53 protein-coding genes, 1 tRNA gene and 1 pseudogene (1 of these 55 cut by a window edge) are annotated in these 49640 nt (G+C 45.9%); 30 read left to right on the forward strand and 25 right to left on the reverse strand.

The annotated features are described in order from the left end of the window. Window positions 1-961, reverse strand: partial view of a UvrD-helicase domain-containing protein gene (locus VGD82_RS12615; RefSeq protein WP_331020693.1) — the start only. It extends 1256 nt beyond the left edge of the window; 961 of the gene's 2217 nt are visible here — the first part of the coding sequence; its start codon is at window positions 959-961; its stop codon lies beyond the left edge, outside the window. A 461-nt stretch (window positions 962-1422) separates the two neighbouring features. On the opposite strand from VGD82_RS12615, the gene VGD82_RS12620 reads away from it, so the two are divergent. Next, window positions 1423-2226: a class III extradiol ring-cleavage dioxygenase gene (locus VGD82_RS12620; RefSeq protein ID WP_331020694.1), complete on the forward strand. Its 804-nt coding sequence runs from the start codon at window positions 1423-1425 to the stop codon at window positions 2224-2226. A gap of 63 nt (window positions 2227-2289) precedes the next feature. On the opposite strand, the gene VGD82_RS12625 is transcribed toward VGD82_RS12620, so the two are convergent. From VGD82_RS12625 to VGD82_RS12635, 3 genes are all read right to left on the reverse strand, one after another. After that, window positions 2290-2433: a hypothetical protein gene (locus VGD82_RS12625; protein WP_331020695.1), complete on the reverse strand. Its 144-nt coding sequence runs from the start codon at window positions 2431-2433 to the stop codon at window positions 2290-2292. Between the two features lie 79 nt (window positions 2434-2512). After that, window positions 2513-3391 carry an SDR family oxidoreductase gene (locus VGD82_RS12630; RefSeq protein ID WP_331020696.1) on the reverse strand — a complete coding sequence of 293 codons (879 nt, stop codon included), beginning with the start codon at window positions 3389-3391 and terminating at the stop codon, window positions 2513-2515. 45 nt (window positions 3392-3436) lie between these two features. Beyond that, window positions 3437-4138 carry a pirin family protein gene (locus VGD82_RS12635; RefSeq protein ID WP_331020742.1) on the reverse strand — a complete coding sequence of 234 codons (702 nt, stop codon included), beginning with the start codon at window positions 4136-4138 and terminating at the stop codon, window positions 3437-3439. A 161-nt stretch (window positions 4139-4299) separates the two neighbouring features. On the opposite strand from VGD82_RS12635, the gene VGD82_RS12640 reads away from it, so the two are divergent. Continuing rightward, window positions 4300-5202 carry a LysR substrate-binding domain-containing protein gene (locus VGD82_RS12640; protein ID WP_331020697.1) on the forward strand — a complete coding sequence of 301 codons (903 nt, stop codon included), beginning with the start codon at window positions 4300-4302 and terminating at the stop codon, window positions 5200-5202. A 291-nt stretch (window positions 5203-5493) separates the two neighbouring features. Next, complete coding sequence (locus VGD82_RS12645; protein ID WP_331020698.1) at window positions 5494-6639, forward strand: mechanosensitive ion channel protein MscS; 1146 nt, start codon at window positions 5494-5496, stop codon at window positions 6637-6639. Window positions 6640-6811: 172 nt separating this feature from the next. Here VGD82_RS12645 and VGD82_RS12650 read toward each other — a convergent pair whose 3' ends face one another. The 7 genes from VGD82_RS12650 to VGD82_RS12680 form a co-directional block, all read right to left on the reverse strand. Next, window positions 6812-8062, reverse strand: a complete 1251-nt coding sequence (locus tag VGD82_RS12650) for an OmpP1/FadL family transporter (RefSeq protein WP_331020699.1) — start codon at window positions 8060-8062, stop codon at window positions 6812-6814. Between the two features lie 217 nt (window positions 8063-8279). Continuing rightward, entirely contained in the window at window positions 8280-9056 is a 777-nt protein-coding gene (locus VGD82_RS12655; RefSeq protein ID WP_331020700.1) for an alpha/beta fold hydrolase, read from the reverse strand. Window positions 9057-9164: 108 nt separating this feature from the next. Then, window positions 9165-9791, reverse strand: coding sequence for an FKBP-type peptidyl-prolyl cis-trans isomerase (locus tag VGD82_RS12660; RefSeq protein WP_331020701.1), 627 nt, complete (start codon window positions 9789-9791; stop codon window positions 9165-9167). 236 nt (window positions 9792-10027) lie between these two features. Continuing rightward, window positions 10028-11065, reverse strand: coding sequence for a type II toxin-antitoxin system antitoxin DNA ADP-ribosyl glycohydrolase DarG (gene darG / locus VGD82_RS12665; RefSeq protein WP_331020702.1), 1038 nt, complete (start codon window positions 11063-11065; stop codon window positions 10028-10030). Next, window positions 11062-11787 (reverse strand): DarT ssDNA thymidine ADP-ribosyltransferase family protein, encoded by a 726-nt coding sequence (locus VGD82_RS12670; RefSeq protein WP_331020703.1) that lies wholly within the window; start codon window positions 11785-11787, stop codon window positions 11062-11064. The genes darG and VGD82_RS12670 overlap by 4 nt, the downstream gene beginning before the upstream one ends. Window positions 11788-12035: 248 nt before the next feature. Next, window positions 12036-13676, reverse strand: coding sequence for a chaperonin GroEL (groL, locus tag VGD82_RS12675; protein WP_331020704.1), 1641 nt, complete (start codon window positions 13674-13676; stop codon window positions 12036-12038). A 165-nt stretch (window positions 13677-13841) separates the two neighbouring features. After that, complete coding sequence (locus tag VGD82_RS12680) at window positions 13842-14129, reverse strand: co-chaperone GroES (RefSeq protein ID WP_015831377.1); 288 nt, start codon at window positions 14127-14129, stop codon at window positions 13842-13844. Between the two features lie 357 nt (window positions 14130-14486). Here VGD82_RS12680 and VGD82_RS12685 point away from each other — a divergent pair, with 357 nt between their 5' ends. The 6 genes from VGD82_RS12685 to VGD82_RS12710 all read left to right on the forward strand — a co-directional run bounded on the left by VGD82_RS12685 (window position 14487) and on the right by VGD82_RS12710 (window position 22255). Further along, the gene (locus VGD82_RS12685; protein WP_331020705.1) at window positions 14487-16811 is read left to right on the forward strand and encodes an FdhF/YdeP family oxidoreductase; all 2325 of its coding nucleotides are present in this window, start codon (window positions 14487-14489) and stop codon (window positions 16809-16811) included. Further along, a complete protein-coding gene (locus tag VGD82_RS12690) occupies window positions 16801-17169 on the forward strand; it encodes a hypothetical protein (RefSeq protein WP_331020706.1) in 369 nt (122 codons plus the stop codon). The genes VGD82_RS12685 and VGD82_RS12690 overlap by 11 nt, the downstream gene beginning before the upstream one ends. Window positions 17170-17289: 120 nt before the next feature. Then, entirely contained in the window at window positions 17290-18741 is a 1452-nt protein-coding gene (locus VGD82_RS12695) for a PLP-dependent aminotransferase family protein (protein ID WP_331020707.1), read from the forward strand. A gap of 112 nt (window positions 18742-18853) precedes the next feature. Next, window positions 18854-19924 carry an aldo/keto reductase gene (locus tag VGD82_RS12700; RefSeq protein ID WP_331020708.1) on the forward strand — a complete coding sequence of 357 codons (1071 nt, stop codon included), beginning with the start codon at window positions 18854-18856 and terminating at the stop codon, window positions 19922-19924. A gap of 174 nt (window positions 19925-20098) precedes the next feature. Beyond that, on the forward strand, window positions 20099-20440 hold the full coding sequence (locus VGD82_RS12705; RefSeq protein WP_331020709.1) for a zinc ribbon domain-containing protein YjdM: 342 nt from the start codon (window positions 20099-20101) through the stop codon (window positions 20438-20440). Window positions 20441-20626: 186 nt separating this feature from the next. Then, a complete protein-coding gene (locus VGD82_RS12710) occupies window positions 20627-22255 on the forward strand; it encodes a diguanylate cyclase (protein WP_331020710.1) in 1629 nt (542 codons plus the stop codon). A gap of 195 nt (window positions 22256-22450) precedes the next feature. Here VGD82_RS12710 and VGD82_RS12715 read toward each other — a convergent pair whose 3' ends face one another. Next, complete coding sequence (locus tag VGD82_RS12715; protein WP_331020711.1) at window positions 22451-24376, reverse strand: U32 family peptidase; 1926 nt, start codon at window positions 24374-24376, stop codon at window positions 22451-22453. 115 nt (window positions 24377-24491) lie between these two features. Here VGD82_RS12715 and bioA point away from each other — a divergent pair, with 115 nt between their 5' ends. The 4 genes from bioA to VGD82_RS12735 all read left to right on the forward strand — a co-directional run bounded on the left by bioA (window position 24492) and on the right by VGD82_RS12735 (window position 28306). Then, window positions 24492-25817 carry an adenosylmethionine--8-amino-7-oxononanoate transaminase gene (gene bioA / locus VGD82_RS12720; protein WP_331020712.1) on the forward strand — a complete coding sequence of 442 codons (1326 nt, stop codon included), beginning with the start codon at window positions 24492-24494 and terminating at the stop codon, window positions 25815-25817. Continuing rightward, a complete protein-coding gene (gene dacB / locus VGD82_RS12725) occupies window positions 25814-27217 on the forward strand; it encodes a D-alanyl-D-alanine carboxypeptidase/D-alanyl-D-alanine endopeptidase (RefSeq protein WP_331020713.1) in 1404 nt (467 codons plus the stop codon). The genes bioA and dacB overlap by 4 nt, the downstream gene beginning before the upstream one ends. 77 nt (window positions 27218-27294) lie before the next feature. Next, entirely contained in the window at window positions 27295-27768 is a 474-nt protein-coding gene (locus VGD82_RS12730) for an FKBP-type peptidyl-prolyl cis-trans isomerase (protein ID WP_331020714.1), read from the forward strand. Between the two features lie 109 nt (window positions 27769-27877). Then, window positions 27878-28306: an OsmC family protein gene (locus VGD82_RS12735; protein WP_331020715.1), complete on the forward strand. Its 429-nt coding sequence runs from the start codon at window positions 27878-27880 to the stop codon at window positions 28304-28306. A 164-nt stretch (window positions 28307-28470) separates the two neighbouring features. On the opposite strand, the gene VGD82_RS12740 is transcribed toward VGD82_RS12735, so the two are convergent. The 4 genes from VGD82_RS12740 to VGD82_RS12755 form a co-directional block, all read right to left on the reverse strand. Further along, window positions 28471-28788, reverse strand: coding sequence for a DUF2322 family protein (locus VGD82_RS12740; protein WP_331020716.1), 318 nt, complete (start codon window positions 28786-28788; stop codon window positions 28471-28473). Window positions 28789-28808: 20 nt separating this feature from the next. Beyond that, on the reverse strand, window positions 28809-29444 hold the full coding sequence (gene coq7 / locus VGD82_RS12745) for a 2-polyprenyl-3-methyl-6-methoxy-1,4-benzoquinone monooxygenase (protein ID WP_331020717.1): 636 nt from the start codon (window positions 29442-29444) through the stop codon (window positions 28809-28811). 107 nt (window positions 29445-29551) lie between these two features. Then, the gene (locus VGD82_RS12750; protein WP_331020718.1) at window positions 29552-30727 is read right to left on the reverse strand and encodes a (Fe-S)-binding protein; all 1176 of its coding nucleotides are present in this window, start codon (window positions 30725-30727) and stop codon (window positions 29552-29554) included. Between the two features lie 113 nt (window positions 30728-30840). Next, window positions 30841-32283, reverse strand: coding sequence for a S41 family peptidase (locus tag VGD82_RS12755; RefSeq protein ID WP_331020719.1), 1443 nt, complete (start codon window positions 32281-32283; stop codon window positions 30841-30843). Window positions 32284-32536: 253 nt separating this feature from the next. Here VGD82_RS12755 and VGD82_RS12760 point away from each other — a divergent pair, with 253 nt between their 5' ends. Continuing rightward, window positions 32537-32827 carry a SelT/SelW/SelH family protein gene (locus tag VGD82_RS12760; RefSeq protein WP_331020720.1) on the forward strand — a complete coding sequence of 97 codons (291 nt, stop codon included), beginning with the start codon at window positions 32537-32539 and terminating at the stop codon, window positions 32825-32827. A gap of 80 nt (window positions 32828-32907) precedes the next feature. Continuing rightward, the gene (locus tag VGD82_RS12765; protein WP_331020721.1) at window positions 32908-33366 is read left to right on the forward strand and encodes a ferritin-like domain-containing protein; all 459 of its coding nucleotides are present in this window, start codon (window positions 32908-32910) and stop codon (window positions 33364-33366) included. Between the two features lie 164 nt (window positions 33367-33530). Here VGD82_RS12765 and VGD82_RS12770 read toward each other — a convergent pair whose 3' ends face one another. Beyond that, complete coding sequence (locus VGD82_RS12770) at window positions 33531-34079, reverse strand: C40 family peptidase (RefSeq protein ID WP_331020722.1); 549 nt, start codon at window positions 34077-34079, stop codon at window positions 33531-33533. Between the two features lie 99 nt (window positions 34080-34178). On the opposite strand from VGD82_RS12770, the gene VGD82_RS12775 reads away from it, so the two are divergent. From VGD82_RS12775 to VGD82_RS12830, 12 genes are all read left to right on the forward strand, one after another. Next, a complete protein-coding gene (locus tag VGD82_RS12775; protein ID WP_331020723.1) occupies window positions 34179-36110 on the forward strand; it encodes an ATP-dependent DNA helicase in 1932 nt (643 codons plus the stop codon). A gap of 179 nt (window positions 36111-36289) precedes the next feature. Further along, the gene (locus VGD82_RS12780) at window positions 36290-36547 is read left to right on the forward strand and encodes a hypothetical protein (RefSeq protein WP_331020724.1); all 258 of its coding nucleotides are present in this window, start codon (window positions 36290-36292) and stop codon (window positions 36545-36547) included. Window positions 36548-36751: 204 nt separating this feature from the next. After that, window positions 36752-37156: an alternative ribosome rescue aminoacyl-tRNA hydrolase ArfB gene (gene arfB, locus VGD82_RS12785; RefSeq protein WP_331020725.1), complete on the forward strand. Its 405-nt coding sequence runs from the start codon at window positions 36752-36754 to the stop codon at window positions 37154-37156. 144 nt (window positions 37157-37300) lie between these two features. Next, window positions 37301-37990, forward strand: a complete 690-nt coding sequence (tsaB, locus tag VGD82_RS12790) for a tRNA (adenosine(37)-N6)-threonylcarbamoyltransferase complex dimerization subunit type 1 TsaB (RefSeq protein WP_331020726.1) — start codon at window positions 37301-37303, stop codon at window positions 37988-37990. After that, on the forward strand, window positions 37987-38448 hold the full coding sequence (gene rimI / locus VGD82_RS12795) for a ribosomal protein S18-alanine N-acetyltransferase (RefSeq protein WP_331020727.1): 462 nt from the start codon (window positions 37987-37989) through the stop codon (window positions 38446-38448). The genes tsaB and rimI overlap by 4 nt, the downstream gene beginning before the upstream one ends. Next, complete coding sequence (locus VGD82_RS12800; RefSeq protein WP_331020728.1) at window positions 38445-39083, forward strand: hypothetical protein; 639 nt, start codon at window positions 38445-38447, stop codon at window positions 39081-39083. The genes rimI and VGD82_RS12800 overlap by 4 nt, the downstream gene beginning before the upstream one ends. Window positions 39084-39172: 89 nt before the next feature. Beyond that, on the forward strand, window positions 39173-39769 hold the full coding sequence (locus VGD82_RS12805) for a LemA family protein (RefSeq protein ID WP_331020729.1): 597 nt from the start codon (window positions 39173-39175) through the stop codon (window positions 39767-39769). A gap of 65 nt (window positions 39770-39834) precedes the next feature. Next, window positions 39835-40635, forward strand: coding sequence for a YgcG family protein (locus VGD82_RS12810; RefSeq protein ID WP_331020730.1), 801 nt, complete (start codon window positions 39835-39837; stop codon window positions 40633-40635). Further along, the gene (locus tag VGD82_RS12815) at window positions 40635-41141 is read left to right on the forward strand and encodes a TPM domain-containing protein (protein WP_331020731.1); all 507 of its coding nucleotides are present in this window, start codon (window positions 40635-40637) and stop codon (window positions 41139-41141) included. The genes VGD82_RS12810 and VGD82_RS12815 overlap by 1 nt, the downstream gene beginning before the upstream one ends. Next, window positions 41110-41766 (forward strand): hypothetical protein, encoded by a 657-nt coding sequence (locus tag VGD82_RS12820; protein WP_331020732.1) that lies wholly within the window; start codon window positions 41110-41112, stop codon window positions 41764-41766. The genes VGD82_RS12815 and VGD82_RS12820 overlap by 32 nt, the downstream gene beginning before the upstream one ends. Window positions 41767-41861: 95 nt before the next feature. Then, window positions 41862-43583 carry a proline--tRNA ligase gene (locus tag VGD82_RS12825; RefSeq protein ID WP_331020733.1) on the forward strand — a complete coding sequence of 574 codons (1722 nt, stop codon included), beginning with the start codon at window positions 41862-41864 and terminating at the stop codon, window positions 43581-43583. Between the two features lie 67 nt (window positions 43584-43650). After that, window positions 43651-44250, forward strand: a complete 600-nt coding sequence (locus VGD82_RS12830) for a lytic transglycosylase domain-containing protein (RefSeq protein WP_331020743.1) — start codon at window positions 43651-43653, stop codon at window positions 44248-44250. A gap of 97 nt (window positions 44251-44347) precedes the next feature. Here the strand turns inward: VGD82_RS12830 and VGD82_RS12835 are convergent, their stop codons facing one another. Both VGD82_RS12835 and queA read right to left on the reverse strand, forming a co-directional pair. Beyond that, entirely contained in the window at window positions 44348-45217 is an 870-nt protein-coding gene (locus tag VGD82_RS12835; protein ID WP_331020734.1) for a hypothetical protein, read from the reverse strand. Window positions 45218-45309: 92 nt separating this feature from the next. Further along, a complete protein-coding gene (queA, locus tag VGD82_RS12840) occupies window positions 45310-46344 on the reverse strand; it encodes a tRNA preQ1(34) S-adenosylmethionine ribosyltransferase-isomerase QueA (RefSeq protein WP_331020735.1) in 1035 nt (344 codons plus the stop codon). A gap of 62 nt (window positions 46345-46406) precedes the next feature. Here queA and VGD82_RS12845 point away from each other — a divergent pair. From VGD82_RS12845 to VGD82_RS12855, 3 genes are all read left to right on the forward strand, one after another. Beyond that, window positions 46407-46491: transfer RNA gene (locus VGD82_RS12845), tRNA-Leu, on the forward strand. A 301-nt stretch (window positions 46492-46792) separates the two neighbouring features. After that, window positions 46793-46864, forward strand: coding sequence for a pyrroloquinoline quinone precursor peptide PqqA (gene pqqA / locus VGD82_RS12850; protein ID WP_012777389.1), 72 nt, complete (start codon window positions 46793-46795; stop codon window positions 46862-46864). Between the two features lie 187 nt (window positions 46865-47051). Further along, on the forward strand, window positions 47052-47198 hold the full coding sequence (locus VGD82_RS12855) for a hypothetical protein (RefSeq protein ID WP_331020736.1): 147 nt from the start codon (window positions 47052-47054) through the stop codon (window positions 47196-47198). A gap of 98 nt (window positions 47199-47296) precedes the next feature. Here the strand turns inward: VGD82_RS12855 and VGD82_RS12860 are convergent, their stop codons facing one another. The 6 genes and pseudogenes from VGD82_RS12860 to VGD82_RS12885 form a co-directional block, all read right to left on the reverse strand. After that, complete coding sequence (locus VGD82_RS12860; RefSeq protein ID WP_331020744.1) at window positions 47297-47494, reverse strand: thioredoxin family protein; 198 nt, start codon at window positions 47492-47494, stop codon at window positions 47297-47299. Further along, window positions 47404-47604, reverse strand: a complete 201-nt coding sequence (locus VGD82_RS12865; protein ID WP_331020737.1) for a hypothetical protein — start codon at window positions 47602-47604, stop codon at window positions 47404-47406. Before VGD82_RS12865 ends, VGD82_RS12860 begins: the two co-directional genes overlap by 91 nt. Before the next feature lie 155 nt (window positions 47605-47759). After that, window positions 47760-48377 carry a translesion error-prone DNA polymerase V autoproteolytic subunit gene (locus tag VGD82_RS12870; protein ID WP_331020738.1) on the reverse strand — a complete coding sequence of 206 codons (618 nt, stop codon included), beginning with the start codon at window positions 48375-48377 and terminating at the stop codon, window positions 47760-47762. A 113-nt stretch (window positions 48378-48490) separates the two neighbouring features. Next, entirely contained in the window at window positions 48491-48823 is a 333-nt protein-coding gene (locus VGD82_RS12875) for a DUF4144 family protein (protein ID WP_331020739.1), read from the reverse strand. A gap of 33 nt (window positions 48824-48856) precedes the next feature. Further along, a complete protein-coding gene (locus tag VGD82_RS12880; RefSeq protein ID WP_331020740.1) occupies window positions 48857-49423 on the reverse strand; it encodes an antibiotic biosynthesis monooxygenase in 567 nt (188 codons plus the stop codon). Window positions 49424-49498: 75 nt separating this feature from the next. Then, window positions 49499-49640, reverse strand: a pseudogene (locus VGD82_RS12885) (hydrolase); the annotation flags it as partial.

A 49640-nucleotide genomic window follows, 5' to 3' on the forward strand; every position in this document is an offset into this window, starting at 1 on the left:
CGGCACCAGCGCTGGTCCATAGGTTTTTACCTAGGCGGTTTTTATTGTGTGAAATAATGGCATTGGCTGCATCTAGTATATTGCTGTGTGAGCGGTAGTTTTCTTCCAGCTTCACTACGCTTTGTACGTTAAAGTCAGTTTCAAAGTCACGCATATTGCCAACGCGTGCGCCACGGAAGCCGTAAATAGATTGGTCATCATCACCCACGGCAAACATACAGTTGTCTTTGCCGGCCAATAATTTTAACCATTGGTATTGCAAGCGGTTGGTATCCTGAAACTCATCTACCAGGATGTATCTGAAACGGCTTTGGTAATGCAGGCGGATATTAGTATCACGCTCTAATAGCTCGTAACAGCGCAATAGCAGCTCGGCAAAGTCGGCCACGCCATCGCGTTGGCATTGCTTGTCGTATTCTTCAAAAATCTCACGCAGTTTTTGTGAGTGCGGGTCGTAGGCATCAACTGCATGCGCGCGCAGCCCCTCATCTTTACAGCCGTTAATGTAGTTTTGCACCTGCTTAGGTGGAAATTTTTCATCATCCACATTCATCAGCTTCATCAAGCGCTTAATCATGGAAAGCTGGTCTGCAATATCCAAAATTTGGAAACTGGCTGGAAGCCCTGCCTCACGGTGATGTGCGCGCAATAAACGGTTGCACAGGCCGTGGAAGGTGCCAACCCACATGCCGCGCGTGTTGATAGGTAATGATGCAGTGATGCGCGTGAGCATCTCTTTTGCTGCTTTGTTGGTAAATGTCACAGCCAGCAAACCGGTAGGGGAAACTTGTTCCGTTTGTATCAGCCACGCAATACGTGCGGTAAGTACGCGTGTTTTACCGCTGCCTGCACCTGCCAAAATCAATGCAGATTGTTGGGGTAAGGTAACTGCTTCTAGCTGTTTATTGTTGAGGCCGGCTAAAAGGGGATCTTGCATGGTGGTTTGCGGTTGGCTATTCATAGTCGATATTTTAGCATGACTACTTAATGCGAATATTTCATATGTGGCGACAACTTATGTATGTTTTGCATGTATGCGCTGGAGTTGTATTGCAACTCAGCTGATACCAGTGGCTTGCTTTGTTGAGGGAGGTAGAGCAGTGGCTGAGAATAGGGGTGATATAAAAAACAAAAGTGTTTGGAACTTATTTTGAAAAGGCTTAGTCAGAGCTTACAGGTAACGCAAGTTACCTTTCCGCTCCAATCCTCCCTGAGCGGAAGCCTTAGACGATGAGGCATTTTTTGGACCCCGATTTCATCCCCTTGGTTGGGGTCTTTTTTTGCCTGCTATTTATGCAAAGGCTTAATTTATAAGCATTAGTATAAACTTAAATCTTACTAATTGTAAATAACTTGTAAATGATTTGTAAATTAATTGCTGTATGGTTTTAAACCTAAGTAATTAGGTGTAGCTTAGTAGTTATGAAGCCAAACATTAAACTCCCAGTATTGTTCATTTCTCATGGTGGTGGGCCGTGGCCGTATATTGAAGATATGCGTCAGCGCTTTGCCGTTACAGAGGCTGAGTTGGCCAAACTGCCTGCCAGCTTACCAGCAAAACCCAAGGCGATTTTGGTGATTACAGGTCATTGGGAAGAGCCGCAGTTTACGGTATCCACAGCCCAGCAGCCGCCTATGGAGTATGATTATTTTGGCTTCCCCGAGCATACCTATCATGTGCAGTATCCTGCAGCGGGGAGTCCTGCCTTAGCTAAGCGCGTGGGCGAGCTGTTGGCATTAAGCGGCGTGAAGGTGCTTGAAGACGAGCAGCGTGGTTTTGATCACGGTGTTTTTGTGCCCATGATGCTGATGTATCCGCATGCAGATATTCCTGTGGTGATGCTATCAATGAAAACCACTTATGATCCACTTGAGCATATCAAGCTGGGTGAAGCGCTTGCGCCGCTGAGAGAGGAAGGTGTGTTGATTGTTGGCAGTGGGCTTACTTATCATAATATGCGTGGTTTCGGCCGGCCGGTATCGTTTGAGCCTTCAGTACAGTTTGAGCAGTATTTATATGAAGCGATTGCTAATTCTAGCCCACAGCAGCGAAATAAAGCCTTGGCAGATTGGGAGCAGGCGCCATTTGCGCGTTTGGTGCATCCGCGCGAGGATCACTTAATCCCTTTAATGGTGGTAGCTGGTGCGGCAGCTGATAGTGTGGGAGAGCGTATTTTTACTGATACTGTGTTTGATGTGGTAATGGCTTCTTACCGTTTTGGCTAATGCTAAGCTGGCTGTGCGATAGGGCAGTTGCTAAATTGTTACCGCCAAGCCAGCTTAGGGTTGTCATCCTATCCCCAACCATGACTCCTCTTCTCTGAATTTTGCATCTAAATCAGATTGTTGTAAGTCTGTTGTATTGGCTTCTTGCTCAGTATTTGCGCTGAAAATGGAGTTTCTCCAAGTGTAGATTCTTTCTAAAATCATCATTATTCTCTTTTCTGTATGTGCTTGATTGGATTAAAGCTCCCAAGCTTTTGCTCGGGAGTGCTTTAGCCGCTACGCTAATTTAAATAAAAGCGGCTTTGTTGGCAGTAATGTAGTCTTCAAATCGGGTTAATGGACGGCCTAATAAGGTTTCACCATCAGTAGTGACTACCGCTGCTTGGTTTGAGGCAAACACCTCAAATAGCTCCAGAACACCTTTTGCCTGCCATTCTGGCCAGCCTGAACCGGTTAGTGATGCATAAGTAGTGTCTTCATCTGGTGATACGTAGTCCACGCTGTGGCCAGTGACACGTGAGAACACTGCCGCAATGTCGCTTCCTGATAACAGTTCTGGACCGGTAATGTTGTAAGCTTTATTGCTATGGCCTGGTGCTGTTAGTGTCACGGCTGCTGCTTCGCCAATGTCTTGCACGTTTAATGGCGCAAGTTTGCCTTCTCTGATGCCAAAGTATAATTTGCCGCTTTTTACGCCATCGGCCCATCCAAAAAAGTTATCTTGGAACCAGATCGTGCGTAAGTGCGTCCATGGCAAACCTGATGCTTCCAGATACTTCTCAGCCTCGCGGAATTGTTTAGCAAACAAAATTGCTTCCCACTCTGCGCCTACTACCGATAACAATACAACTTGATTTACTGTGCCTGCTGCCACCGCTGCATCCACTGTGTTTTTAGCATGCTGTGCTCTGTTCTCTACGTTACCTGGAATGATGTAAACTTTTGTCACCCCTTCAAAAGCTGCTTTCAAGGTGGCTGGTTCGTCTAGATCAAAAATAGCGGTTTCGATAGTTGGAAATTTTTCTTTAAGCTGCGCGGCTTTGCTTGCGCTTCTTACGCCAGCCACTACTTTGATATTGCTATCATTTTTGTTCACTAATGCTTCAATTGCAGCTACGCCGTTATTGCCTGCTGCGCCTACGATTAAAATGGTTTCTTGTGTCATGGTATTGTTCCTAAAAAATATAAAGTAATTAAAATTAAATAAAAGTTAGTAAGGGAGGTCGAACATCAATAGCTCGGCGTCTGCGGCATTGCTAAACTCAATCAAAGATTCCTCTTGAATTTTTAATGCATCGCCTGTGCTCAATTTAATGCCGTTAATTTCAACTTGGCCTCTAATCAAATGCACATAGCCTGTTCTGTTAGGGGCTAATTGATGAGCCAATTTGGTTTCTCCGTTTAATATTGCGGCATAGATGCTTGCATCTTGGTGAATCAACACTGAGCCATTTTTGCCATCTTGAGAGGCAATCAAACGCAGTTGCCCTGTTTTTGATGCGCTATCAAAATGCTTTTCCTCGTAGCTTGGTGCAATGCCGGTTACGTTAGGGTTAATCCAAATTTGCAAAAAGTGCACACGTTCAGTACTGGAGTGGTTAAATTCGCTGTGGCTCACACCAGTGCCAGCACTCATTCTTTGCACGTCGCCGTAGCTAATCACAGAGCCATTGCCCATGCTGTCTTTATGTTCTAGTGCGCCACTCAATACGTAGCTGATAATTTCCATGTCTTCATGGCTGTGTGTGCCAAAGCCACGCGCAGGTTGTACGCGGTCTTCGTTAATCACTAGCAGGGGGCCAAATCCCATTTGCTCTGGGTTGTAGTAATGGCCAAATGAGAATGAGTGGTTTGATTGCAACCAGCCATGGTCAGCTGCACCGCGTTGTCCGTTTTTAAGAACTTGTAACATCATCAATCTCCTTTATGCTTTGGTATCATTTGTGTATATGCGATAATTTAAAACATCACATTCTCTGCTAAATGATTGCCGGTTAATGTGAGAAGCATTATGAGCCGTTATTTCATTGATGAAAAACGGAAAAATTATCAACCTATCATCGAAAATTTCGAATGTTCAGAATAAGCCTAGATTCTTTATTAATTCTTGATGCGATTGACCGTGGTGGATCGTTTGCTGCTGCGGGTAACGAATTACACAAGGTTCCGTCCACCATCTCGTACACGGTCAGTAAGTTGGAGCAGGATTTAGGAGTGCAGGTATTCGAGCGCCAAGGCCCTAAAGTCAGTTTAACCAGCGCGGGTAAAGAGCTATTAAAAGAAGGGCGCTATCTGTTGAAAGCGGCAGAGGACCTTGAGCATAGAGTGCGGCGCGTGGCGTCAGGCTGGGAAACCGAGCTGTCCATCGGCATGGATTCCGTGTTCTCCCCCACTGCGTTGGTTGAGGATATTGCCGAATTTTATAAAGTAGCTAACCTGACCAGACTGCGGTTTGCACAAGAGGCACTGTCAGGCAGTTGGGAGGCGCTGATGGATAGGCGCGTGGATTTACTGATAGGGGCTGCGGGCGAGGGGCCATCTGGTGGCGGATATCATGCTGAGGTGATTGATAGCATCAATTTTGTGTTTGCCGTTGCGCCTAGTCACCCACTTGCGAGTGTGGATAAGCCCTTAGGTAAGGCTGAGTTATATCAGCATCGCGCTATCACGGTGAGTGACTCGGTGCGGAAGTTGCCGCCACGCACCGTAGGATTGCTGTTTGGGCAGGAAGCCTTAGCGGTATCCAATATGCGTACAAAGTATGAGTTTCAGCTAGCTGGGCTTGGTTTTGGTTTTTTACCAGAGCCATTAGCGCGTGGTGCTATCACAAAAGGCTTACTAGTAGAAAAACAGGTCGAAGAGCCACGCCAACCAGAATCAATCTACATGGCCTGGCGCAGCAGTGATGCTGGTGCTGGCTTGAAGTGGTGGATTGATAGAATCAAATCACAGAATATGGCAGAAAAGCTGTGGTGAGGTAGGGCGTTTGTTGAGTGGTTGGTGGGTTTTTGTGCTTAACTATTTGTTCTATTTGGGTGATTGTTTCTAAGTTTGTTGACTGATACTGTTTGCTTGGTTTGAGTTTACAGGCATGCAAACGAGCTTCTTATTTGGTTGGCGATGAAACATTTGACCTCAATATACTAAAAGCAAGACAGTTGAACGGATTTGCCGAAATTAACGCGTCCAGATTATTTGTTGGCAGATTTGTAAATTCAAATTGTAGATAAGTGTAGCGATACTTTTTTATTAACAATGAGATTGCAAATGAAGAAAAAACTAATAATCCCCATCATGCTCGCTTTAATCGTCCCACTAATCGCGAGCTGGTTTGCTTACCCCGATACGCATTTACCGCCTGGTTTTGGCGTATTCCCCCCGCAGTTTGTAGCAGAAGCACCAGGTTTTAATTTAGTTGTATTCTGTGCGTTAGCCCTAGTAGAGTTAGTTGTGTTGGCGCTATATATTTCCCCCACGTTATTTGGGTTTAAAAAGGTGGAGCCTGCTGCACCTAACAAACCCTTACCTTTGCCTATTTGGTTTTGGCTAGGTTTAGCATCTACGCTGTTTTTCTGGTGGCTGATGTGGACGCGAGTGACTATATTTGGCAGCTTGGTTTACTATGCATTTACACCACTCTGGTGGAGCTTTATTTTTACATTAGACGGCGTTGTTTATCGTTATAACAATGGGCAGTCTTTGTTGTCATCCAAACCTAAAACACTAGTTATCAGCGCCTTGGTGTCCTTGGTTGGTTGGCGTATGTTTGAGTATTACAATTATTTTGCGTTAGGTAATTGGTATTATCCGCAAACAGAGAGCATTCCATCACTGTCCCATGAGGCGGTGGTGGTGATATTTCTGTTAGCTTATACGACTGTTTGGCCTGCTATCTTCCAATGGTACATGCTGTTAAACGCCTGTCCTAGTTTGGCTAGCAGGTACTCGCAAGGCCCCAAGGTTTCTATCAAGGGCAATGTCTTATTGTATGCAGGCTATGCATTATTATTTCTTATGGTGTTTTGGCCTTATCCATTATTTTGGGTGCTGTGGATAGGTGTATTGATGGTGTTTTCAGGTTTACTCATCAAGCTTAATATTTGGACACCGTTTGCTGATATGGCGAAAGGCAACTGGACCTCTGCACTGCTCATTGCGTTAGCTACCATGTTAAATGGTTTTGTGTGGGAGTGCTGGAACTACGGTAGTGCACATCCACAAATGCCGATTACTAACCCTAATTACTGGGTTTACGATATCCCTTACGTAAATGTGATTCACATATTTTCAGAAATGCCGCTTTTAGGCTACATGGGCTATATGCCGTTTGGGGTGTTGGCTTTGGTGATGTGGATATGGGCCGGTAATGTATTTGGTTTTGATACAAAAATACTTGATACCGACCAACACTAGCTAGCACAATAATCACCAAGCCATGTTAAATGGAGTGGCTAATCATAGATGAGGCAGATGTCTTTTGCCTCATCTATGAAGTTGATGCCTTTGTAACGATATGACAGCATGGTGGAGCTTTGGGTTTGGGGTGCAGCTTGTGCCTCGCCCGAGTCAGGCGAGGTGTTTATATTTACCACTGCTTGCTCAGCATTAAATGCAGAAAGAACCCTTCGTTACGTACTTCAGTATTGTTGCCAAATATTGGGCTGTCGTAAGTCACTTTTTTAGGTAATAAAAACTCAATTCCACTCGTGAGTTTCCAAGTTTCATCCAGCTTGCGGGCAAAGCCCAGTGTCACGTGCTCTTCTAAAATCGCGGCGAGCAAAGCACTTGAGTTATTTCTTGGCACCGGATTTTTGCCGTAGTTGTAGCCTGCATATAAAGTGGTTTTGTCATCGTAAGTGTAAGCTGCACCTAGCGCATATACTATTTGGTTGCGCCAATCTTGTTGGCTAACATTCACCACTGAGGCGGGTGCAAACGCGCTTGAGGTGTCGCTCCATGTAGTGGTTACATCGTTAATGGCATCTGCCCAGTTAAGCCAATTGATTTTGGCTGAGAGTAATAAATCTTGGTTAGGCTTAAACGCGGCGCCAATTGCTACTTCACGCGGTAACGCAAATCCTTTAATGCTCAGGTTGTCATATTTAACAGCGCCAGCCGCGCCATAGTTAAATTTGGCCGTGCCGCCGGTAAGCGGTAAGTCAGTTTTTTCGGTGTAGCTTGCACCTAGTGCCCACTGTTCGTTTAACTTATATTGAGCGCCAAGTTTAAAGCCAAAGCGTAGCGTGTCTGCGCCTGTGTTTTTAAAGCCGGCGAAACTAGAGGTAGGCGGGGTGTGGTAAAAAAACTTTTGCTCAATACTCGCGTAAATCATGCTAATAGAGCCGCCGATTGCAAGATTGTCTGTCACTTGGCAGCCAATGCCTGGCGTTACTTTTGCAATACCAAACACTGAACTCATTTCGTCATCAGTACCAAACGGTGTATTGATGTGTTTAAACACTGCGCCTGCGCCACCTTGTGAGAAAAAACCAATGCCCACGGTACAGGGTGAGTTTTCTAATTGCTGCGCATAACCGCCACCGGCAAGCATGACGTAGCGATTGTCAGCATGCTGGTCATTGCGTGCGTCTTGGTGTGATAAATCAGTGGTGCGTAGCATTGAGCCATAAGCATCAAGCAATTTACCTTTGATTTGCGCCAAACCTGCTGGGTTGGTGTTTAATGCGCTGGTGTCGCGGGCTACAGCAGTATCTGCACCGCCCATCAGGGTTGATTCTGCGCCGTAGCCAATTAAATTGATGCCGTTTGTCGCATGGCTTTGCGTTGTAATTGATAGCCCACAAACTATCAATGCAATCATGTTGTTGCGTTTCATCTTATTGTTATTTCTTTAGTTTTATCACGCAACGCGTGTTTGATTTTTGGTTGATTTTATATTGCTGCACTGATGTTCTTATAATGGTGCTTAATTATGCAATCAGCATAGTCTATATTTAATCTGTTACGACAATATTTTTGCATTCTGTAGGCGCTGGTAGCTACTTTAGCTTTATATTTTCATGCACATTCGCCAACGGCGGCTTAAAGTGATGTTATTTGCCACTCGCAAGAAAATTAGCTACTACTTCTATAAATGCTTGTGGCTGCTCTGCGTGCACCCAATGATTTGTTGCTAAGCTGGCAAATTGTGCGTTGGTGAAATGGTTTTTGATATGCTCAATATCGGCATCCTGTACATAATCACTGCGTTCACCGCGGATAAATAGGCTAGGCTTTTCATAACGCGTATGTTCACACACGGCTTGTGTCAGGTGAGGGTAGTTAGCTCTGAGCGCGGCTAGGTTAATGCGCCACGTTAAGTTGTTTTCGGGCTTGATCAAATTCAACAGTAAGAACTGACGCACCATCGCGTGGGGGATTTTGCTGGTCAATGCTTTATCCACATCACCGCGGCTTTGCATGGTGCTGAGGTCAACAGCCATCATGGCATCAATAATATGCGTATAAGCATCGGGATAAGTGCGTATAGCCATGTCCACCACGATCAATTTTTCTAGCTTATCAGGGTATTGTGTAGCAAATTGCATCGCAACTTTTCCGCCTAGTGAATGCCCAACTAAATGGATGCGGTCTAAGCTGAGCGCGTCACACAATTCCAGCAGGTCATCTGCCATCTCGGGATAGGTTTGTGAGTCACTATGGGGTGATCTGCCGTGGTTGCGTAAATCTACACTAATCACTTGGTGGTGCTGCGAAAAATGCTTGGCAACCGTTCCCCAGTTATCGCCAGAGCCAAATAAACCGTGCAGTAAAATGAGTGGGCTTTTACCTGAGATTTGATCGCCTAAGGTTTGGTAATGTAATTGCATAGGGGGATTATAAAAGATTGAAGCAGGTGGAGTGTTAGTGCCAGACAATACGAGATAGGGTGTAACAGGGTAGATAAACTAAGTTATCTACCCTCGTCATATTAGCGATTATTCAATCGCTAATAACTCAACTTCAAAAACCAATGTAGCATCTGGGCCAATCACTGGGCCGCTACCGTTAGCGCCATAAGCCAAGTTTGATGGAATAGTTAACTCAAATTTACTGCCCACGTTCATTAACTGTAAACCTTCAACCCAACCAGCAATCACGCCAGTTACCGGGAAAACGATAGGCTCACCACGGTCGTAAGAGCTATCAAACACCGTACCATCAATCAATGTGCCTCTGTAATGCACTCTTACTTTATTGCTTCTGCTTGGTTTTGCGCCATCGCCAGCCACCAATGATTTATATTGCAAGCCGCTATCTGTAGTGATCACGCCTTCTTTTTTAGCGTTTTCAGCCAAATAAGCCGCGCCTTCAGCTTGGTTTTTTGCAGACTGTTCAGCCTGTGCTGCCATTTGTTTTTCTTGGCTCTCCTTTTGCACTTGCTCAACTGTGCTGCGTTTTTCTGCATCAGTTAAACGTGATGGGGTGTCCGCCATTACATCTTTAACTGCCAGTGCGACTACGTCTGCGTCTAAGGCTAAGCCATCATTTTTAAGCTGATGCGCCATATTTTCACCCACGATATAACTTAAGCGTTGGGTTAAGGTTTCTAATGCAATTGTCATTGTGTTCTTTCGTTGATTTGAGGGGATGCTATTAATGCGAGTGAGGCAAACGGCATAAACCGTAATTATGACGGAGAATGATAGATAAAACAAAACCCGCCGAAGCGGGTGAGCAATTATTAAAAGTTTGCTTGTTTTGAATGGTTATCATACGATCCAAGCATCGTTCGATGTCAATGCAAGCGCGCAACACCTTGATTAATTCACCCATGATGGCCAATTTAATAAGTAAAGTGTTACAGCAGATTGTCTTCCTTAAGCCTATGAAAAGCTAATCGTATTTCTTCCTCTGGAAACACATTTCGTTTATTCTTTTCTAGAGCAACCATCTCTGAGGCAATGTATTTAATATCGTTGTTACCTACCTCTGATGTAGTGGCTAGCTTATGTACAGTAGATAGCAACTCTAGACCGTACGGAGTTTCAAATCCATCAACTAGCTTCGTTAAATTATCTATAACTGCTTCGCTTTTCTCATCATTTTTCAAATAGTCTTCTGCAACTGCAAATCCAGCCGGCGTAACATGTGCTTCTCTATCTGTTTGAAAGCCGGCTATTAATTTGTAATCAACCTCAAGAGCAACTATCGCTTTTTTTAAAGCTTCTGAATATGGTCCATAAAGATTTTTAGTGAAATCCAGATTTAATGGCACACCCATAACCTGCAAAAAATAAGCAATCTTCTGAAGAGAAAGGCGATCCAATACCCCCCCAAAAGAAGTTTCAAGCTCGGCAATCGATTTTAGAAAAATCGCCCTACCTTGAGTCATTTTTAAATTCGTATCAACATACTCTGGATCGTCACTTTCATTTAAAGGTGCGTAAATAGAAACACTAACATCATCCAATACAGACAGTTTTTCCAATATGATTGGGCGCACCACATCCCAATCAAGCCCACCATTACCGCACCCCAATGGTGGAAGAGCTATTGATTTAATTTTGTATCTTTTTATATCACCGACTAAGGCATCTAGCCCTTCGGAAATATATTCCAGTTTAGATTTGGCTCGCCAGTGATCTTTTGTTGGAAAGTTCACAATAAATTTAGGCTCGCTTTTACCAAACAAATTTGTAAGCTCGAATATCAGCATGGAGCCAGGACGCAAAACTTTGGCATTGCACGCCTTCTTGTAAGCTTTGTAGTTCTCTGGCCAACGACGCTTGAACTCAAGCGCTACTCCCTTACCCATGACTCCGACGCAATTAACCGTGTTTACCAAGGCTTCGGCTTTATCTAAAAACAAATCCCCTGATTTGAATGTAATACTCATATCACAAAACATCCAGGTTTAGAATAAACAGGTAATTGATAACCAGCAGATTGAATCATATTACTCACAAGAGCTTGTTTTTGTGCATTTGGAGCCACCACGCAAATGAACGTGTTCATAGGAACCGCAGTGCGAACCAAAAACTCTGCCATTCTAATTGACCCACGTCGCTGATATCGTTCAGGCGTTGCTCTGCTATAAAAAAACTTACATGCCCCTCTATATCCAATTTCAGGGATTTCACCTGCAAAATAAAACTCATCCTCGTCAAACATAGTCCAGTCTATGTGGCTTTCAAGCATATTAATATCACTAACAACAATTGGCTTAGGTACTGTCGTAGTAAGTGCATAGTTACTAAAACAACATTCTAGACCAGCAATGTATAAATCCGTAACTCTAGCGACCAAAAAAACTCTATCATCTAATCGAGATTTTGTTGATGCTGCTCCATCATTGGGCGGTATCACATCTACAGACCCACGATGAATGGCACAGGTAAATGACGTTAACGGGGAGAAATAGAAAGCAACGCAGTCATTAACCACCCCACCAAAAGGTAGCTGAAAATTATTTGTGCCACGCCGTTGAACTAGATTCTGATAACTAGTTTGATGACAGATCTGTGGATTAGGATGGTTTTTTGAACGAACCTCTCCATCTGCTAGAAATGTTGGTAGATCTCTATAGTCTATCTGTCTAAATACAAATCGCTCTGGCATTACCTGAACCTACACCTTTAATGGCTATATGTTGTTACTATACTGAAATAATTGACTAATTAATAATGAAAATAAAATACATGTTCCAGAAAACAAAACCCGCCGAAGCGGGTTTGTTTTTTTGCAATGCTTGTTAGGGCATTTTGCTTTGAGCAGAAAATTGAGACTAGGCGCGCAAGCCGCAGACAATACAATGAGTATGGCAAGGCTTGCGCAACGCAGTATCAATGAACTGCTTAAATGCAAAATTACATCATGCCGCCCATGCCGCCCATACCACCCATATCCCCACCCATCGCTGGAGCGTCATCTTTAGGTAGTTCAGCAACCATGCAGTCAGTTGTTAGCATTAAGCCAGCTACTGAAGCAGCGTTTTGCAATGCTGAACGGGTTACTTTAGTTGGGTCTAGCACGCCCATTTCAACCATGTCGCCGTAGGTTTCGTTAGCAGCGTTGTAACCGTAGTTACCTTTACCTGCTGCAACGTTGTTCACCACTACTGATGGCTCAACACCAGCGTTTTGTGTGATTTGGCGTAATGGCTCTTCAACAGCGCGCAATACGATTTTGATACCAGCTTCTTGGTCAAGGTTGTCACCTTTAACTTTAGAGATAGCGTCACGTGCACGAATCAACGCTACGCCACCACCAGCTACGATACCTTCTTCAACTGCTGCGCGTGTTGCGTGTAGTGCATCTTCAACGCGTGCTTTTTTCTCTTTCATTTCGATTTCAGTTGTAGCGCCAACCTTGATCACTGCAACGCCGCCAGCTAATTTAGCTACGCGTTCTTGTAGTTTTTCACGGTCGTAGTCGCTTGTTGCTTCTTCGATTTGTGTTTTGATTTGTGTGATGCGTGCTTTGATGTTTGCTTCAACGCCTGCGCCGTCAATGATGATGGTGTTTTCTTTACCTACTTCAATGCGTTTAGCTTGACCTAAGTCTTCAAGCGTTACGTTTTCAAGTTTTAGGCCAACTTCTTCAGCAATCACTGTACCGCCAGTTAAGATAGCGATATCTTCTAGCATTGCTTTACGACGGTCACCGAAACCAGGTGCTTTAACAGCAACAGTTTTCAAGATGCCACGGATGTTGTTCACAACCAATGTTGCCAATGCTTCGCCATCAACATCTTCTGCGATGATTAACAATGGACGGCCAGCTTTAGCTACTTGCTCTAAAGTTGGTAACAAGTCACGGATGTTTGAGATTTTTTTGTCATGCAATAACACGAATGGATTGTCCATCAAAGCGATTTGACGCTCTTGGTTGTTGATGAAGTATGGTGATAGGTAGCCACGGTCAAATTGCATACCTTCAACTACGTCTAACTCGTTTGAAAGGCCTGAACCGTCTTCAACAGTGATTACGCCTTCTTTGCCTACTTTGTCCATTGCGTCAGCAATGATTTGGCCAACTGATGTGTCTGAGTTAGCTGAGATAGAGCCAACTTGAGCGATTTCTTTGCTGGTTGTACATGGTTTTGATTGTGCTTTTAAATCAGCAACTGCTGCTTCAACTGCTTTGTCGATACCGCGTTTTAGGTCCATTGGGTTCATACCCGCAGCAACAGATTTCATACCTTCACGGATGATAGCTTGCGCTAATACTGTTGCTGTTGTTGTACCGTCACCAGCGATGTCGTTGGTTTTAGAAGCAACTTCTTTCACCATTTGTGCGCCCATGTTTTCGAATTTGTCTTTTAATTCGATTTCTTTAGCTACTGAAACACCATCTTTAGTGATAGTAGGTGCGCCGAAAGAACGCTCTAACACTACGTTACGGCCTTTAGGGCCTAAAGTTACGCGCACTGCGTTTGCAAGTACGTTTACACCTGCAACCATTTTTTGGCGAACGTCATCGCCGAATCTTACGTCTTTTGCTGCCATGTTATATAGCTCCTTAAATAATCTATTTATTAATTCTGAGTCTGAGGTGATGAAACAGATTTAGCGATAGGCGTGAAAGATTTTTTTTGTGCATACAGTACGATTAGTACGGCAAGCAAAAAAATCTTGAGCAACAACGCTATAAACTGTTACAAGCACTCAGATTTATTCGACGATAGCCATGATGTCTTCTTCGCGCATAACTAGTAGCTCTTCACCGTCAACTTTAACAGTTTGGCCTGCGTATTTGCCGAAAAGCACTTTGTCGCCTACTTTAACGTCAAGGGCAATTACTTTGCCGCTTTCGTCGCGCTTGCCTGAACCAACAGCTTGAATAACGCCTTGATCTGGTTTTTCTGTTGCGCTATCTGGGATTACAATGCCAGACGCGGTTGTGCGCTCTTCTTCTGAACGTTTAACAATCACGCGGTCGTGTAATGGACGAATTTTCATTCAATTTCTCCTGATGAGTTATGCAAATAAATTGGTTAAATACAAAATTGTATAGGTAATGCCGCATTTTAGCACTCCCGTATCTCGATTGCTAATTTGGGGACCAATTAAGTGATTTCAAGAGCTATCATTAAAATATTCGCAATTGTCGCTGCCATCTAAATTTGGCTTGCACACGTATAGTTGTGCTCTCCTGTGAGTACAGGCTTTCTCAACTGTACTCTAAAAACTCTCCGCTTCTGTGTCTGGTTTGCATCTGTGATCTACCTTACGATGGCCGTAATCGTTATTCCGTATTCATGCGCGGCAAGCTTTTACCAAAAGCAGCCCGTATTTTAAAATTTTAAGTAAAGATTTATGTCACAGCCAAAAGCCGTTATTAAGCCATACCATCATCCTGCCGCCGGTTGGGGGGCATTAAAACAAGTTGCAGCGCAGCTTGCGTTACAGAAAATTCCAGTGAAGGGTGTTATGACCCTGCTTGCCCAGAACCAGCCAGATGGTTTTGATTGCCCAGGCTGCGCCTGGCCTGATAAAGAGCACACTTCTACTTTTGAGTTCTGTGAAAACGGCGTGAAAGCGGTTGCCGCTGAAGCCACTGCCAAGCGTGTGCCGCCTGAGTTTTTTGCTAAACACACTGTTACTGAGTTAATGGAGTGGAGCGATTTTGATCTGGAAAATGAAGGTCGCTTAACTCATCCTATGCGCTATAACCCAGCAACGGACAAGTATGAGGTGGTTTCATGGGATGGTGCATTTGAGCTGATGGCGGCGCATTTAAATGTGTTAGCTGACCCGAATGAGGCGATTTTCTACACGTCTGGTCGCGCCAGCAATGAAGCGGCTTTTCTTTATCAGCTGTTTGTACGTGAATTCGGCACCAATAACTTCCCAGATTGTTCCAATCTCTGCCACGAATCTACCAGCATGGCCTTGCCGCCTACCGTGGGCATAGGTAAAGGCTCGGTGACTCTGCATGACTTTGAGCATGCGGACACTTTGCTGATTTTTGGCCAAAACCCTGCGACCAATCACCCACGCATGTTGGGTGAGTTACGTGAGGCCGCCAAACGTGGCGCACGCATCGTTGCGATTAACCCATTGAAAGAGCGTGGTCTGGAGCGTTTTGCCGACCCGCAAAGTCCATTCGATATGTTGTCTTTTAAGGGCAGCAAGATTAGCGGTTTGTTTATCCAGCCTAAGCTGGGCGGAGACTTGGCTTTGATCAAGGGTATGATCAAGTTCGTGATTAAGTGGGATGACGAAGCGATCAAACATGGCACAGAGCGTGTTGTGGACTTTGCGTTTATTCAGCAGCACACCAATAACTTTGAAGCGATTGCCGAAGACGCGCGCCAGGAAAGCTGGGATCTGATTCTGGAAGAGTCCGGTGTGCCATTAGCGCAGATTGAAGAGCTTGCCCGTATTTATGCAACGGGTGATCGCGTGATCTCAACTTGGGGTATGGGGATTACTCAGCACAAGCACGGCGTGGCTACCATCAAAACTTTGGTCAATCTGATGCTGCTACGTGGCAATATCGGCAAAGAAGGTGCAGGCTTATGCCCAGTGCGTGGGCATAGCAATGTGCAAGGTAACCGTACTGTAGGCATTTATGAAAAGATGCCATTGGCGTTTCTTGAAAGCCTTGATCGTGTATTTGATCTCAATGTACCCAAAGTGCCAGGTTACGATGCGGTGGCCGCTATTCAGGCCATGATTGATGGTAAAGCTAAATTCTTCTTTGGTTTGGGCGGCAACTTCTCAATTTCTACACCAGATACAGACCGTACCTGGCAGGGCATGCGTAATTGTGATCTGACTGCTCATGTCACAACCAAGCTTAACCGTAGTCATCTGGTGCATGGGAAAGAAGCCCTGATTCTGCCATGCCTTGGTCGTACAGAAATCGACACGCAGGAAACTGGCGCGCAAGGCGTAACGGTGGAGGACTCCATGAGTATGGTGCACGTCTCCTACGGTATGAATAAGCCAGCGTCACCGCAGTTACTTTCTGAGCCCGCCATCGTGGCGCGCTTTGCACATGCCACACTCAAGCACAGTAAAACACCGTGGCTGGAATACATTAAGGATTACAGTAAAATCCGTGACGCGATAGAGCAGACCATGCCGGAGGCATTTAAAGACTACAACCAACGCATCAGGCAGCCTGGCGGTTTCCGTATGCCGGTGCCTTCTAGCGAGCGTATTTGGAACACACCATCAGGAAAAGCCGAGTTCAGTGTGCAAGATATCCCGTCTCGTTCGCCTATCCACCAGGCGCGCGAGCAATATGGCGACCAACTGTTCGTGCTGATGACTACGCGCTCACACGATCAGTACAACACTACGATCTATGGCATGGATGACCGTTATCGCGGTGTGTTTGGTCAACGCCGCGTTATCTTCATGAACCCGGCAGATATCACACGCATGGGGTTAGTGGCAGGTGACTGGATTAACCTGGTTAGCGTCTGGCAGGATGGCATTACGCGCCGCTCGGACAAGTTCTTAGTCGTATCCTACGACATTCCTCAGGGTTGCTTGAGTGGTTACTATCCGGAAACCAATAATCTGGTGCCGCTGGAGAGTGTGGCCGATCACTCACGCACACCAACCTCGAAGTCCATCCCGGTGATTATCGAGAAAACTACGGCACCTGAGGTGGCTAATGCTGCTTGAGTGTGATCATCATGAAGTGCAGGTGAGCGCGGGCTTTGTTTATGGTTCGCTTGACGCTGTAACGCTGGATTCTGTTCAGCTAGAGCCAGTTCAATTAAATCCGGTTCAATTAGACCATAGCGCCGTGCTGATGCTAGGCATACTGGAGCTGCTGCATGCAGAGCATGAAGCAGGCCGTGCGCATGTGTCGCTCGCTGTTATTTGCAAGCGTCTGGATATCCGCATGAGTACGCTGCAACGGTTGATGACTGCATTAAGCGAGCAAGTGCTGGTGGAAGTTTCCACGCAAAAGGAGCGGCTGGTTGCTGCACTGACGGCTAGCGGTGAGGAGCTTTCTTTCGCATTGCAGGCGGCTTAAGACTACCCAACCACGAACCTAGAACGAGCTATCAAGCGAACCTAAGGTGGTGACGTAAGCTGTGCAGGGGTAGGCTGTAGTATACTTGTCGATAACAAGAACCCTCCCACTTGGCCACCCATGAAGCTTTATGTCTCGTTTGCCGCTCGCATACGCGCAATGATCGATGAAGGCGTTTTAAAGCCGGCGGACAAGATTTTTTCGGTGCGGCAGGCCAGCCAGAAATATGGGCTCAGCATCAGCACCGTATTACGTGCTTATCTGCTGTTGGAGCAGGAGGGGGTTATCAGTAGTCACCCTCAGTCAGGCTACTATGTCACACCGCGTAAGCGCCTGCAGCAGCGCCATGCATCTCCGCTTGCCAAGGACCTTAATCTTTCCGAAGTCGATGCGAGTAAGCTGGTACTCACTACGCTTAAATCCATCCGCGAATTTGGCACTGTGCCGCTAGGTTCACCATTCCCAGATCCACAGCTGTTCCCACTCAAGAAAATCCATCAGTATGAAAAAGCCCTGACCGATGACGAGGGAGAGTGGGGCGTGTTGAGCGACTTACCACCCGGCAACGAAATGCTGCGTCAGCAGATTGCACGTCGCTATCTAGCTAGTGACATAGATGTATCACCGGACGATATTGTCATCACGCATGGCGCCACCGAGGCTATCACCCTCTGCCTGCAGGCCGTGGCCAAGGCGGGAGATACCATTGCGCTGGAGTCTCCCGGCTATTATGCGCTGGCACATACCGTGGAGCGGCTGGGGATGAAAGTCGCTGAGATTCGTACCGATCCTGAATCTGGTATTGATCTGGATGCGTTGCGTGCGGCGACAGCGGATACGCGTATTGCGGCGGTGATTCTGACTACCAATTTTCAGAATCCGCTAGGCTTTGTCATGCCTGAGGCAAAAAAGCAGGCGTTGGTGGAATTTCTTGCTGAGCAGGATATTCCGCTGATTGAGGATGATGTCTATAGTGAGCTGTACTTTAGCAATGAGCCGCCTTTGCCCGCCAAGGCCTATGACCGCTCGGGCATGGTGCTGCACTGCTCGTCGTTCTCTAAGTCGCTGGCACCTGGCTACCGCGTGGGCTGGACCAGTGCAGGACGCTATCGCCAAGAGGTAGAGCGACTGATGTTTCTTAACAGTCTATCGCTGACCTCAGCGCCGCAGATTGCGATTGCCAAATTTATGCAGCGAGACAGCTTTGAACAGCACCTTAAGCAGCTGCGGCATACCTTACGCTCGAATTATGTGTTGATCCGCAATGTGATAGAGCAAAGTTTCCCGGTCGGCACAGAGCTTTCTGTCCCTAAGGGTGGCTACGTGTTATGGGTAAAGCTCCCTCCGGCGCTAGATGCACTACAGCTTTATCGTGCAGCGATCGACAACGGCATCACCGTAGCGCCTGGTACCATTTTTTCACGCAAAAAAGAACTTACCCACTATATACGCCTTAATTTTAGCCATCTTTGGACACTTGCAATCGAACAGGCTGTGCGTGATGTGGGCGCCCTTGCCTGCGAGATGCTAGCATCAGCAAGGCCTAGTCCGGATGACAGTACTAGTGACTAGCAAAGACATTGCATGTAGTAAAAGGCATTTGGTATGCCTAAGCTTACCGCATGTTTAAACTTAAAATATTGTCTAAATTTACGACGACAGTAATCAACATCAGGATCAAAGTATGCAATACACCAAGCTTGCCCACACCGATTTAAACGTTTCTAAAGTCTGCTTAGGTACCATGACCTATGGCGACCAGAATACTGAGGCCGAAGCACATGAGCAGTTAGATTATGCGATGGCGCGCGGCATTAATTTTATAGATACGGCTGAAATGTACCCGGTACCGCCCAAGGCTGATACTTATACACGTACGGAATCTATGGTGGGGACTTGGTTAAAAAAACAGCCGCGTGACCAAATCATACTGGCTGGTAAAGTTTCTGGTCCACGTCGTGGCTTGGATTGGATCCGTGGCGGCCCACCATCGTTAGATCGTGCCAATATTCGGGCCGCGATTGAGGGATCGTTACAGCGTATGCAGACTGATTATATCGATTTATACCAACTGCATTGGCCAGAGCGTAACGTGCCGATGTTTGGACAATATCAGTTTGACCCTGCGGGTGAGTTTGAGTCTGGCGTTTACCAGCAAGGTGAAGAAAAAGTGTGGGTGTCGATACAAAACCAGCTGGAAACGCTGGCTGAGTTGGTGCAAGAAGGCAAAGTGCGCTATGTCGGCTTATCCAATGAGCAGCCGTGGGGCGTGATGGAATTTGTGCGTATCGCTAAGGCATATAACCTGCCACACATTGCCAGCGTACAAAACTGCTATAACCTGATTAACCGTGGCATGGAGTTTGGCATGGCTGAAGTGCTATATCGCGAGCAAGTGGGTTTGCTTGCGTATTCACCGCTGGCGTTCGGGCACCTCACTGCAAAATACATTGATAACCCAGAGGCAAAAGGTCGCGTCACCATGTTTTTAGGCTATGCCCAGCGCTATAAAAAGCCTGGTGTATTTCCTGCGAGTGCTGCATATGCCAAGCTGGCGAGAGCGCATGGGCTTACCCCTACGCAATTAGCGTTGAGCTTTGTATATCACCGCTGGTTTGTGAGCAGTACGATTATTGGCGCAACTACCATGCAGCAATTAAAAGAAAATATTGATGCGTGGGATACCAAGCTATCCCCAGAAGTGCTGCAAGAAATTGAGCATTTGCATTTAACCATGATGAATCCTGCGCCGTAGTAGTGTTAGCAGCAGTCTTTGCACAAGTGGTGCTGGTGATTCGCAGCTTGTGCGCCAAATAAATCATGTCTGAGATAACCACATTTAAAATAATGTCTTTCTAATAAGGTGCAGCCTGCATTACAATCACGGTATTGTTTAGCTAGTATTATTTAATTGTTTAGAAAGTTCTGCATGTCTCAGCTCCCATCATGTCCGCAATGCCAATCTGAATATACGTATGAAGATGGCGATAGATACGTTTGCCCAGAGTGCGCGCATGAGTGGTTAATCGCCGGTGGTGCAGAGAGTGCGGATGAAGTGCGCATTATTAGAGATGCAAACGGTAATGTGCTACAAGATGGTGACACGATTACAGTGATTAAAGACCTGAAGGTAAAAGGTTCTTCATTGGTAGTAAAAGTCGGCACCAAGGTCAAAAATATCCGCCTCGTGGATGGCGACCATGACATTGATTGCAAAATCGATGGTATTGGTGCAATGAAGCTAAAGTCTGAGTTTGTAAAAAAAGCGTAATAAAAGCTTGGTATAAAGCTTGCTGTTTTTAGCCGTACTGTGGTCTCCTAATTTAAGCTTGCTTAGATCTGGGCCTGACGTGGCAAGTATGCGTAGTTTAACTTTCACCCCAACTAGCACTTCAACAAAAAGGCATTAATCTGTATATTGTGAGACATACATTAATCACACCTAGTTTGACAGTTAATGATGTCATGGTTTAGCCCACAACAATTACGTACGTGTTTTGCTTGCCTAGCTTCTTATGCGGGCTTGTTGCTCAGTCTTTTTCTTTTTGTGATTGAGCCAGCTAATGCAAGCCCTGAACTGACTCCTAGTTTGATTGAAGGGCATTGGTATGCTGTGCACCAGCCTGCGATGCCGATTAAATCGCTGCCATTAACTGGCGGTGATTTTGTATTTAACGGCACTTTGCATATCGCTACCACCGGCGACTACGTGATTGATTTCAAAAACACCAGTACGTTTGCGATGTTTAGACATAAGGTACTGGATAGCCGCAATGTAGTGGTTGCTGAGTTAGAGGGTGGGATTAGCAGCACGGAAAGTAACCCCTTTACTTTAAGGCATGCACGGCTTTTGTATTTGGAAGCAGGGAACTACACCTTGGTGACCTCGCTTAAAACTCCCTACCTGATTGCTCAGCCTCAGCCATATTTAGACTCAAAAGCACACTACCAGCAGGCCATTAAGTTTGGTAACTTTATCTCGCTACTTTGTTTGGGCGTGCTCGCTGGGTTAATGGCGTATTACGTTGTGCTGGGTCTAATTAGAGGACAAATGGTGCATGGCATGTATGCGCTGTTTATCTTGGGCAACCTCTTTTTACAGGGAACATCGCTGCTGGTGTTCTCAGACACGTTTGGTATCCATTACTTTTACCTGAGTGCGCTGCCCATTCTGTTTTCAAATATCGCATATGTTTTCTTTGTTAAAGGCTTGCTGAACATTCGCCAGCAATACAACCCTAAGCTATATCGCTGGATTCAATATGCAGTAGCGATATTGGTGCTATTTGCAGTGTGGGGTATTTACTCTCCTCACTGGATGATGGAGATGGCACGTTATGGCGTTGGTGTTTTTCTGTGCCTTGGCTTGGCATGTGGCATCTACCTGAGCAGTAAAAAGAACATGACCGCGCGTTATTACTTGATTGCGATTCTGACCTTTTTTGTTTTAGGTGGCTTAACGATTACTGCCCAGAACTTCACCGGCTATACGCTATATGTGGAGCATTTGGGTTTGGTGGCGGTAACGGTAGAGGCGCTGTTGCTGTCGTTTGTACTTAGCTACCAATTTAGCGAGTTATTTAAAGAAAAAGAACAGGTGCTAACAGCGCTTGGCATCAGTGAGGCCAGAGTTAAAACAGATAAATTAACTGGTTTACCTAATCGTATGGCACTGGAAGCCACTATTCAGGAGCTACCTAAGAGCGGCAGTATTACCATACTGGATTTAGATCGCCTCAAATACTATAACGATAATTTTGGGCACGCCTACGGCGATAAATTGCTGTGTGATTTTAGCCGTTTTCTACAGGCCAAATTAGAAGGTGTGGCGACGCTGCATCGTTTAGGTGGTGATGAGTTTGCAATTACTGCACATAATGCAGACGAGGCGTTGATTCAAACTCTACTGGATGAAACCGTGGCACATCTGCGTGCCAATGGTTTTGAATTGGTGGGTGTGAGTGCAGGTACGGCATTTATCTATGAAGAGATGGATAACTGCGGCGTGGTGATGCACATAGCTGACTTGCGTATGTATGAGAACAAGCGCGCCCATAAGCGCGCGCAGAATGAGCAGTTTTATTAGCGGAGCTTTAGGCAATACAGAGTAAATAGCTACGCGGCTGAATTACTTTGTTGTGCGGTACTCGCAACCTCACTGTATGGCACATGCAGTCTCAGATTCTCCGTCCTGTGCGCCTTTGTGTGTGAATAATGCACGTTGCGCATATATTACAGGGACATGCACATGCACTTAGCGGGTGCACTGCATCCCTCTTGCTCACTTAGTCTGTATGCCCCTAGGGAAAAAACTCACTGGTTGCGGCTCTGGTATTTGCAAAATATTTTTGCGGATTTTACCCATCACATGCATCTCGCATGGCTTGCAATCAAATTTCAGCGTGTAGCGGTCATTGCCGTTAATCAGTGTCATCGGTTCTGCGGTGACTGTGCCTTGTACACCAATCACGCCTTTAGCCTCTTTAGGGCATAGGCCGTGGCTAAAGCGCAGGCAGTGCTTGGTAATCATCAGCGGTACTTCATCCAGCTCTTTGTTAGCTTCATACGCCGCTGCAATCATTTTCACGCCATGTTTCTCGTAAAACTGACGTGCTTTTTTGTTGTACACATTGGCGAGGTAGCTCAATGTATCTTCAGGGAAAATCGCTGGCGGTTGCGCTGCCTCACGGCGTGGCGGGCGCTGGTAACCTAAGTCACGGGTTTGCTGCAATTGCTCGATAGCGTCACGGCGTAAGTTGTTAATAATTGAGGCCGGGATAAACCAGGTTTGCGTAGTGCTGATTTCAATGCCTTGCGTGCTGAAGTCGCTACCACCCAGTTTACTTAGGTTCTCACGTAGGCTAGTTTCTGCTTTTTCCAGGTTTTGCGCGCTTTGCTTTTCTGCCTCACAGGTGGCGGTGGCGCTAAAGCCATTTTCATCGGTAACGGTTAAGGCAAAGCCATTGGCAGTTTCGTAAAAGTTCATAGTCACTGCAATTTTGCGCTGTGCGGAATCTTTTTCCAGCAGGCGCATAAAGGCGTGGTCGCGATTACGATAAATGGTCATATTGCGCGTTATGCCAGTTGGCATTTCGTTAGGATAGAGTCTTTTGCCCTCTACCGTGTTAACACGCAGGCCCACCAGCTCTTTATGTACGTCAAAGAAGCATACGCCGTCGCCGTTATGTAGCTCGATATTGGTTTCTACTTCAAAGTAATCTTTGCCCACTTTGGTGACTTTACCCAGCGCCTCACCAGAAAACTTAGGCGTATCAAACGCGCCGATGTCGGCTTGACGCCCGTTTACAAAGTAATCGGTAGCACTGCGGTTAAAGGTTTTTTCCGGCTGTGGTGTGAATGTGTAGGTGGCGTGGCCTGACGATGATTTTGCCAGCTCGGGCCTGTAGGTCAGGATTTCATCAATCAACTCACGGTAATGCGCGGTGGCATTTTTTACATAAGGTAAGTCTTTGTAACGCCCTTCAATTTTGAATGAACTAACACCGGCTTCAATTAAAGCACGTAAGTTAGCGCTTTGGTCGTTATCTTTCATGGATAAAAAGTGCTTATCCTTACCGATAATACGGCCTTTTTGGTCCTCTAGCGTAAAGGGCAGGCGGCACTCTTGTGAGCACTCGCCGCGGTTGGCGCTGCGGCCAGTGTGCGCATGGCTGATAAAGCATTGGCCGCTAAACGCTACGCATAACGCACCATGAATAAAAAATTCCAAGTTGCATGAAGTTGCGTCAGCAATCTGCTTGATCCTTTTTAAATCCAGTTCGCGCGCTAATACAATTTGTGAAAAGCCAACCTGGTCTAAAAATACCGCTTTCTCTACGGTGCGGATATCAGTCTGTGTGCTGGCATGCAACTGTATCGGCGGTAAATCCATTTCCAACAACCCCATGTCCTGCACGATAAGCGCGTCTACTTCAGCATCGTAAAGTTGGTGCACCAACTCACGTGCGCTTTCTAACTCGTTATCATGGAAAATAGTGTTGAGTGCCACATACACCTCTGCGTGGTAGCGGTGTGCGTGTTTCACCAAGCGTGTAATGTCTGCAATGGTGTTAGGTGCTTTTGCGCGCGCACCAAAGGCTGGGCCGCCGATATATACCGCGTCTGCGCCATGATTAATGGCCTCAATGCCGAAGTCAGCATTTTTTGCAGGAGCGAGTAGTTCTAAATGGCGGCGAGTTTTTTGCATGGGACTTAATTTGCTTAGGTGATCAAGGTTGAATTTTAGACTAAACAACAGCTTATGACGACATTTGATTTTTGTTCAGATGAAAAACCTCACACAATTATCGTACAATTCAGCCATGAGTAATCAAGATCTATTAAATCGCAGTATGCAGTCTGTATGGCACCCGTGCACACAGATGAAGCAACATGAGTCTTTTCCATTAACGCCGATACAACGCGGGGAAGGGGTCTGGCTATATGATACGGACGGCAAAAAATATTTAGATACGGTCAGCTCCTGGTGGGTAAACCTGTTTGGGCATAATAACCCACGCATCAAAGATGCCATTAAGCAGCAGTTAGATACTTTAGAGCATGTGATGCTGGCAGGCTTTACCCATGAGCCGGTAGTGGCGCTGTCTGAGCAGTTAGCAGCGCTTACCGGGCTTGGTCATGCGTTTTATGCCAGCGACGGTGCCAGCGCCACTGAGATTGCGCTCAAAATGAGCTTTCATTATTGGCGTAATGTTGGCCTACCCAATAAAACCAAGTTTATTAGCTTGCAGAATAGTTACCACGGCGAGACCTTAGGCGCTCTGGGCGTGACTGATGTGGCCATTTTTAAAGATACCTATGCACCGCTATTAATGCAGTCTGCACAAATGCCTAGCCCTGATTTTAGGCTGGCAGAAGCGGGTGAGAGCGCTGCAGATTATGCCTTACGTTGTGCTGCACAATTAGAGCAGTATGTGGCGCAGCATCATGCAGAGCTGGCCGCTTTTATTATTGAGCCCTTGGTGCAATGTGCTGCTGGTATGGCGATGTATCACCCCGTTTATCTGACAAAAGCGCGTGAGATATGTAGCAAGTACCAAGTGCATCTAATTGCTGATGAAATCGCGGTTGGGTTTGGGCGCACCGGCACCATGTTTGCAACTGAGCAGGGCGCCAGTGGAGAAGGTAAGGTCAGTGATATTGCAGATTTTGTCTGTTTGTCTAAAGGGATTACCGGTGGTTACTTGCCATTGTCTGCGGTGCTTACCACCGATGATATCTATCAGGCATTTTATGACCCAAGCACCGTACGTGGTTTTTTACATAGTCATAGTTATACCGGTAATCCATTAGCATGCAGTGCTGCATTGGCTACACTGGCTATCTTTAAAGCAGACCAAGTGGTGAAAAATAATTTGGCTCTTTCTGAGGTAGTAGTGCGTGAAATGCAAGTACTTACTGACTTGCCTATTCAGCATCTACGACATCAAGGCATGATATTTGCGTTTGATGTGGTTACCGATAATCAGCAGTTTTCTAAGCATTGCTACCAGCTGGCAATGCAGCATGGCTTGCTGTTGCGTCCGATAGGCAACACGGTGTATTACATGCCGCCATATACAATCGATGCAGATGAAATTGCTTTTATGGTGCAAAACACGCATCAGGTGATTAAGCAGATACTATGAAAAAACTCGCATTATTGGTTAGCCTGATGTTGCTCTGCGCGCCAGTGCAGGCTGAGTTGCCTAAAACTGTTGCAACGGAGCTGGTGCAAGCAGATGTGCCGCTAAGTGGTGTGTCTATCTACGTCCAGGCGGTGGATAAACAGGCGCCAAGCCTAAGCCATAACGCAGACAAAGGTATGAACCCTGCGTCTGTGATGAAAATGGTGACAACCAACGCCGCATTGGACTTGCTCACACCAGCTTACCGCTGGAAAACCGAGCTCTACCACGACGGCCAAATCAAAGACGGTGTATTGAATGGCAACTTAATCATTAAAGGCTATGGCGACCCTAGTTTTAAAGTGCAGGATTTTTGGCGCTTATTGATGAGCTTAAAGCAGGCTGGGGTTAAAAAAATCAACGGTGATTTACTGATTGATAAAAGCTACTTTGCCAATGATATTGATAATGGCATTAGTTTTGATGATGAAAAATGGCGTGCTTACAATGCAAAACCCAGCGCATTTTCTGTGAATGGCCGCAGTACCAGCTTCCGCTTTTTTGCTGGTGATAATGGAATCAGCGTGAATCAGGAGTTTGAATTGCCAGAGGTAACGATAGTCAATAACATGAAGCTGGTTGATGGGGATTGTGGCAACTGGCGCGGCAGAATGAGCTACGACATTCAGACCAATGAGCCAAAAGCTGTGGTGAGCTTTAAGGGCACTTATGCAGCTGACTGCGGCGAACGTTACTTAGAGCTAAGTTTGTTTGATGACGCGCAATATGCCTATTTTACGTTTAAAAAATTATGGCGAGAGTTGGGCGGTACGTTTGATGGTAAGTTGCAGTTACAGTCAGTGCCTAGTACTGCCATAAAATTGCTTGAACAAGTATCTGAGCCTTTAGGCAGTAACGTGCGCGATATTAATAAATGGAGCAACAACCTGATGGCGCGGCAGCTATTGCTTACATTAGGGGCAGAAAAATCGGGTGCGCCAGCGACCATGCAAAAAGGCGCTGCCGCTATCAACAATTGGCTGGCTATGAACGGATTTAATTTTAAAGAGTTAGTGATTGAGAATGGCTCTGGTTTGTCGCGCGTGGAGCGCATCAGTGCCGAACACTTGGGTAAAATGTTAGTACGCACTTACTTAAGCCCGGTGATGCCAGAATACATGGCATCTATGCCGATATTGTCGTTAGATGGTACGGTGAAGCATCGCTTGCAAGATAGTGCCGTGAACGGTAGAGCGCATCTTAAAACTGGCTCTATCAACGGGGTGAGTAGTATTGCCGGCTATGTTTTGAGCGCTAGCGGGCATCGTTACGTGATGGTGATGCTGGTTAATCATCCTAATGCGGGCGCCAGTAGAGATGCGCAGGATGCGTTAGTGGAGTGGGTGTACCGCCTGCCTTGAGTTAACGGTAATGCTGATTTTAAAGTATGATTACAGATTAAATCCCTTTATTTAGATAGAACGCTACAGGACACACAATGAAATTATTAGGATCATTACTCGCGGTTGTTTGCTTGTTAAGCTTAGGTGCATGTCAAGCCGAGTCAAATAAATCAACATCAGATAAGTCAACAGTTAAGGAAGCAAAAGCGATGTCAGAACAAGTTAAAGAGTTACAAAAGATTGATACTTTAGTGGGTGAAGGGCGCGAAGCTGAGCCTGGTTTTAATGTAACCGTGCATTACACTGGCTGGCTGTATGACCCATCTGCTAAAGATGGTAAAGGTAAAAAGTTTGATAGCAGCTTAGACCGCAAGCAGCCTTTCGTATTCTTCTTGGGCGCTGGCCAAGTGATTCAGGGTTGGGATGAAGGTTTTGCTGGCATGAAAATCGGCGGTAAACGTACACTGATTATCCCATCAGAAATGGGCTACGGTGCGCGTGGCGCAGGTGGCGCTATTCCACCAAATGCTGATCTGATTTTTGATGTGGAATTATTAGGCGTTAAATAATTCATCAGCAGTTTATTGACCATGACTGGCTATGATAGCGTTTGTATTCAGCGCTATCAGTTTGTTACAACTGGTTATTGATTAGACCTAACGGTACGAGAGATGGAACATGAAAGTAAGTATAAAGTGGATTGACGGTGTAAGTTTTGTCGGCGAGTCTGAGACTGGCCACGCTGTTGTGTTGGATGGCGCACCTGAAAACGGCGGCCGTAATATTGGTATGCGCCCGATGGAAATGCTGTTAATCGGCATGGGTGCTTGCACTTCATTCGATGTGGTGGCAATTTTGAAAAAAGCGCGCCAGCCTATTTTTGATTGTGTTGCCGAGATTGACGCAATCCGTGCAGATGAGATTCCAAAGGTATTTACCAAGATTCATGTGCATTTTGTGATTACTGGCGACAATTTAAACCCAGCACAGGTGGAGCGTGCGGTTAAACTGTCTGCGGAGAAATATTGTTCAGCTTCTATTATGCTGAGCAAAAGTGTAGAAATCACACATGACTTTGAAATAAAACCATTGGCTGTACAAGCCTAAGGTTAAGTAATTGCTTGGTTTCTGCTGTGCAGAAGTTAGTCCTAGTAATTACTGCAATAAAAAAGGGGATGAGCAATCATCCCCTTTTTTATCTTTGTAAGTACTCAATCACCTGAGCCTCTAAGCAAGCAGTTCGTCCGTTATCTGGATAAACGGGTATCAGTTTATGCTTCAATCACTTTTACCGTGAGCGGTTGTTCATCTTCTAAAATATTCAGTAATCGGTCTACGTTCGGGTGCTTGCCTGGGCAGTTTTCAGCATCTTCAGTATGCTCTGCATATAAGCTTAAACCTTCAACCGCTGCATCTAAAGAGATTTCACCATACATGCGCGCTAAGTGACTGTAAACCTTGATTGAGCCTTGGCTGCCAGGTTTATTCTCAATCACCCCCGCTGGGCTGCCGTCTTTATTGTAAAGCTCGATACGTTCGACATTGGAAGCGTCATCGAGAGTTTGTAGTACGTCACTGAATTTTTGCATGGTATTGCCTTAAAAAATAATTAGATATGATAGGTAGTGCTAGTCATTAGTTGCGACATTTTTGTCATGCAGAACTTAATCGGCGCAGGTAGTTGGGCTGCGCCTTGTATGCTTGCATCATTTGCGTGTTTGGCTTCATCAATTTGCATTTGCTCAATGATACGGCGTGACTTTTCATCTGTGGCTGGCAGCTGGTCAAGATGGCTGGCTAAGTGTGCGCCTACCTGCTTTTCGGTTTCTTCCAAAAAGCCTAGGCTCCAATTGTCGCCTAAGGCACCTGCTACTGCGCCAATTGCAAATGAGCCTGCATAGAATAATGGATTAAGTACGCTAGTGTGCCCACCTAATGCTTCAATGCGTGATTCGCACCATGCCAAATGCTCGGTTTCTTCTCGTGCGGCTTGTTGCATGCTGATGCTGGTCGCCGCGCTTTGTGCGGTAAGTGCCTGCCCACTGTAGAGTGCCTGTGCACAGACCTCACCAGTATGGTTGACACGCATTAGCGCGCTTACATGTTTTTTCTGCTGGTTATCCATTGGCGACTCATCAATGGCCGCATCCGGATGTTGACGTTCGCTATGTGGTTTTGCAAACAGGGTGCGCAACCCGGTGTCAAACGCACAAATTAATTTGTCTGTCGTGATTAATCTGTTCATGAAAGTTATTCTACGCTTAATTGTCTTGGCTAAGCTAGTATCCCGTCGTTTGTTTTGTGTGCCAATACGATTATGCTGCTGGTATCGGTTTTAGCAAGCTTGCTGGTTTATGCCCTAAACCCCATTTGCTTTGCAATAACTTGTACAGGGTGCAGTACATCAATGTCCATGCCTTCGTTCTCTAATCCCTTAGCGATATGGATGCTACAGCCAATATTAGAGGTGGCCAGTATTGATACCTGATTGGACTGTATAGCGGCAAGTTTATCATTGCGTAGCGTGTTTGCCATCTCTGGCTGCGTAATAGTGTAAGCGCCAGCGCCACCACAGCATTGACCGTTGCCCGGCAGTGCTTGTATATCGGTAGTCGGAATTTTTTTAAGCAAGTCATACACCGCTTTTTGTGCTTTGAGTCCATTGCGTAGTGAACAAGGGTCCTGCACGAAAATGCGTTGTTGTAGCGGTGCAACCTCTGCTGCAGACCAGTCGCAATTGATTAAAAAGGTACTGATGTCCTGTACTTGATGCGTGGTAAGGTAGTCCTGCAGGACTGCGCCGCAACCGCTTGCCGTGGAGAGTATGGGCATGCTGCGGTCAAAGCTCGCGCCATTTCTTGCAACTAGGGTGTCTGCTTCAGTGGCGTCACCGGCTTGGCGAGCAATACTGCCGCAGCATGTTTGCGCAGTGGGTACGTGTACATCGTAGCCCAGTGCGTTTAATACATAAACGCTGGCGCTTAATGTTTGGTTATCAAAAGCGTTGGTGGCGCATCCTAAAAATAAACTCACAGCACCGCGCTTGGGTATGGTCGCTGGGTACAAGGCCTTCCATACAATAGGCTTGGGGATGGTCGGCAAAAGTTTCGCAGCAGGTACGATGCGCTTTAACGCGCCAAGCAATTTGGCTTTAGATAGTAGCCAAAGCGGCCATGTGGCTAGGTAGCTTAATGTACGGTAACGGATAAATGGTTTGGCCAAGCTTAAGCCAAGACTTTTTTTCTTGATGTAAAGTGCACGTGTTGTATCCACCAGTGCGCCATAGCTCACGCTGTTCGGGCATGCCGACTCACAACTGCGGCAGCTTAGGCACAGGTCAATATGCTCTTTGAAGCGTGCGCTGTTCGGCAGGATATCTTGCGATACGGCTCGGATAAGCTGGATGCGTCCACGTGGAGAGTCTGCCTCAGAGCCCGTCTTTCTGTAGGTAGGGCAATGCGGTAAGCACAGGCCGCATGCAACGCAGCGGTCAGCTTCAGCAGTGAGTTCTTTAAGTGATAACGTCATGGTGACATTATAATCGTTTTCAATCTCAACACTTATTAAACAATGTTAAGTCATGGTGGCAGACGTAAAAAAACCGCCTTAACTATGGCGGTTTAGTTTGCTACGGCAATACCTTATTCAGTTTTTGGTGTTTCAGCTTTTACCGCAGGGGTAGACTGAACAACTGGCAAGCCTTTTAGCAGGTTCATGGCTTGCGTAAATTGAATATCATCTTTACTTGCAGGCTCTATCGGTGCGCTAGGCTCTGCGTATTTCTTCTCATTCAATTTTGCTTTGGCGGCATCATTGTGAGTAGCGCTGTCTGCAGGTTTATTTGCTTCAGCATCTTTTGGATTAGATAGATGGCGAGATAAGTCCGCTTCATGGATTGCGCCAGATTGGTCGGTACCATCTTCAACCAAGTAGTCAGGCACAATACCTTTAGCCTGGATAGAGCGACCTTTAGGCGTAAAGTAGCGTGCAGTGGTTAGCTTAATCGCCGCACCGTTATTCATCGGCATAATGGTTTGCACTGAACCTTTACCAAAGCTTTGTGTACCCAATACTGCAGCGCGTTTATGGTCTTGCAGGGCGCCCGCTACAATTTCAGATGCAGAAGCAGAGCCACTGTTAATCAATACCACCATAGGTACGGTTTTGATATCTGCCGGTAAATCGCGGATGTAGTCGTTTGCTGCGCCACCACGTACGTAGTTTTCCGGTGTGGCAGTGAGTTGCATTTTAGAGTCAGGTGCACGGCCTTCTGTGTAAACCACTAACTCACCTTTAGGTAAGAAGGCAGCAGACACGCCTACTGCACCGTTCAGTAAGCCGCCCGGATCGTTACGCAGGTCTAATACTAAGCCCTTAAATGCACCTTTGTTTTCTGTGTGCATGGTTTTAATGGCTTTGGCTAAGTCTTCACCAGTACGTTCCTGGAACTGCGTGACACGTACGTAGGCATAGCCAGGCTCGGTTAGTTTGTATTTAACGCTCTTGCTCTTAATAATTGCACGGGTCAGCGTGAACTTAAGTGGCTTGGTTTCAGTTTTGCGGATCACCGTAAGTATAATTTTGGTATCAGGTTTGCCGCGCATGCGTTTAACCGCATCATTCAATGTCAGCCCTTTAACTGGAGTGTCATCAAGCTTAACGATTAAGTCGCCGCTTTTCAGGCCAGCTGCATAAGCTGGAGAGTCTTCAATCGGAGAGATTACTTTGACTAAGCCATCTTCCATGCCAACTTCAATGCCCAGTCCGCCAAATTCACCCTGTGTGGCAACTTGCATGTCTTTAAATGCATCGGGGTCCATATAGGTGGAGTGCGGGTCTAAGCCGGTAAGCATGCCGCTGATGGCTTCTGAAATGAGTTTTTTGTCTTCAACCGGCTCTACGTAGTCGGTCTTGATTTTGCCAAACACTTCAGCAAAAGCACGTAGATCATCCAGCGGCAGCTGCGGTTTAACCATTTTTTCTGCAACGGCAGAGTAGGTTAAGCTCAGCATTAGGCCAAGTATTAAACCTGAGCCAACTAGCCCGATTTTAGTAAGCCTGTGATGTTTATTATTTACTTGCATGAATGTAAGGTGTCCTAACAAAAGTAACAGTAACTGATTTATGCTTTAATATCTCAACTCGCTTTATATTAGGTTACATAAAGCAAGATTAGGGTTTGTTGCACTAATACATTGCGCATACGTCGCGCTAGATTTAACGGGCTAAACAACAGCCTAGCGATAACTATGAGTTGCCAAATATTTTTTAGTTTCAGAGTTTAATCATTATATTGCGTTCTACGCATATTAAACTATATCGGTCGGGACATACAAATTGAGTAGATATATTGTTGAAATCACCTATTGCACGCAGTGCCGTTGGTTATTGCGCGCGGCATGGCTTGCGCAAGAGCTATTAACAACGTTTGAGCAAGATTTATACAGTGTGGCATTAAGGCCGGGTACTGGCGGCATCTTTGAAGTGAGCTTAAATGATGAGCTGATTTTCTCCAGAAAAGAGGCTGGCAGGTTCCCCGAGGCAAAAGAGATTAAGCAACTGGTGCGTGATAAAGTAGACCCAGACCGTCATTTGGGGCATAGTGATAAAACGACTACTGAGAACTAGTCGTCTATCGCATGCGTCAGTATTAAGCGTTACCGATCCAGAGTCGGGCGATATATTTTTTGATAAGAAAGGATTACAAAATGTCAGATCATCACGATAACAGTCCTATTGTGGACGCACTCAATACGATTTTAGAGTTTGAATTAGCTGGGGTTGTAAGATACACCCACTATTCGTTGATGGTGTTTGGTTACAACCGTATTCCTATTGTGTCATGGCTACGTAGCCAAGCGACAGAGTCTTTAGATCATGCAAATAAAGCAGGTGAAATTATTACGCATTTAGGTGGGCATCCATCATTGTCAATCGGCCCTTTGTTAGAAACTCATAATCATGACATCGGTGATATTTTACGTGAGTCTTTAGCGCATGAAACGGCAGCTTTAAATGCATATAAAGCATTGTTAAAACTGGTAGAGGGAGATTCAGTAATGCTGGAAGAGTACGCCAGAGAAATGATTTACCAAGAAGAGCTGCATTTGGGTGAAGTGGATAAAATGTTGCGTAAGCCTGGGGATTTAGCTAAGTTCCACGCCTAAGCTAAACTCTGGGTTTGATATTAACTGGCGGCATTTGCCCGCCAGTTAGTTAAGACATGCGAAATTAAAACAGAAAGTTAGATAACTAGTTCAGCAGGTTGTCGGTATTGTAAGAACAGTAAAACGTATCATTGCAAACTTATAGGTTTGCGCTCCGGCTTCCATTAGTTTTTATCTTGCTCAGGCTCTATGCGCTGGGCGCCATTAAAGCGTTTGCTCCAATAGCTAGTTTGCATATCATCTACACGCACACCGCCGCCACTGCTTGGCGAGTGAATAAAACGGTTGTTCCCTACATAAATACCTACATGTGAGAAAGTTGATTTGAGTGTGTTGAAGAACACTAGGTCACCTGGCTGCAAATCACTTTTAGATACTGATTTTCCAATCTGGCTAATGGCTTTTGCGCCATGTGGCAGGCTTAAATTAGTGGCTTGCTGGTATACATAGCGCACAAAACCACTGCAATCAAAACCGGTTTCTGGTGAGGTGCCACCATATTTGTAGGTAATGCCGGTGAGGCTGAGTGCACTCACTAAAACTTCACGCGCACGTTCTGGCCAAGCGTGATGGGCCTCTACAGGCTCTGCTGGCGTAGATTTCTCTGTGAGTGTGTTTGTGTTGGTCAGCCCGTTAGGGGTAGCTGCGCAGGAGGCACTGGTGAGTGCGAGCACTAAACACACTAAATAATTGTAGTAAGTGAATTTTGCCACGGACTCATTATATTCAACTTACCCAAAAGTACCAAATGTGACGATAACTCAGGTTAAAACAAACATGAGCGTGTTAACTCATGGGATAATTACCGTTCTATGAGTGAATACAATATCCGCCAAGTTTTTGAAAAAGATGGCATTTTAGCTTCTCACATTGCTGGTTACCACGAGCGTACCCAGCAATTGGAAATGGCGTTGGCGATTGCCGATGCAATTGAGCATAATACCCAGTTAGTCGCAGAAGCTGGCACCGGCACCGGCAAGACATTTGCCTATTTGGTGCCTGCATTATTGACTGGCGGTAAAGTCATTATTTCTACTGGCACTAAGAACCTGCAAGACCAGTTGTTTAGCCGCGACCTACCCAATGTGCGTGATGCACTGAAAGTATCGGTGACGGTCGCTATGCTGAAGGGCCGCTCCAACTATGTGTGCCACTATCATTTAGAGCGTGCAGCTAACGAAGGGCGTTTTTTAGCACGAGATGATGCGCAATACGTCCATGTCATCAAAGCATTCGCTGAGAACAGTAAAACCGGTGATAAAGGTGAGCTGAACACTGTGCCGGAAAATGCTACGATATGGGGCAATGTCACCTCAACTCGTGATAACTGTCTGGGCGGAGATTGCAACTACTATAAAGAGTGCTTTGTGATGGAAGCGCGTAAACAGGCGCTGGCTGCGGATGTGGTGGTCGTGAATCATCACTTGTTCTTTGCGGATGTCATGTTACGCGATGAAGGCGTGGCCGAACTGCTACCCAGCGCCAACACCGTGATATTTGACGAAGCGCACCAATTGCCGGAAGTCGCAGGCTTGTTTTTTGGTGAGGATGTATCCACCAGCCAATTAATGGAGTTGGCACGCGATTGCACTGCCGCACATTTAAGTCTGGCCAAAGACTGTGTGCAGCTGGGAGAAGTGATTCCAGTACTGGAAAAAGCGTGCAAAGATTTTAGGTTGATTTTTTCATATGAAGGTTCACGCATGTCGGTGCAAAAAGCACTGGCACTGAAAAACTTTGAATCTACATTTACATATATGCAAGAGCAGTTGCAAGCCTTGGCAAAAGTGCTGGAAACACAAGCCGCGCGCGACCCGCTACTAGAAAAATGCTGGCAGCGCAGTATGGCACTGCATGACTTACTCAGCCGCTGGCATGCTGCTCAAAATAATAATTTAGTGCGCTGGGTGGAAGTGTTTACGCAATCTGTACAACTGCATGCTACGCCGCTCAGTGTGGCCGAAGGCTTTGGCAAGCAGTTAAACGCACAGCCACGTGCATGGATTTTTACTTCCGCTACTTTGGCGGTTAAAAATGACTTTAGCCACTATTTAGCGCAGATGGGCCTAGAGGCTGCGGCTACAGCTTCCTGGCAAAGTCCGTTTAATTATCAGGAGCAGGCATTGTTTTATGTGCCGCCTGAAATGCCAGACCCCAATCACCCATCCTACACGGCGTGTGTGGTTGCGGCAGCACTGCCGGTGCTACAGGCGAGTGGCGGGCGCGCCTTTGTGCTGTCGACTAGTTTGCGCGCAATGCGCGAAATCCATGCTTTGCTCAAAGATGCATTTGCAGAAAACGGGATTGAATGCCCATTGCTGTTGCAAGGTGATACCTCACGTACCGAACTGCTGGAGCGCTTTCGTAAGCTGGGTAATGCTGTGCTGGTGGGCAGTCAGAGTTTTTGGGAGGGCGTAGATGTGCGTGGCGAGGCCTTAAGCGTGGTGATTATTGATAAATTGCCATTTGCGCCGCCTGATGACCCGGTGTTGTCGGCACGTGTAGATAAACTTAATGCAGAGGGTAAAAATGCATTTATGGAGTACCAGCTCCCGTATTCGGTGATTACCTTAAAGCAAGGCGCTGGACGCTTGATACGTGATGAAAATGACCGCGGCGTGCTGATGATTTGTGATCCGCGCTTGATAACCAAAGCATACGGCAAGCGTATCTGGCAAAGCTTGCCGCCGTTTAAACGTACACGTGTGTTGAGTGATGTGCAGGAATTCTTTGCTGATCATTAACATACAAAGGCTGCAGGCATGAACTCTTGTGGTGAATTTAGCAAAAATAATGTAGGCAGAATAAATCTCGTGTTTTTGATTGGCTAATTAGTTTAGAATGCGCGTCCTTTATGTTTTTAGCGGCATCGACCATCTGGCGCTAAAAATTTCGCATACGTTTTAAACTTTTGGAATTCAACATGATTCGTTTTTTATCTGCGCTTTTTGCAACCGTACTTTTTTCTGCTTCAACACTTAGCTTTGCAGGTGATTGCAATAAAACAGTGATGGGTGGCGGCTGTACGTTAGAGGCAGGCGCCGGTGTTGCTGCCCATATGCGTAGCCAGCCTGTGGTTAAACCAGCGGTTGCCAAAGCAAAAGAGGCTGTGGCCAAAGAGGCTGCAGTACCAAAAAATGTGAAAATGAGCACAGCAGCAAACCAGAAGCCACAAATTTAGGTTAGATACCTATATGAGTAAGTGCACAGTTGCTGGATGCGCGGGTATGGTGTCGTTCTAATGCAGTCTTCGGGAATATTGCTGCAATTTGCACGGAAAATTATTAAAAAGCTGACGTCATGGTCAGCTTTTTTAATTTTGTCCATGACTTAAAGTAATTGGCGCTATAGTTCTCTTTTTAATTGAATCCCCAAACTTATTGCGATGCATCTTATTCAGATTCCAGAAAGTGAGTACGAGCTTACTGCAATTCGTGCGCAAGGTGCGGGTGGGCAAAATGTCAATAAAGTCTCCAGTGCGATTCATCTACGGTTTGATGTTCAGGCTTCAAGCTTGAGTGATTGGCTTAAAGAGCGCTTACTACACCTTAAAGATAACCGCATTAATGATGATGGGGTGTTAGTGATCAAGGCGCAGCAGTATCGCACGCAAGAGGCCAACAAGAAGGACGCCATTCAACGCCTGCATGAGATTATCAACGCAGCCAATCAAGTCAAACCTACCCGTTATGCCACGCGGCCCACTTATGGCTCCAAGCTGCGTCGACTAGAAACTAAATCACAACGCGGGCATTTAAAGCAATTGCGTGGCAAAATAGCGGGGGAGTAAATCTCCATGCGTTGGCATCATTGTTTATTGCGGTCTTAACTGGCTGTGCTTAGATTAAAATAGTAATTAAGCCTGCCACTAAAGCCACGCAGGGGCGCTTTACTACGAGTGTAATTTAGAAAATGTAGTCTGAAAATTTAACCAATGAATCTATTAGCTTTTGATACCTCAACCGAGTATTTATCACTCGCCATCATGCGTGATAACACGATGTTTAATTATGATGTGCTGGCCGGGCAAACCCACTCGCAAATTATTTTGCCGCAGATTCAGCATTTATTGAATCAAGCAGAATTACAGTTACAGGATTTAATCGGCCTAGCCTTTGGCGCCGGGCCTGGTTCCTTTACAGGGGTGCGTATTGCCGCTGGCGTAGCTCAGGGTTTGGGCTTTGGGGCGAATCTGCCTGTGGTTGGTGTTTGCACCTTGATGGCATTGGCAGAAGCTAGCGGTGCATCTAAAGTGATTGCCTGCTTGGATGCGCGCATGGGCGAGGTTTATCACGCGGCGTATGCGAAAGATGCTGCGGGTTGGCAGGCCGTGCTTGCGCCCGGCTTATATAAGCCAGATGCCGTGCCGGCGCTAGAAGGCGCAGATTGGGTGGGTGTAGGTAGTGGCTGGCAAACTTATGGTGAAGTGCTGGCCGAAGCTTATCGTGGGCAGATTCTATCTACGCAGCCAGCCTTGCTGCCTATGGCAAGTGCGGTGCTAACTTTAGCACAGCCGACTTTTGCAGCGGGTGAAGCCAAAGCCGCAGAGCATGCTATGCCAATTTATATACGTAACCGGGTGGCGCTTAAAACTGCGGAGCGTGAGCAGGGTTTACGTTTATGAGTGCAGTACCAAAGCCACAATATCAATTCCGCGCCATGACGGTTGCCGATTTAGACGCAATCATGGAGATTGAGCCTCACATTTACTCACATCCTTGGACGCGCGGAAATTTTGCAGACTCGCTGAAGTCTGCCCATAACGCATGGGTGCTGTTGCATAATGAAGAAATCATCGGTTATGCATTGATGATGATGGTGCTGGATGAGGCGCATTTGTTAAATTTAAGCATCAGTCAACCCTACCAAAAGCAAGGCTTGGGGCGCTTGTTGTTAGAGCATATGATTAGCATTGCGCAAGCATTAAATGCTGCCAATATGTTTTTAGAGGTAAGAGCCAGCAATATTTCTGCCATTGCTTTATATGAGAACATTGGGTTTAATGAAATGGCTGTGCGCCGCGGCTATTACCCAGCGCACCATGGGCGTGAAGATGCAATTTTAATGGGACTGGCGATATGAGTTTGATGACGCGTGAGGATGTGTTGCGAGAGCTTGAATTGCTACCTGTGTGGCAATTAAAAGCACCGCTATCGAGCGTGTCGGCAATGCCTGCATTAACACCAGTACAGACCAATGTGATTGAAAGCGCAGCGTTATTAAGCCAGATAGTTGAGCCAGTCATTGAGCCAGTCATTGAGCCAGTCATTGAGCCAGCGCCGCTGGTTAGTGTGCATGTGGAGATCGCTGCAGTTGCCGCGCCATTCCGCTTGCTGATTAGTGATAATGCGAGCATGGCGTTTGCGCTGGATAGCAGTTCTAGTGATGCGCAGGATGTGGAAGCGCTATTGAGCAATATGCTGAAAGCGATTAACATAAACTGCAGTATTGATATAGCAGAAGCAACTATCACGACACTCGCGGAACATAGGGTTAAGTTATTGGTTGTGATGGGCGAGATGGCCGCCCACGGTCTGATGGGGCAATTGCAAACCATAGAGGATTGGCGAAGCGACCAGTCTGCCAATCCGCTTAATTATCAGAACTTGCCAGTAGTGATTACTTACCACCCTGCATTTTTGCTTAAAAACACTGACCACAAGGCAAAGGCCTGGGTTGATTTATGCGCAGCAAAACGTATTCTACAAGGGTTGTGATTAGCGTAAGGCTTGTAAATAAAAGATTCGGCACTATATTAAGACCGATAACATTGAATCGGTAATTAATCAATTTTAGAGGAATCATAATGAAACATTTAGTTTTGAGATTTTTAGCCGTGTTGTTTGTATTAAGCTTAACTGGTTGTGGTTACAACACTTTCCAATCGCTGGATGAAGAGTCGAAGGCTAGCTGGTCTGAGGTATTGAATCAGTATCAACGCAGGGCAGACTTGGTGCCTAATTTGGTGAATGTAGTAAAAGGCTACGCTTCACATGAAAAAGAAGTGCTGACGCAAGTTGCAGATGCGCGATCAAAAGTCGGTAGCATCCAAGTGACCCCTGAACTACTAAACGACCCGGAAGCTTTTGCCAAGTTTCAGGCGGCGCAAGGGCAGTTAACGTCTGCATTATCACGTTTACTGGCTGTGTCTGAAAACTACCCAAATTTAAAAGCGGACCAAGGCTTTAGAGATTTACAGGCACAGTTGGAAGGTACCGAAAATCGAATTACAGTTGCGCGTAATCGCTATATCGAAACCATTAAAAACTACAATGTTGCCGTACGTAGTTTTCCTAATAACTTAACCGCTATGGCGCTGGGTTACAAAGCCAAGCCATCATTTACTGTAGAAAACGAAAAAGCAATTTCTGTTGCACCTACGGTTAATTTTGAAAGCAAATAGCTAGCCTAAATACTGGCGTGATTAGCGTGTCTTATTTTTTGAAAGCAAGCTTGTTTGCACTTTGCATGATGCTGCTCGCATCGTTTAATGTGCATGCCGAGCTTGCGCCTATCCCAGTTCTACAACACCGTGTTACTGACTTAACTCAAACCCTCAGCGCTCAGCAGCAATCGGCTCTTGAGCAGAAAATTGCTGCATTTGAGCAGGAGAAGGGCAGCCAAATTGCGGTGTTAATCATACCCACTACCCAGCCGGAAGCGATTGAGCAATATAGCATCCGTGTAGCAGAAGCTTGGAAAATCGGGCGTGAGAAAGAAGATGATGGCGTGCTGCTACTGGTGGCAAAAGACGACCATAAAATGCGTATAGAGGTGGGCTATGGCTTGGAAGGCGCAATCCCTGATTTAATTGCCAAACGTGTGATTACAGAAATCATGGCGCCAAGTTTTAAACAAGGTGACTTTTACGGCGGCATCAGCAAAGCTGTGGACGCACTGATAGGTTTGATTGCGGGTGAGCAGTTGCCAGCGCCGGTTAATCAGAATGGTCAGAACAGTTTTGGTGACCTACTGCCTTTGTTGCTGGTTGGCGGCTTGATACTAGGCAGCATATTACGTGCGGTATTTGGCGACTTTTTTGGCGGCATTTTAAATGGTGGTGTTGTCGCCGCCCTAGCCTGGTTTTTTGGGGTAGCTTTGTTAATTGCGCTGATATTGGGTATTGTTGCCTTTATTCTCACTTTGATTGGCCCCTCTGGGCTAGGGCAACTCGGCAGTGGTAGCTATAGTGGTGGAGGTGGACATTCCGATAGCTGGAGTGGCGGTGGTGGCGACTTTGGCGGCGGCGGGGCATCAGGAGATTGGTAATGGCAGCTAAACTGATACGACGCTTATGCAGGCATATTTGCACTTTACCAGGTGCGGTGAAAAAGCATTTTTGTTACGGTGCGATACAGCGTATAGAAGCGGCAATCGCTACCAGTGAGTTGCAGCATCTAGGCGAGATTCGTTTTGCGGTAGAAGCCAGGTTGCCATTGTCGGCACTGCTTGCCAAGAAAACGGCTAAGCATAGGGCGCTGGAAATTTTCTCATCATTAAAGGTGTGGGATACAGAACAAAATAATGGTGTACTGATTTACCTGCTGTTGGCGGATCATGATTTTGAAATTTTGGCAGATCGCGGCATACATAAACATGTGGGGAGCCATGGCTGGGAGCAGATTAGCCGCCACATGGAGCAGATGTTCAAGCAAGGGAAATTTGAGGCCGGTGTGATTGAAGGCGTCGCAAAAATTAGTGAGCATCTGATTCAATATTACCCAGCCCACGGTAAAAATAAAAATGAGCTACCCGACACCCCGGTTATTTTGTAAATTATTGCTGGGGCTCAGTTTACTAATACCACTCAGCTCGCAGGCATCTATTGCCGACATTACTCGTATTTATAAACAAACACCAAAATTGGAAGCTTTTGAAATCTGCACCGGTGGCGGCTGCGCAGAGATTAAACAGGTTGCAGTGACTGTGGATGAATGGCAAGTCATTAACACTATATTTGAGGATGCTATTCCAACCAAAGACGCAGTGTTAGAACGCAGGCATATTGCAGAAGCGATAGGCGCATTGGAAAAAATAGTTGGTGCTAAAACAGGTACCAGCACTGACCGTGCAGGCACATTTGATAACTCACGTTACCCCGGGCAACTTGATTGCAATGATGAGGCTATTAATAGCACGACCTATATGCGCCTGATGTACCAACATGGCTTAATTAAGTTGCATGTGGTTGAAGATATGCGTACGCGCAGTTATTTTCTGTTTGGCTGGCCGCATAGCACTGCGGTGATTCATGAACTTGCCACAGGCGAGCGTTACGCAGTTGATAGCTGGTTTTACGATAACGGCTATCCTGCCACTATTGTGCCGTTTGCATCGTGGAAATCTGGCTACTTTCCAGCCGATAGCCCCATCCTAAAGGGTCGCTCTGAGGTTAAATAATGCAAACTTACGGGTGCGGTGTAATAAGTATTACTGACTAACACACTGATTATCTGTAAAATTCGCATTTTTATTTAGCACTGATCTTAATTACTATGCGCGCCTCTCAATTTTTCTTTAATACTCAAAAAGAAGCCCCTAACGAAGCTGAACTGCAAAGCCATATTTTAATGGTGCGTGCCGGCCTGATTAAACGTCTAGGTTCAGGGCTGTATAGCTGGATGCCACTAGGTCTGCGCGTCCTACGCAAGGTAGAGCGTGTGGTGCGTGAGGAAATGAACAATGCAGGTGCGTTAGAGCTTTTAATGCCGGCAGTGCAGCCTAAAGAACTGTGGGAAGAAACCGGCCGCTGGGCGGTATTTGGCCCACAAATGCTTAAAATTCAAGATAGGCACGAGCGCGAGTTCTGTTTTGGCCCAACGCATGAAGAGGTGATTACCGATATTGCGCGTAAAGAGATTCGCAGTTACAAGCAATTGCCGCTCAATTTTTATCAGATACAGACTAAGTTCCGCGACGAGATTCGCCCACGCTTTGGTGTGATGCGCGCACGCGAGTTTATGATGAAAGATGCCTATTCGTTCCATACAGATTTTGCATCGCTAGAACAAACCTATAACACTATGTATCAGGCTTACAGCAATGTTTTTACCCGCTTAGGTTTGAAGTTCCGTGCGGTAAAAGCCGATACGGGCGCAATTGGCGGTGACGGTTCGCACGAGTTCCACGTATTGGCAGATTCGGGCGAAGATGGCTTGGCTTACTGTGAGACTTCAGACTTTGCGGCAAACGTGGAGTTGGCGGAGGCGATTCCTGTCGCTACCAGCCGTGGCGCCGCTGCTGAAGCCATGCGTGAAGTAGATACGCCGAAACAAACCGCATGCGAAGATGTAGCGAAATTACTGGAAATCAGCATAGAGCGCACCGTTAAGGCAATTGCCTTAATTGCCAAGGGTGCAGCAGGTAACGATAAGTTTTACTTGGCATTGTTACGTGGCGACCATCACCTAAATGAAGTGAAACTAGGCAAGCTCAAAGGTTTGGCCGATTTCAGATTTGCCACTGAAGAAGAAATCCGCGCTAACCTCAATTGCCCACCAGGCTTTATTGGCCCAGTAGGCGTGGGAACCAATGTCACCGTGATTGCAGATAAAACCGTGGCATTGATGAGCGATTTTGTTTGCGGTGCCAATAAACCTAAATACCACTTAGCTGGTGTGAATTTTGGCCGTGACTTACCTGAGCCGGTGTTGGTGGCAGATATCCGTAACGTAGTGGCAGGTGATGCCAGCCCAGATGGTAAAGGCTTGCTGTCATTATGCCGCGGTATTGAAGTTGGTCACATTTTCCAGCTGCGCACCAAATACTCAGAAGCCATGAGCGCAACCTACCTAGATGAAAACGGGCAAACTCAAGTGATGGAGATGGGTTGTTACGGTATTGGTGTGTCACGCATTGTGGGTGCAGCGATTGAGCAAGGTAATGATGAGCGCGGCATTATCTTCCCTAAGAGCATGGCACCGTTTGAAGTAGTGATTTGTGCAATTGGCTATGATAAGTCTGAGGCGGTTAAAACTGCAGCAAATAAACTACATGATGAATTACAGGCCGCTGGCGTTGACGTGCTGTTAGATGACAGAGGCGAGCGCCCTGGCGTGATGTTTGCCGAAGCAGACTTGATGGGCATTCCGCATCGCTTAGTGATTGGTGAGCGTGGCCTCAATGAAGGTAATGTAGAGTACAAAGCCAGAACGCAGGCGGATGCGCAGTCTGTAGCGCTGGCATCAGTGGTTGAATTTGTGCAGAATTTGGCTTAGTATCAAGGTGTTGCATTGATTGCATTAGGGAGTTTGCGTGCTAAAAAAACTACGAATTAGCTTGCTGATGTTGTTAGGTGCGTTAGTGCCTCACATGAGCTATGCTGGCTCGCAGATTGAAGAGCCACTTTCTAATAGCGTGAAGGCACTGATGCAGCGCAGTGTAAGTGACCGCGCTGCGCCTACGCTGACCTTTGCTACTAAAGAAGAAGGCCAAGCTTGGCTGAATGAAATGTCGCAGCGCCTGCAAAAACGCATGCCAGACCAGCAGTATCGGGAAGACTTTTTGCGCACCGTGCATTACGAAGCCAGCCGCGCGGGTTTAGACCCACAAATGGTGTTGGGCCTGATTCAGGTGGAGAGTGGCTTTAAAAAGTATGCAGTTTCCTCAGTGGGTGCTCGTGGCTTTATGCAAGTGATGCCATTCTGGGTGCGTAGTATAGGCGCTAACGATCATAATTTGTTTTTGCTGCGTACTAACCTACGTTATGGCTGTACAATTTTAAGGCACTATGTAGATATTGAACGCGGTGATTTATATCGTGCTTTAGGGCGCTACAATGGTAGTTTGGGTAAGCCGGAGTACCCAAATTTAATCCTTGGGGCTTGGCGTAAAAACTGGGATTACACGCCAAATCGCTGGTCAGTTCCACCCAAGAATATTTAATTGGTGCTCATGTTCTTAGTTAACCATCCGTGATTAATAAAAAAAACCGCCCATCAGGCGGTTTTTTTATTGTGTACTTGCTAAGCGTTACTGCAAATTACTTTTGTATTTTAAAGCCATAGTAAGTACCAAATTCACCCTCTGGCTCATGGAACACAAACAGCATTTGGTTGGCGTAACCTAGGCCGGTGTAATGGTTGTTAGCACGCAATTTTAGTGCTTTAGGTAATGCAGATTTGCCTACAAATTTACCTGTAATATCAAACATTAGTACAGTTTTATGGTCTACGTCGAGCAAAGCAAACTCTTCCCCTTTTACTGCAGTATAGGCAATAAATGAGTCGCTCACGTCATCATGCGCAGCACCGGCTTTGTCGAGCTCTAGCGTGATGACCCCGATTTTTTCTCTGCTGTTTGGGTCCACAATAAATACATTGTTCCCATGCGCCTGCTTTGCGTAATAGCGTTTATGCTCGGCATCGTAGCTTGGGATGGTCGCAGAGTCACCAAACGCAGGGTTGAATTGTGAAATCTCGTCAGATGAGTCTTTTAAATCACCAGACTCAGTTAAATGGATAGAGAAAATACCTGAGTTAGGTGCAAAGCCTAAATCACTGGAGATATTGTAGGTAACTGTTTCCAGCTGGTGCGTGTTAGTGTTGTAGTAAATCGAACGGTTATCGTAACCTGGGCGTGAAGAGTTTACATATTTGCCGTCTTCGTCATAAGCATGAATTTGCGATTTTGAATACGGCGCTTCAGTTTCGCTACCCATAGGCGCTAAGCCGCCATCTGCAATGTAATAGCGCTTAAAGCCTGGAATGTGCGCTACGGTAAATGGGCGCGTGGTTGGCTTTTTTACCATCGGAATTTTAATGCCAACTTCGGCCTCAGGTAAAATCTCCGCATTAGCAGTTGAGGCCAGCGTCATTAAGGCAAACGGAATGAGTAGGGTGAGTGCGCGCATTTTTTCTCTATTTCTTCAAACGGTTAAGTGTCAGTTAGTCCAAGTGATTCTGGTTTTTGTTCAATATAGTTCAATCAGCCATGCATATGCATCTATGCCGCATGTAGTTTTTCTATCAGCATGGCATCGCCATAACTAAAGAAACGATACTCAGCCTCTACGGCATGGGCATAAGCTTTCCTGATGTTATCAGTGCCGGCAAATGCAGAGACTAGCATGAGTAAGGTGCTTTTAGGTAGATGAAAGTTGGTCAGTAAGCGATCAACTACATTAAAGCGATAACCTGGCGTAATGAAAATGTCGGTGTCTCCTTCGCCTGCGGCTAATTTGCCATTTCTTGCAGCACTTTCCAGTGCACGCATCGCTGTGGTACCAATTGCTGTGACGATACCGCCACTGGCTTTGGTTGCCTCAATTAGTGCGACTGTTTCTGGTGGTACATGAAATAACTCGCTGTGCATTTTGTGGTCTGCCACGTTATCGACACGCACAGGCTGAAATGTACCGGCGCCTACGTGCAGCGTGACATATGCGATATTTACGCCTTTTGCTTTGAGCTGTTCCAGAATCTCGGTGCTGAAGTGTAAGCCTGCGGTAGGCGCGGCTACTGCGCCCAAGTGTTTTGCGTACACAGTTTGGTAACGCTCTTCGTCATGGTCGGTCGCACCGTGGGTAATATATGGCGGCAACGGCAATGCGCCATGCTGCTCAAGTAACTCAAACACCGAAGAATCGCTTAAAAAATGTAGCTCGAATAAATCGTCATGGCGTGCGGTGACTTCTACATCAAATGCTTCGCTAAGTGTGATGCGGCTGCCAACTTTAGGCGCACGCGATGCACGCACATGTGCGTAGGCAGTGTTTTGGTTAATCACTCGTTCAATCAATACTTCAACACTGCCGCCAGAGTGCTTGTTTCCAAATAAGCGGGCCTTGATAACGCGCGTGTCATTAAAAATGAGTAAATCCCCAGCTTTGAAGAAGTCAGGGAAGTCTAAAAACTGTTTATCCGTTAATTCACTGCTCGCACTATTGAGGTATAACATGCGACTGGCAGTGCGTTCTGAGGAGGGATGTTGTGCAATTAGTGAAGAAGGTAGATAAAAATCGAAATCTTGGGTTTTCATATGGCTCATAGCTTGCTATAATAGCGAAATCGCAATTATACAGGAATGTATAATTCCAAGAGGCCCAGGTGGCGGAATTGGTAGACGCACGGGACTCAAAATCCCGCGCCGCGAGGCGTGCCGGTTCGATTCCGGCCCTGGGCACCAAAACACTAAAAATACCTCTCTTACGAGAGGTATTTTTTTATCTTAAACTTGAGCAAGCTTAATCTGTTAGCGGTAAGTATTCATCAGTTTTTTTTGATCTAACTGATTGATTTCTATATGGGTAGCTTGTTTTTATACTGCGGCATCAGCTTAGGCATATATCTCTATAGTTTTAGTGGATCATGATTTTACTTAGCTGTTATTCATGAACAGTGACAGTGTTATTTCTCTGCACAGGTGGATAATGGAATCATTGGAACAAGACATTATGTCAGTTCAACCAAATACTAGGAGAATGATTATGTGGACAACACCAGCAGCAACAGAAATGCGTTTTGGCTTTGAAGTTACTATGTATGTTATGAACAAATAATTATTGTTTGCACTTAATTATTTTTTGTAATAGCAGTATTTGCAATACAATAAGGGAGCTTATGCTCCCTTTGTCATTTATATGACATAAAACTTGCTTATAGTTACCCACTATTAAAGCAATTTATCGAAGTTACCTACTTCATTTGTAATAAACAGGAAACCAAAAGTTTCTAAAGGAGATTTAAATGTACACATATCAACAATATGATGATGTCACGCCAGATGTGGTGCTAGACGCAGATCAAGTCATACGCTTCATCTTCACTGCAGTATTTGTCGTCGCAGTGTTTATCGTTCCCACTGCGGTTGCTATACAGTTTTTTGTAGCTTAGTCAGGTTTTGTAGCTTATGGCCTCGATGGCTAGTTGCTCAAATGTAGTGCGTTCTCGTTTACTAGCCTTTGCTCGGTATGCAAGCGGCTGCGTACTTGTTATTTAAGCTTAGCTAAGGCCGCGCTAATGGATGCTTTACTTAATGGACGCACTAATCGCTCGATTTCTACACCATCTTGTAACAGAATGAGTGTAGGCCACAGTTTCACTGCATAAGTCCGGCCCAAGCGCTGGCCTTTGCCGTCTTCAATTTTAATATGATGGATGTTAGGGTAGGCGTTGATGGCTGCGCCGATGTTGGCCTGAGCCGCTTGGCAATGTCCGCACCAGTTTGCGCCAACTCTACTAGGGTAGCACCCGGGCGCTGATCAAGAAATTCACGATTAATGGGTTGGTTGGGGAGCATGCTGTCTAATAATGCCTCTAAATAAATATGTTGATTGAAAGCAGTTACTTAGTCAAGCTGTGCCCATCCATCCCACAACTTTACCCACAGAAATTGTGGAGTAATCAAAGTCAGGTTATCCTCAGCACCTTACATAGTTCTATTTAGCAGGTGCTTTATTTAAAGCGCCTGAAAGAGCCAGTTACTACACCCCATACCTCAAAGTTCATTTCCTCTGTGATATTAATCGGTGCATAGTCCGCGGATGAGTTTGCAGGTAGCAAGCGGATATTGCCTTCTTTACTGCGGCTTAAGGTTTTGATGGTAAATTCACCGTCAATTACTGCTAATACAATATCGCCGATAGAGGCAATTTTTGCGCGGTCAACCACGGCTTTATCGCCCGGCAATAAGCCTATGTCCACCATAGAGTAACCTTGAATCGTTACAAAGAAAGTTGTGTCTTTCTTATCAATCAAGAAATCGTTAGGGTCTAGCCTTTGTTCTAAATGGTCTTCAGCTGGGCTAGGTAAGCCTGCGGATACCTTGGAGCTAAATAGCGGCAGTTCCATGGGTTGCGTTACTAAAGCGGGTAATTCAAATTGGGTTACTACGTCTAAATCGGTCATCATTCTTTTTCGTTGGTAAGCAGCCAGAAAATCTTTAATCACAGGGGCTTGGCTGGTGGGGATTCTAAGCACAGAGGTTTGCTCACGAAATTTCCCAGAACCAGTCTTACGGCCAGCACCTTCGCGTTTGCCGCCTGCTTTATTGATTTTAGGTAAATCATTCATGTGATTAATGTTACGTTAATCAAACCGTTAGTGCAACTAAACTTAGATGACCTAATGAGGTTTTAAAAACTATGTATTTAACTTACCTAGAGCCGCCTGTTATGCAAGCTGGGTTAAAGGCATTTGAACGCATCTTCAATAGAGTGTGCTGAAAATTTGGATACGCAGCATGCCCCATGATTCGATAGATGCAGTTGAATCAATTTAATCACTTCATCCAGTTGTATGAGCTCACTTGTGGCTAGTAACGTTAGCTGCTCAGTTTTGTGCAGTGTAAACACATGACCGAGCTTATCAATCAGCATATCCTGTGGCTGAAAGTACGTATTTTTCAGATTCTGGTTGTTTTCAAAATCTGAGCTATTGGCAATTAACAGCAACTCATCATCCGCATGCAGTTTGATTACCGCAGGGAAGTGCACTAAATTTATATTAGATGGGTTCATTGCTGCTTATTGTATACAGATTGGTTGTGACTATTAGCTAAATAACCATTTATGCACTAATTTAGTGTAACGCGGCATCACCACATACACCATCATCAATACCACCAGAAACGTAGTAATCAACACTGTTAACTCATGGCCAAGCGTGACTGAAATGCTGTTAGCTAGCCAATTAACAAATGCAGACATGGTTAACACTAGCGGAAAAATAGCAGACCAAGTCATCAGTAATTGTTTCCATTTTGTAGGTAGCTTGGCTTTTGCCTCTTGTGGCGTGAACCAGAAATCTAGACCGCTACGTACAAAAAATTTGTCATCTTCTACCAGGTATGGCTGTACTTTTTTAATCAGTTTTTTTCTAGCATCGGACTGCATCCAGGTAAGCAGATTTTTGCGTGTATAAAACCGAATAATCACTGTGTAAGTGACGGTAGCGCCTGCCACTGGGTGGACGATACTAACGCCTAAGTGCCCGGGGTAACTTTTAGCTACTGGAATAATCTCGTTTAACCACGCTTCATAATCGAGCTTAGCGTCATCTCTAACATGGTGAGAAATAACAACAGTAGCGGTTTGTTCGGTATCTAATGTGAAAGTCATGCTTAATTATCCCTGGTAAATATTATCCCCAAGATTAAAATTAGCCTCTTGGGGATATTCGTCAATTTTCTGTAGTTATTTATTACCGCTCAGCGCGTTATACGAAGTAATCAGATTACGGTAATCCGGGATATGGTTAGATAACAAAGTAGCCAAACCTTCCACATCATTACGCCAGTCACGGTGTAACTCACAAGCCACGCCAAACCAAGTCATG

The organism is Methylotenera sp. (assembly GCF_036401095.1).
Taxonomy (GTDB): Bacteria; Pseudomonadota; Gammaproteobacteria; order Burkholderiales; family Methylophilaceae; genus Methylotenera.

Coding starts and splice junctions, on each gene's coding strand:
- VGD82_RS12620 (WP_331020694.1), top strand. CDS start 1,423: ATGAAGCCAAACATTAAACTCCCAGTATTGTTCATTTCTCATGGTGGT.
- VGD82_RS12625 (WP_331020695.1), bottom strand. CDS start 2,433: ATGATGATTTTAGAAAGAATCTACACTTGGAGAAACTCCATTTTCAGC.
- VGD82_RS12630 (WP_331020696.1), bottom strand. CDS start 3,391: ATGACACAAGAAACCATTTTAATCGTAGGCGCAGCAGGCAATAACGGC.
- VGD82_RS12635 (WP_331020742.1), bottom strand. CDS start 4,138: ATGTTACAAGTTCTTAAAAACGGACAACGCGGTGCAGCTGACCATGGC.
- VGD82_RS12640 (WP_331020697.1), top strand. CDS start 4,300: ATGTTCAGAATAAGCCTAGATTCTTTATTAATTCTTGATGCGATTGAC.
- VGD82_RS12645 (WP_331020698.1), top strand. CDS start 5,494: ATGAAGAAAAAACTAATAATCCCCATCATGCTCGCTTTAATCGTCCCA.
- VGD82_RS12650 (WP_331020699.1), bottom strand. CDS start 8,062: ATGAAACGCAACAACATGATTGCATTGATAGTTTGTGGGCTATCAATT.
- VGD82_RS12655 (WP_331020700.1), bottom strand. CDS start 9,056: ATGCAATTACATTACCAAACCTTAGGCGATCAAATCTCAGGTAAAAGC.
- VGD82_RS12660 (WP_331020701.1), bottom strand. CDS start 9,791: ATGACAATTGCATTAGAAACCTTAACCCAACGCTTAAGTTATATCGTG.
- darG (WP_331020702.1), bottom strand. CDS start 11,065: ATGAGTATTACATTCAAATCAGGGGATTTGTTTTTAGATAAAGCCGAA.
- VGD82_RS12670 (WP_331020703.1), bottom strand. CDS start 11,787: ATGCCAGAGCGATTTGTATTTAGACAGATAGACTATAGAGATCTACCA.
- groL (WP_331020704.1), bottom strand. CDS start 13,676: ATGGCAGCAAAAGACGTAAGATTCGGCGATGACGTTCGCCAAAAAATG.
- VGD82_RS12680 (WP_015831377.1), bottom strand. CDS start 14,129: ATGAAAATTCGTCCATTACACGACCGCGTGATTGTTAAACGTTCAGAA.
- VGD82_RS12685 (WP_331020705.1), top strand. CDS start 14,487: ATGTCACAGCCAAAAGCCGTTATTAAGCCATACCATCATCCTGCCGCC.
- VGD82_RS12690 (WP_331020706.1), top strand. CDS start 16,801: ATGCTGCTTGAGTGTGATCATCATGAAGTGCAGGTGAGCGCGGGCTTT.
- VGD82_RS12695 (WP_331020707.1), top strand. CDS start 17,290: ATGAAGCTTTATGTCTCGTTTGCCGCTCGCATACGCGCAATGATCGAT.
- VGD82_RS12700 (WP_331020708.1), top strand. CDS start 18,854: ATGCAATACACCAAGCTTGCCCACACCGATTTAAACGTTTCTAAAGTC.
- VGD82_RS12705 (WP_331020709.1), top strand. CDS start 20,099: ATGTCTCAGCTCCCATCATGTCCGCAATGCCAATCTGAATATACGTAT.
- VGD82_RS12710 (WP_331020710.1), top strand. CDS start 20,627: ATGATGTCATGGTTTAGCCCACAACAATTACGTACGTGTTTTGCTTGC.
- VGD82_RS12715 (WP_331020711.1), bottom strand. CDS start 24,376: ATGCAAAAAACTCGCCGCCATTTAGAACTACTCGCTCCTGCAAAAAAT.
- bioA (WP_331020712.1), top strand. CDS start 24,492: ATGAGTAATCAAGATCTATTAAATCGCAGTATGCAGTCTGTATGGCAC.
- dacB (WP_331020713.1), top strand. CDS start 25,814: ATGAAAAAACTCGCATTATTGGTTAGCCTGATGTTGCTCTGCGCGCCA.
- VGD82_RS12730 (WP_331020714.1), top strand. CDS start 27,295: ATGAAATTATTAGGATCATTACTCGCGGTTGTTTGCTTGTTAAGCTTA.
- VGD82_RS12735 (WP_331020715.1), top strand. CDS start 27,878: ATGAAAGTAAGTATAAAGTGGATTGACGGTGTAAGTTTTGTCGGCGAG.
- VGD82_RS12740 (WP_331020716.1), bottom strand. CDS start 28,788: ATGCAAAAATTCAGTGACGTACTACAAACTCTCGATGACGCTTCCAAT.
- coq7 (WP_331020717.1), bottom strand. CDS start 29,444: ATGAACAGATTAATCACGACAGACAAATTAATTTGTGCGTTTGACACC.
- VGD82_RS12750 (WP_331020718.1), bottom strand. CDS start 30,727: ATGACGTTATCACTTAAAGAACTCACTGCTGAAGCTGACCGCTGCGTT.
- VGD82_RS12755 (WP_331020719.1), bottom strand. CDS start 32,283: ATGCAAGTAAATAATAAACATCACAGGCTTACTAAAATCGGGCTAGTT.
- VGD82_RS12765 (WP_331020721.1), top strand. CDS start 32,908: ATGTCAGATCATCACGATAACAGTCCTATTGTGGACGCACTCAATACG.
- VGD82_RS12775 (WP_331020723.1), top strand. CDS start 34,179: ATGAGTGAATACAATATCCGCCAAGTTTTTGAAAAAGATGGCATTTTA.
- VGD82_RS12780 (WP_331020724.1), top strand. CDS start 36,290: ATGATTCGTTTTTTATCTGCGCTTTTTGCAACCGTACTTTTTTCTGCT.
- arfB (WP_331020725.1), top strand. CDS start 36,752: ATGCATCTTATTCAGATTCCAGAAAGTGAGTACGAGCTTACTGCAATT.
- tsaB (WP_331020726.1), top strand. CDS start 37,301: ATGAATCTATTAGCTTTTGATACCTCAACCGAGTATTTATCACTCGCC.
- rimI (WP_331020727.1), top strand. CDS start 37,987: ATGAGTGCAGTACCAAAGCCACAATATCAATTCCGCGCCATGACGGTT.
- VGD82_RS12800 (WP_331020728.1), top strand. CDS start 38,445: ATGAGTTTGATGACGCGTGAGGATGTGTTGCGAGAGCTTGAATTGCTA.
- VGD82_RS12805 (WP_331020729.1), top strand. CDS start 39,173: ATGAAACATTTAGTTTTGAGATTTTTAGCCGTGTTGTTTGTATTAAGC.
- VGD82_RS12810 (WP_331020730.1), top strand. CDS start 39,835: ATGATGCTGCTCGCATCGTTTAATGTGCATGCCGAGCTTGCGCCTATC.
- VGD82_RS12815 (WP_331020731.1), top strand. CDS start 40,635: ATGGCAGCTAAACTGATACGACGCTTATGCAGGCATATTTGCACTTTA.
- VGD82_RS12820 (WP_331020732.1), top strand. CDS start 41,110: ATGAGCTACCCGACACCCCGGTTATTTTGTAAATTATTGCTGGGGCTC.
- VGD82_RS12825 (WP_331020733.1), top strand. CDS start 41,862: ATGCGCGCCTCTCAATTTTTCTTTAATACTCAAAAAGAAGCCCCTAAC.
- VGD82_RS12830 (WP_331020743.1), top strand. CDS start 43,651: ATGTTGTTAGGTGCGTTAGTGCCTCACATGAGCTATGCTGGCTCGCAG.
- VGD82_RS12835 (WP_331020734.1), bottom strand. CDS start 45,217: ATGCGCGCACTCACCCTACTCATTCCGTTTGCCTTAATGACGCTGGCC.
- queA (WP_331020735.1), bottom strand. CDS start 46,344: ATGAAAACCCAAGATTTCGATTTTTATCTACCTTCTTCACTAATTGCA.
- VGD82_RS12855 (WP_331020736.1), top strand. CDS start 47,052: ATGTACACATATCAACAATATGATGATGTCACGCCAGATGTGGTGCTA.
- VGD82_RS12865 (WP_331020737.1), bottom strand. CDS start 47,604: ATGCTCCCCAACCAACCCATTAATCGTGAATTTCTTGATCAGCGCCCG.
- VGD82_RS12870 (WP_331020738.1), bottom strand. CDS start 48,377: ATGAATGATTTACCTAAAATCAATAAAGCAGGCGGCAAACGCGAAGGT.
- VGD82_RS12875 (WP_331020739.1), bottom strand. CDS start 48,823: ATGAACCCATCTAATATAAATTTAGTGCACTTCCCTGCGGTAATCAAA.
- VGD82_RS12880 (WP_331020740.1), bottom strand. CDS start 49,423: ATGACTTTCACATTAGATACCGAACAAACCGCTACTGTTGTTATTTCT.